At 64.3% G+C, this 55,527-nt stretch carries 45 protein-coding genes (1 of these 45 only partly in view); 26 read left to right on the forward strand and 19 right to left on the reverse strand.

The features are described 5' to 3' along the window. On the reverse strand, window positions 1–692 hold the 5' portion of the coding sequence (locus E1N52_RS22580) for a DeoR/GlpR family DNA-binding transcription regulator (protein ID WP_133184950.1). It extends 130 nt beyond the left edge of the window; 692 of the gene's 822 nt are visible here — the first part of the coding sequence; the start codon lies at window positions 690–692; the stop codon falls past the left edge of the window. 291 nt (window positions 693–983) lie between these two features. On the opposite strand from E1N52_RS22580, the gene E1N52_RS22585 reads away from it, so the two are divergent. The 3 genes from E1N52_RS22585 to E1N52_RS22595 all read left to right on the forward strand — a co-directional run bounded on the left by E1N52_RS22585 (window position 984) and on the right by E1N52_RS22595 (window position 4,876). Next, window positions 984–3,464 carry a GcvT family protein gene (locus tag E1N52_RS22585; protein ID WP_133184951.1) on the forward strand — a complete coding sequence of 827 codons (2,481 nt, stop codon included), beginning with the start codon at window positions 984–986 and terminating at the stop codon, window positions 3,462–3,464. A 70-nt stretch (window positions 3,465–3,534) separates the two neighbouring features. Then, a complete protein-coding gene (locus E1N52_RS22590; RefSeq protein ID WP_133184952.1) occupies window positions 3,535–4,398 on the forward strand; it encodes a LysR substrate-binding domain-containing protein in 864 nt (287 codons plus the stop codon). Between the two features lie 88 nt (window positions 4,399–4,486). Next, on the forward strand, window positions 4,487–4,876 hold the full coding sequence (locus E1N52_RS22595; RefSeq protein ID WP_133184953.1) for an NUDIX hydrolase: 390 nt from the start codon (window positions 4,487–4,489) through the stop codon (window positions 4,874–4,876). Between the two features lie 107 nt (window positions 4,877–4,983). On the opposite strand, the gene E1N52_RS22600 is transcribed toward E1N52_RS22595, so the two are convergent. Continuing rightward, window positions 4,984–5,748, reverse strand: coding sequence for an IclR family transcriptional regulator (locus tag E1N52_RS22600; protein ID WP_246089173.1), 765 nt, complete (start codon window positions 5,746–5,748; stop codon window positions 4,984–4,986). Between the two features lie 217 nt (window positions 5,749–5,965). Between E1N52_RS22600 and sauS the strand changes: the two genes are divergently transcribed. From sauS to E1N52_RS22615, 3 genes are read left to right on the forward strand one after another with little or no spacing between them, the layout of a single operon-like run. After that, window positions 5,966–7,420 carry an acylating sulfoacetaldehyde dehydrogenase gene (gene sauS, locus E1N52_RS22605; RefSeq protein WP_133184955.1) on the forward strand — a complete coding sequence of 485 codons (1,455 nt, stop codon included), beginning with the start codon at window positions 5,966–5,968 and terminating at the stop codon, window positions 7,418–7,420. After that, complete coding sequence (locus tag E1N52_RS22610; RefSeq protein ID WP_133184956.1) at window positions 7,417–9,081, forward strand: AMP-binding protein; 1,665 nt, start codon at window positions 7,417–7,419, stop codon at window positions 9,079–9,081. Before sauS ends, E1N52_RS22610 begins: the two co-directional genes overlap by 4 nt. 60 nt (window positions 9,082–9,141) lie before the next feature. Then, the gene (locus E1N52_RS22615) at window positions 9,142–10,524 is read left to right on the forward strand and encodes an MFS transporter (RefSeq protein ID WP_133184957.1); all 1,383 of its coding nucleotides are present in this window, start codon (window positions 9,142–9,144) and stop codon (window positions 10,522–10,524) included. 108 nt (window positions 10,525–10,632) lie between these two features. On the opposite strand, the gene E1N52_RS22620 is transcribed toward E1N52_RS22615, so the two are convergent. Continuing rightward, on the reverse strand, window positions 10,633–11,550 hold the full coding sequence (locus E1N52_RS22620; RefSeq protein ID WP_246089174.1) for an NAD(P)-dependent oxidoreductase: 918 nt from the start codon (window positions 11,548–11,550) through the stop codon (window positions 10,633–10,635). 253 nt (window positions 11,551–11,803) lie between these two features. Between E1N52_RS22620 and E1N52_RS22625 the strand changes: the two genes are divergently transcribed. The 4 genes from E1N52_RS22625 (at window position 11,804) to E1N52_RS22640 (ending at window position 16,185) form a co-directional block, all read left to right on the forward strand. Next, a complete protein-coding gene (locus E1N52_RS22625; RefSeq protein ID WP_133184959.1) occupies window positions 11,804–12,007 on the forward strand; it encodes a DUF3311 domain-containing protein in 204 nt (67 codons plus the stop codon). A gap of 72 nt (window positions 12,008–12,079) precedes the next feature. Next, window positions 12,080–13,492, forward strand: a complete 1,413-nt coding sequence (locus E1N52_RS22630; protein ID WP_133184960.1) for a sodium:solute symporter family protein — start codon at window positions 12,080–12,082, stop codon at window positions 13,490–13,492. A gap of 15 nt (window positions 13,493–13,507) precedes the next feature. After that, the gene (locus tag E1N52_RS22635; RefSeq protein WP_133184961.1) at window positions 13,508–15,184 is read left to right on the forward strand and encodes an amidohydrolase; all 1,677 of its coding nucleotides are present in this window, start codon (window positions 13,508–13,510) and stop codon (window positions 15,182–15,184) included. Then, window positions 15,181–16,185, forward strand: a complete 1,005-nt coding sequence (locus tag E1N52_RS22640) for a CobW family GTP-binding protein (RefSeq protein ID WP_133184962.1) — start codon at window positions 15,181–15,183, stop codon at window positions 16,183–16,185. Before E1N52_RS22635 ends, E1N52_RS22640 begins: the two co-directional genes overlap by 4 nt. Before the next feature lie 37 nt (window positions 16,186–16,222). Here E1N52_RS22640 and E1N52_RS22645 read toward each other — a convergent pair whose 3' ends face one another. The 3 genes from E1N52_RS22645 to E1N52_RS22655 all read right to left on the reverse strand — a co-directional run bounded on the left by E1N52_RS22645 (window position 16,223) and on the right by E1N52_RS22655 (window position 20,379). Beyond that, window positions 16,223–17,542 (reverse strand): MFS transporter, encoded by a 1,320-nt coding sequence (locus tag E1N52_RS22645; protein ID WP_205965653.1) that lies wholly within the window; start codon window positions 17,540–17,542, stop codon window positions 16,223–16,225. Window positions 17,543–17,680: 138 nt separating this feature from the next. After that, on the reverse strand, window positions 17,681–19,318 hold the full coding sequence (locus E1N52_RS22650; protein WP_133184963.1) for a GMC family oxidoreductase: 1,638 nt from the start codon (window positions 19,316–19,318) through the stop codon (window positions 17,681–17,683). A 197-nt stretch (window positions 19,319–19,515) separates the two neighbouring features. Continuing rightward, window positions 19,516–20,379 (reverse strand): IclR family transcriptional regulator, encoded by an 864-nt coding sequence (locus tag E1N52_RS22655; RefSeq protein ID WP_133184964.1) that lies wholly within the window; start codon window positions 20,377–20,379, stop codon window positions 19,516–19,518. A 332-nt stretch (window positions 20,380–20,711) separates the two neighbouring features. Here E1N52_RS22655 and E1N52_RS22660 point away from each other — a divergent pair, with 332 nt between their 5' ends. From E1N52_RS22660 to E1N52_RS22675, 4 genes are all read left to right on the forward strand, one after another. Next, entirely contained in the window at window positions 20,712–22,127 is a 1,416-nt protein-coding gene (locus tag E1N52_RS22660; RefSeq protein ID WP_133184965.1) for an NAD(P)/FAD-dependent oxidoreductase, read from the forward strand. Window positions 22,128–22,830: 703 nt separating this feature from the next. Continuing rightward, a complete protein-coding gene (locus E1N52_RS22665) occupies window positions 22,831–24,300 on the forward strand; it encodes an amino acid permease (protein WP_246089175.1) in 1,470 nt (489 codons plus the stop codon). A 41-nt stretch (window positions 24,301–24,341) separates the two neighbouring features. After that, window positions 24,342–25,340, forward strand: coding sequence for an AAA family ATPase (locus tag E1N52_RS22670; protein ID WP_165979427.1), 999 nt, complete (start codon window positions 24,342–24,344; stop codon window positions 25,338–25,340). After that, on the forward strand, window positions 25,337–27,064 hold the full coding sequence (locus E1N52_RS22675; protein WP_165979428.1) for a cobaltochelatase CobT-related protein: 1,728 nt from the start codon (window positions 25,337–25,339) through the stop codon (window positions 27,062–27,064). The genes E1N52_RS22670 and E1N52_RS22675 overlap by 4 nt, the downstream gene beginning before the upstream one ends. 60 nt (window positions 27,065–27,124) lie before the next feature. On the opposite strand, the gene E1N52_RS22680 is transcribed toward E1N52_RS22675, so the two are convergent. The 5 genes from E1N52_RS22680 to pdxR form a co-directional block, all read right to left on the reverse strand. Continuing rightward, a complete protein-coding gene (locus E1N52_RS22680) occupies window positions 27,125–27,886 on the reverse strand; it encodes a sulfite exporter TauE/SafE family protein (RefSeq protein ID WP_133184966.1) in 762 nt (253 codons plus the stop codon). Continuing rightward, window positions 27,883–28,923 carry a phosphate acetyltransferase gene (gene pta / locus E1N52_RS22685; protein WP_133184967.1) on the reverse strand — a complete coding sequence of 347 codons (1,041 nt, stop codon included), beginning with the start codon at window positions 28,921–28,923 and terminating at the stop codon, window positions 27,883–27,885. Before pta ends, E1N52_RS22680 begins: the two co-directional genes overlap by 4 nt. Before the next feature lie 165 nt (window positions 28,924–29,088). Next, window positions 29,089–30,900 carry a sulfoacetaldehyde acetyltransferase gene (xsc, locus tag E1N52_RS22690; RefSeq protein WP_133184968.1) on the reverse strand — a complete coding sequence of 604 codons (1,812 nt, stop codon included), beginning with the start codon at window positions 30,898–30,900 and terminating at the stop codon, window positions 29,089–29,091. Between the two features lie 165 nt (window positions 30,901–31,065). Next, window positions 31,066–31,470: a nuclear transport factor 2 family protein gene (locus tag E1N52_RS22695; RefSeq protein ID WP_133184969.1), complete on the reverse strand. Its 405-nt coding sequence runs from the start codon at window positions 31,468–31,470 to the stop codon at window positions 31,066–31,068. Between the two features lie 151 nt (window positions 31,471–31,621). Next, the gene (pdxR, locus tag E1N52_RS22700; RefSeq protein ID WP_133184970.1) at window positions 31,622–33,196 is read right to left on the reverse strand and encodes a MocR-like pyridoxine biosynthesis transcription factor PdxR; all 1,575 of its coding nucleotides are present in this window, start codon (window positions 33,194–33,196) and stop codon (window positions 31,622–31,624) included. A 542-nt stretch (window positions 33,197–33,738) separates the two neighbouring features. On the opposite strand from pdxR, the gene E1N52_RS22705 reads away from it, so the two are divergent. The 4 genes from E1N52_RS22705 to E1N52_RS22720 all read left to right on the forward strand — a co-directional run bounded on the left by E1N52_RS22705 (window position 33,739) and on the right by E1N52_RS22720 (window position 37,348). After that, a complete protein-coding gene (locus E1N52_RS22705; RefSeq protein ID WP_133184971.1) occupies window positions 33,739–34,590 on the forward strand; it encodes an ABC transporter permease in 852 nt (283 codons plus the stop codon). A 24-nt stretch (window positions 34,591–34,614) separates the two neighbouring features. Next, on the forward strand, window positions 34,615–35,634 hold the full coding sequence (locus E1N52_RS22710; RefSeq protein WP_133184972.1) for a taurine ABC transporter substrate-binding protein: 1,020 nt from the start codon (window positions 34,615–34,617) through the stop codon (window positions 35,632–35,634). 36 nt (window positions 35,635–35,670) lie between these two features. Next, window positions 35,671–36,408, forward strand: a complete 738-nt coding sequence (locus tag E1N52_RS22715) for an ABC transporter ATP-binding protein (protein ID WP_133184973.1) — start codon at window positions 35,671–35,673, stop codon at window positions 36,406–36,408. A gap of 229 nt (window positions 36,409–36,637) precedes the next feature. Continuing rightward, window positions 36,638–37,348 carry an ABC transporter substrate-binding protein gene (locus E1N52_RS22720; protein WP_425468114.1) on the forward strand — a complete coding sequence of 237 codons (711 nt, stop codon included), beginning with the start codon at window positions 36,638–36,640 and terminating at the stop codon, window positions 37,346–37,348. A 78-nt stretch (window positions 37,349–37,426) separates the two neighbouring features. Here the strand turns inward: E1N52_RS22720 and mdtD are convergent, their stop codons facing one another. Further along, window positions 37,427–38,830, reverse strand: coding sequence for a multidrug transporter subunit MdtD (gene mdtD, locus E1N52_RS22725; protein WP_133184974.1), 1,404 nt, complete (start codon window positions 38,828–38,830; stop codon window positions 37,427–37,429). A gap of 147 nt (window positions 38,831–38,977) precedes the next feature. Here mdtD and E1N52_RS22730 point away from each other — a divergent pair, with 147 nt between their 5' ends. Further along, window positions 38,978–39,838: a LysR family transcriptional regulator gene (locus E1N52_RS22730; RefSeq protein WP_069267257.1), complete on the forward strand. Its 861-nt coding sequence runs from the start codon at window positions 38,978–38,980 to the stop codon at window positions 39,836–39,838. A gap of 351 nt (window positions 39,839–40,189) precedes the next feature. Further along, a complete protein-coding gene (locus tag E1N52_RS22735; protein WP_133184975.1) occupies window positions 40,190–41,362 on the forward strand; it encodes a branched-chain amino acid ABC transporter substrate-binding protein in 1,173 nt (390 codons plus the stop codon). Between the two features lie 123 nt (window positions 41,363–41,485). Here the strand turns inward: E1N52_RS22735 and E1N52_RS22740 are convergent, their stop codons facing one another. The 7 genes from E1N52_RS22740 to E1N52_RS22770 form a co-directional block, all read right to left on the reverse strand. Beyond that, window positions 41,486–42,238, reverse strand: a complete 753-nt coding sequence (locus E1N52_RS22740) for a FadR/GntR family transcriptional regulator (protein WP_133184976.1) — start codon at window positions 42,236–42,238, stop codon at window positions 41,486–41,488. A gap of 178 nt (window positions 42,239–42,416) precedes the next feature. Then, on the reverse strand, window positions 42,417–43,169 hold the full coding sequence (locus tag E1N52_RS22745) for an SDR family NAD(P)-dependent oxidoreductase (protein ID WP_133184977.1): 753 nt from the start codon (window positions 43,167–43,169) through the stop codon (window positions 42,417–42,419). A 32-nt stretch (window positions 43,170–43,201) separates the two neighbouring features. Beyond that, window positions 43,202–43,942, reverse strand: coding sequence for an SDR family oxidoreductase (locus tag E1N52_RS22750; RefSeq protein WP_133184978.1), 741 nt, complete (start codon window positions 43,940–43,942; stop codon window positions 43,202–43,204). Window positions 43,943–43,972: 30 nt separating this feature from the next. After that, the gene (locus E1N52_RS22755; RefSeq protein WP_133184979.1) at window positions 43,973–45,169 is read right to left on the reverse strand and encodes an NAD(P)/FAD-dependent oxidoreductase; all 1,197 of its coding nucleotides are present in this window, start codon (window positions 45,167–45,169) and stop codon (window positions 43,973–43,975) included. 38 nt (window positions 45,170–45,207) lie between these two features. Then, the gene (locus E1N52_RS22760) at window positions 45,208–46,038 is read right to left on the reverse strand and encodes an NAD-dependent epimerase/dehydratase family protein (protein ID WP_133184980.1); all 831 of its coding nucleotides are present in this window, start codon (window positions 46,036–46,038) and stop codon (window positions 45,208–45,210) included. A 10-nt stretch (window positions 46,039–46,048) separates the two neighbouring features. Next, window positions 46,049–47,731: a hydantoinase B/oxoprolinase family protein gene (locus tag E1N52_RS22765; protein WP_133184981.1), complete on the reverse strand. Its 1,683-nt coding sequence runs from the start codon at window positions 47,729–47,731 to the stop codon at window positions 46,049–46,051. A 3-nt stretch (window positions 47,732–47,734) separates the two neighbouring features. Beyond that, window positions 47,735–49,846, reverse strand: coding sequence for a hydantoinase/oxoprolinase family protein (locus E1N52_RS22770; protein ID WP_133184982.1), 2,112 nt, complete (start codon window positions 49,844–49,846; stop codon window positions 47,735–47,737). Window positions 49,847–50,357: 511 nt separating this feature from the next. On the opposite strand from E1N52_RS22770, the gene E1N52_RS22775 reads away from it, so the two are divergent. The 6 genes from E1N52_RS22775 to E1N52_RS22800 all read left to right on the forward strand — a co-directional run. Then, window positions 50,358–51,107, forward strand: a complete 750-nt coding sequence (locus E1N52_RS22775; RefSeq protein ID WP_133184998.1) for an electron transfer flavoprotein subunit beta/FixA family protein — start codon at window positions 50,358–50,360, stop codon at window positions 51,105–51,107. Between the two features lie 23 nt (window positions 51,108–51,130). Continuing rightward, window positions 51,131–52,075, forward strand: coding sequence for an electron transfer flavoprotein subunit alpha/FixB family protein (locus tag E1N52_RS22780; RefSeq protein ID WP_133184999.1), 945 nt, complete (start codon window positions 51,131–51,133; stop codon window positions 52,073–52,075). A gap of 78 nt (window positions 52,076–52,153) precedes the next feature. Further along, window positions 52,154–52,936, forward strand: coding sequence for a class II aldolase/adducin family protein (locus E1N52_RS22785; RefSeq protein WP_133184983.1), 783 nt, complete (start codon window positions 52,154–52,156; stop codon window positions 52,934–52,936). 303 nt (window positions 52,937–53,239) lie between these two features. After that, window positions 53,240–53,614: a helix-turn-helix transcriptional regulator gene (locus tag E1N52_RS22790; protein WP_133184984.1), complete on the forward strand. Its 375-nt coding sequence runs from the start codon at window positions 53,240–53,242 to the stop codon at window positions 53,612–53,614. A 197-nt stretch (window positions 53,615–53,811) separates the two neighbouring features. Next, window positions 53,812–55,116 carry an amino acid permease gene (locus E1N52_RS22795; protein ID WP_342777883.1) on the forward strand — a complete coding sequence of 435 codons (1,305 nt, stop codon included), beginning with the start codon at window positions 53,812–53,814 and terminating at the stop codon, window positions 55,114–55,116. Window positions 55,117–55,335: 219 nt separating this feature from the next. Next, on the forward strand, window positions 55,336–55,527 hold a 192-nt coding region (locus tag E1N52_RS22800), incomplete at its 3' end, for a helix-turn-helix domain-containing protein (protein WP_133184985.1).

Here is a 55,527-nt window from a genome sequence, read left to right on the forward strand (position 1 = left end):
CCGTGCTCGAACTTGGTGTGGTCGGCGAGCACGTAGACCGCTTTGCCGGCGTTCATCATCAGATGCCGCTGCTCGGCGGCGAGCCGTGAGTAGTCGGTGAATTCGCCTTCTGGCGAGATACCGCTCACGCCGAGAAAAACGAGGTCGACGCGATAGTGGGCGAGCGCGGTCATCGTCTCGATGCCGAATGCCGCTTCATCGTTCGGCTCGATGTCGCCGCCGAGCACGATCACCTTCACGCCGGGCGCGCGGCACAGGAGCAGCCCGATCGGCAGGCTGTTGGTGATGACCGTGAGATCGCTGTGATTCGTGAGCGCAGCGGCGAGGCCCAACGTTGTGGAGCCCGAATCGATCAGCACGACCATGCCGTCGGCGACGAGCTGCGCCGCCGCGGCGCCGATGGCCGCCTTGCCCGCAGCGTTCGCCGCTTCGCGCGTGGCAAGCGACGGTTCGTCAACCGCGCGCTTCGCCGCGCCGCCATGGACCAGACTCACACGGCCCTGTTCCGCGAGCGCCTTCAAGTCGCGGCGGATCGTTTCGCGCGAGACGCCGAGCGTCATGCTCATGTCGGCGACACTCACTGAGCCGCTTGCATCGAGGCTTTGCAGGATGTAGTCGGTGCGTCCGACGGCGAGACGGCGATTCAGCGGTGCGGGTGGAGCAAGAGGTGGGGCGGCGCGGTCATCTGGCATGGTGTTGCCTTTCAGGAAAGGAAAGCGCGGCGGTGCCCGTGAACTGGACGCACAAGGATAAGCCACAAAATACCACAAATTGCCGAGCCGTTCGCTCCTCTCGAAGACGTGGCGAATCACCGTTGTTTTTTAGCGGTCGCGCGATGCCACGCCACCCAGACCAGGCAGAGACCCCACATCAAGCGCACATGTCTTGTGGCAAATTGAGTTGTTTTGTGTGGCATCTTGTTGCATTATTTGGCCTGGTAGCTGTCCTCGCAACGCATTTCACTCCGCATCGAGGCCCACCCTATGCCTACCCCTGTCCCTGCGCATGCGCGCGTCGTGATCATCGGCGGCGGTATCGTCGGCTGCTCCGTGGCTTACCATCTCGCGAAACTCGGCTGGAGCGACATCGTCCTGCTCGAACAGGGCGTGCTGTCGTGCGGGACGACGTGGCACGCGGCGGGGCTTGTCGGCCAGTTGCGCGCGCAGCACAGCATGACGAAGCTCATTCGCTACTCCACGACCCTTTATGCCGAGCTAGAGGCCGAAACGGGACTTGCCACGGGCTGGAGGCAGTGCGGGTCGCTCTCGGTGGCGCGCACGCCAGAGCGGATGACACAACTGAAACGCACGGCGGCGTCTGCGCGCGCCTATGGCGTGACTTGCGACGTTATCGGGCCGCGGGAGGCGGGCGAGTTGTGGCCGGTGATGCGCACTGACGACCTGCTTGGCGCCGTCTGGCTGCCGGGTGACGGCAAGGCGAATCCGACGGACCTGACGCAGTCGCTCGCGCGCGGCGCGCGCATGCGTGGCGCCCGCGTGGTCGAGAACACGCGGATCACGGCTGTGCATACGGCCGCCACGCATGTGGGGCGGGCCGTGACCGGGGTGACGTGGCGCAACAAGGACGGCGACGAGGGCACGCTGCAGGCGGATCTCGTCGTGAACTGCGCGGGGCAGTGGGCGAAGGCGATCGGCCGGCTGGCCGGCGTTACGGTGCCCCTGCATTCGGCGGAGCACTATTACATCGTGACCGAGCGCATTGCGGGCGTGCATCCCGATTTGCCGGTCATGCGCGATCCGGACGGCTTCATCTACTTCAAGGAGGAAGTGGGCGGCCTCGTGATGGGCGGCTTCGAGCCCAATGCGAAGCCGTGGGGCATGAACGGGATTCCAGAAAACTTCGAGTTCCAGTTGCTCCCCGACGACTGGGATCAGTTCGAAGTGCTGATGGAAAATGCATTGCAGCGCGTGCCGGCGCTCGAAACCGCGCAGGTTCGCCAGTTCTACAACGGGCCGGAATCGTTCACGCCGGACAACAACTTCATTCTTGGCGAGGCGCCCGAGCTTCGGGGCTTCTTCGTGGGCGCGGGCTTCAACTCGATGGGCATCGCTTCGGCAGGCGGCGCCGGCATGGCGCTCGCCGAGTGGATCGTGGCCGGCGAGCCAACCATGGATCTGTGGCCCGTGGATATCCGCCGCTTTGCGCGCTTCAACGGCAACGACACCTGGCTGCACGACCGCGTAAAGGAAACACTGGGGTTGCACTATGCAATGCCGTGGCCAAATCGGGAACTCGACACGGCGCGGCCGTTTCGCCGCTCGCCGCTCCATGCGCTGCTCGCCGCCGATGGCGCCTGCTTCGGCAGCAAGATGGGCTGGGAGCGCGCGAACTTTTTCGCGCCAAAGCCCGCCGAGGCTCGCATCGAGTACGCGTTCGGCCAGCAGAACTGGCTGCCGTGGAGCGGCGCGGAGCACCGCGCCTGCCGCGAGCGCGTCGCGCTGTTCGACATGACGTCGTTTGCCAAGCTGCTCGTCAAGGGGCGTGACGCGGAAGCTGTCTTGCAGGGCATCGTCGCCAATGACGTAGCCGTGCCGGTCGGCACCACGATCTATTCCGGCATCCTCAACGATCGCGGCGCTTACGAGTCGGACGTCACGCTCACGCGCCTGGCGGAAGACCAGTATCTCGTCGTGACAGGTTCTGCGCAGGCAACGCGCGACTTCGACTACCTGGAGAAAGCGATTGGGCACGAGCGGCATTGCGTGCTCGTCGACGTCACCAGCCAGTACGCGGTGCTCGCCGTGATGGGGCCGCACTCTAGAGCGCTGCTGCAAAGTGTTTCGAAGACGGACTGGAGTAGCGAGGCCTTCCCGTTTGGTCAAAGCCGCGAGGTCGATATCGGCTACGCGACGGTGCGCGCAACGCGCGTCTCCTACGTCGGCGAACTGGGCTGGGAGCTATACGTGCCAGTCGAATTCGCGGTGGGTGTCTACGAGACGCTTCATGCGGCGGGCGAAGCGTATGGCCTTGTGAATGCGGGCTACTACGCGATCGAGTCGTTGCGCCTCGAGAAGGGCTACCGCGCGTGGGGCCGAGAACTGTCGCCCGAGCACAACCCCTTCGAAGCCGGGCTCGCATTTGCGTGCAAGCTCGACAAGGACATCCCCTTCCGTGGGCGCGACGCACTCTTGCGTCTGCGCGACCAGCCATTGCAGCGTCGGCTCGCCGTGTTCAGCGCCGACGGCGCAAGCGATCGCATGCTATGGGGCGGCGAAGGCATTCTGCGCGACGGCAAGCCGGTTGGCTCCGTGACTTCGGCCGTCTTCGGCCACACGCTCGGCTGCCCGGTCGCGATGGGCTACCTTTCGCGCCCGGACGGGGCAGTCGAAGCCGCATGGCTGGCAGAGGGGCGCTATACGATCGACGTGGCGGGAGAGCAGATTCCGGCGACGCTGCATCTGCGTGCGCCATACGACCCGCGCTCATTGCGCTTGAAGAGCTGACCGTGCGAATGCGGGCAACCGAGGGGCTGCCCACGACCGGTCAACGGCATCGTCCTCCCAGGGTGGCAACATGCATTACGCGCAATTGCGGGCATTTCATGCGGTGGCGGAGCAAGGCGGCTTTTCGAGGGCAGCCCGCGCGCTTGCGCTTACACAGCCGGCGATTTCCGATCACGTGCGGCGCCTCGAACAGGACTATGGCGTGCAGCTTTTCGAGCGTACGGCGCGAGGTGTCGAACCGACGGACCTCGGCCGGCGCCTCTATGCTGTGACACGCCAGATGGTTGCCTGCGAGCGCGACGCCCGCCGGTTGCTCGAAGCCGCGGGCGAGCTCGAGTCGGGCGAGCTTTCTCTCGTCGCGGACGCACCGGATCTGGCGCTGAGGCTGATCGGCGCGTTCCGGATGCGCCATCCGGGGATCGTGGTGAAACTCTCGGTGGCCAACGCGACCGAATGCATGCAGCGCGTTCTGGCGGGCGTCGTCGATGCAGCGATCTCTGCCGCACGCGTTGTGCATGCGGGCCTGGAAACGCGGGTGCTGTGTGAGGCGCCGCTTGTCGCCGTCGTTCCTGCCAGTAGCGCGCTAGCCACACAGGCTGCGCTTAGCTACGAAGCGCTCGTGCTCGAACCGATGATCTTTCGCGAAACGCAATCGGTCACGCAGCAACTGCTCGAAGCCGAACTGGTCCGCAAGGGCCTGCAAGTGCGTCCCGTGCTGTACGTGGAAGGTCGCGAGGCGCTGCAAACTGCGGTTGCGCAGGGCGTTGGCGTGGGTGTCATCGCGCGGACTGAGTTCGGTGGCTCACCGGGCGTCTGCGCGATTGCGCTCGCCGACTGCCAGGTCCGCATGGTCGAGTCGCTGGCGCGGCTCGCGGACCGTCCTGCGTCGAACCTCCTTGATGCACTTTTTAGTACCGACCCCGTATCGCCCTGACTTCGGGCTCGATGGTTGCTCACGCGCACATGGGCGGGCAAGAGTCGACTCATACGAAACAGATGGCGTCTGTGACGAAACGCGAAGCATGAAAGAACGAGCAACGGTCGTATGCTGGCAGCGAGGGCGGATTCTCCTCGTCGAACGGGGACGAGCGAGATGGTCGCTGCCGGGCGGCACGATTCGGCGCGCAGAGGCGCCGGCGGACGCAGCGCTGCGTGAACTCAACGAAGAAACGACGCTCGAGGGCTGCGAACTGGGATACCTGTTCCAGTTTGGCGGGCTCAACAAGCGGCACCACGTCTTTTTCTCCGTGCTGCACGACGACGCGAGACCTGTGCCGAGTAACGAGATTCTAAGGTGCCGATGGTTTCGTCCCCAGAAGGTATCGACTCTCATCACCAGTGTGCCGACACGGGAAATCGTCAATCTCCTGTTCGGTCATGACGTGCAGCGACCTGCTCCCGTCCGCGCGTAAAGCGCTTTGCTGCCGAGCGGCCTGGTGGCGAAGCGCGGGATTTTGTCTGCTGAAGCGCGGCATCCCCTCGATCAGCCTTGCGTCGTTGCCGGAGCCTACACACAGCCCTACTCGCGGAACGTCTTCGCGGTTTCCGTTGCGGCATGCCTCAGGTCGGGCACGAAGGCGAGCAGGTCATCGAGCGCGACGCGACCAACCGGCGCCTGGACGGCGATTGCCGCGCACGCACGGTTGCGGTCCAGCATCACGGGCACGGCGATCGCGATCAAGCCCTGTAAATGCTCCTGGTTGTTGATCGCGAGCTGCCGCCGGCGTGTCACCGCCAGTTCCTTGCGCAACGCTTCGCGGTCGGTGATCGTTTGCTCCGAATGCGCGCGCAGCGGCAGCGTATCGATCATGCGGTCGCGCCGCTCCTTGGGCAGAAAGCTCAGCAGTAGCTTGCCGCTAGCCGAGCAGTGCAGCGGCACGTGCGAGCCCGGCTGCAGATGCATGCGCAGCGGCCATTCGGTCTCCACGCGGTCGACATAGACCACGTCGTTGCCGGCGAGCATGGTGAGATTGCAGGTCTCGCCAATCTTCTCGACGAGCTGTTCGAGCAGCAGATGCCGCGCCGCCGCCGGCCCGGCATGCATCAGCACGTTTACCGCCATCATTCGCACGCGTGCCGAACACTCGTAGAGCTTGTCGTTGGCGCCGCGTGTGACGAGCCACGCGTCGGTGAGCTGGGCCAGGATGCGGTGCACGGTCTGCTTGGGCAAACCGAGCGCATCCACCAGATCCATCATCGCCAAGGGACGGCCCGCCTGGGCTAGCGTTTCCAGCACGCGGAAAGCGCGCACTGCTGCCGCATTCGATTGGTTCGATGTGGACACGCTTGTCTCCTGCGTCGGTCGCGTTGTGCGGTTGACGCTAGCTTTCCCGTTATTGTGCATCGCCTGGTGCGATTTTCGGGACTGATGAAAGTCCCGAAAATCGCATATTCCGCGCCTTGATAGTCGTGTGTCTGCGATTGCGCGGGAATCGGGACTCGCATTCACGCGCCGATGAATAGATTGGCAGTACAGCCAATTATTTGATCGGAGCGCGCCGATGAATGTGAGAGAGACCGTCGCCAACGCCGCCGGTGCGGGCAAACCCGAAGCGCCCGCGCCGCAGATCTCGGCGCTCGTAGCGCGTGCGCGTGCGGCGCAGCAAGCATTCGAGTTCGCCGGGCAGGCAACCCTGGATACTGCTGCTGCGGCCGCTGCGTGGGCGATCATGGAGCCCGGCCGAAACCGCGAGCTAGCCGAGCTGGCGGTGCGCGACACGGGACTCGGGAACGCCGAAGACAAGTTCCGCAAGAACTACCGCAAGACGCTCGGATTGCTGCGCGACCTGCATGGGAAAAAGACCTGTGGCGTGATTGCGCGTGACGAGGCCACGGGCATCGTCGAAATCGCACGCGCGGTCGGGGTGGTCGCGGCGATCACGCCCTCCACGAATCCGGCCGCGACGCCCGCCAACAAGATCATCAACGCGCTCAAATGCGGCAATGCGGTGATCGTCGCGCCCTCGCCGAAGGGCTATGGCGCGTGCGAAGCGCTCATCGGCTTCATCCATGCGCAGTTCGCCAAGGCGGGGCTCGACCCGGCGCTCGTGCAGATGCTGCCCGCGCCGGTGGACAAGGCCGCCACCGCCGCGTTGATGCGCGAAGCCGACCTCGTGGTGGCGACCGGCTCGCAGGCCAACGTGCGCATGGCCTACGCCAGCGGCACGCCGGCCTTCGGCGTGGGGGCCGGCAACGTGGCGTCGATCGTCACGCGCACGGCGAACCTTCGCGATGCGGCGCACAAGATCGCCGCATCGAAGACCTTCGACAACGCGACGAGCTGCTCCTCGGAGAACAGCGTCGTGATCGACGAGGCGGTCTACGACGCGATGCTGCACGAACTCGCCGCATCTGGTGGCGTGCTGCTCGACGCGCAGCAAAAGGCGCAATTGCAGGCGGCGATGTGGACCGACGGCAAGCTCTCGGCGCGCTGCACCGCAAAATCCGCGGCGCAGATCGCGCACGCCGCCGGGCTCGACGAGGTGGCAGAGGCGGCGGCATGCGCAGGCGCGTTCCTGATGGTCGAGGAGAGCGGCTTCGGCGCGGCGCATCCGTTTTCGGGCGAAAAGCTCGCGCCCGTGCTCACGGTCTACCGTGCGCGCGATTTCGACGCTGCCGCGGATATTGTCAGCAGCCTCTACGCGTACATGGGCGCAGGTCACTCGGTTGGCCTGCACACGGACGAACCGGATGAAGCCGTCACGCTCGGTTCGACGCTGCCGGTGGCGCGCGTGATCGTCAACCAGGCGCATTGCTTCGCGACGGGCGGCAACTTCGACAACGGCCTGCCGTTCTCGCTTTCGATGGGCTGCGGGACCTGGGGGCGCAACAACTTCTCGGACAATCTCGGCTTTCGCCAGTACCTGAACATCACGCGCGTGGCGTACCCCATCACGGAGCACGTACCCGAACTCGACACCTTGCTCGGCGACTATTTCCGGAGGTTCGGCCAATGAGCGCGCCCGCGACGATCCGCGCGCTGATCGAAGCCCGCGCCGCACAGTATCCGGACAAGCCCTTCCTGCTGACGGCGCCCGACGAAGGCCCCACCGAAGATGCCGACGCAGCCGCCGGCAGCGCCACGGCGGGCGCGACGCTGACCTTCGGCGAACTGCTCGAGCGTTGCCGCGCGCTCGAGAGCCGCTTTCGCGACGCCGGCCTCAAGCCGGGCGACGTCGTTTCGGTGCTGATGGGCAACGGCATCCAGACTGCCACGCTGCTGCTCGGCGCGATGTACAGCGGACTGATCGCGCATCCGCTCAACCTGCTTTGCCAGGCGTCGCAGCTGGCCTATATCGTCGAGCATTCGGATACGCGCATGATCTTTGCGAGCGCGCAGACCAGCGGCGCGCTCGAGGCGGCGCTTGCCGCGCTGCGCGAGCAGGGCATGTCGCGCCACATCGCGCTCGTGCGTACGGAGCCGGATGCCGTCGCATTGCCGGTGCTGCCCGCGCTCGAAACGGCAGCCGCCCATGAGACGAGCGCTGTGTCGGCGGCGGCGAGCCTCGCGGGCCTCCCGGTCCTGGAATCAGCGCCCGTGGAAGCCCAGTCCGACCCCGATGGGGCCGACATCGCCCTCCTGATGTACACCTCGGGCACGACCGGCTCGCCGAAGGGCGTGCTGCTCAGCCACGCAAGCCTCCATGCGAACGCGCGCAACATCAGCCTCGAGCACCGGCTCGCCGACGACGACCGCGTGCTGGCATCGCTTCCGCTCTATCACATCAATGGCCTCGTCGTGACCTTGCTTGCGCCGCTCTGGCACGCGGGCTCGGTCGTGCTGACGCCGCGCTTCTCCGGGCGTACGTTCTGGCGCGACGCGGCCAGCTACGGCTGCACGTGGATCAACGTGGTGCCGACCATCGTCGCCTATCTCCTCAACGGCGACGAACCGAGCGGACTCGACCTCTCGGCGCTCAAGTTCTGTCGCAGCGCGTCTGCTGCGCTGCCCGCCGACCATCATCGCGCGTTCGAGGCGCGCTTCGGCATCGGCGTCATCGAGACCATGGGGATGACCGAGACCGCCGCGCCCGTCTTTAGCAATCCGTACGATGCATCGCAGCGCCGCATCGGCAGCATCGGCCTGCCATCGGGCGGCGAAGCGCGCGTGATCGATCGTGACGGCCGTGAATGCGGACCGAACGAGTGCGGCGAAATCGTGTTGCGCGGCGCCCAGCTCATGCGCGGCTACTACAAGCGCCACGAGGAAACGGCGAAGGCGTTCACCGCCGACGGCTGGCTGCGTACCGGCGACCTCGGTTATCGCGACGACGAAGGCTACTTCTATATCAACGGCCGTTCGAAGGAACTGATCATCAAGGGTGGCGAGAACATCGCACCGCGCGAGATCGATGAGGCGCTGTTGCGCCATCCGGGCGTGCTCGACGCGGCGGCCGTCGGTGTGCCCGATCCCGCGTATGGGCAGGAGATCGTCGCGTTCGTGGTTGCGCGCGACGCCCACTGGCAGGGCGCACCCGACCCTGATGATCTGCGCGAGCACTGCCTGCGCGAACTGGGCCGCTACAAAACGCCAAAAGAATTCCGCTTCGTGAACGAACTGCCGCGCGGCCCCTCGGGCAAGGTCCAGCGGCTGAAGCTCGTGACGCCCTCGGGCTGATACACGACTACGCGCGCATCCAATCCGGCGACACAAAAGAGAGACTCAGGAGACGACGACATGAAGCAGCACGCGCAGCGCGTCAAGACGCGCCATATCATTCTCGCGGTCATGTGTCTGATGTATTTCATCTCGTACATCGACCGCGTCAACATCGCGGTCGCGGGACCGCTGATCCGCCACGAAATGGGCCTGAGCGCGGTGCAACTCGGCCTGGTATTTTCCGCATTCGCCTATCCCTATGCCGTCATGCAGATCATCGGCGGCTGGCTTTCGGACAAGTTCGGTCCGAAGCTTGTGCTCACCGTTCTCTCGTTGATCTGGGGCGCGGCGACGCTCGCCACGGGTTTTGCCGGCAGTGTCGCGATGCTGGTCGCGCTGCGCTTCGCGCTCGGCGTGGGCGAGGGTGGAGCGTTCCCCACGGCCACACGCGCTTTCACGTACTGGATGCCGGTGGGCGAACGCGGCTTCGCGCAGGGCATCACGCATAGTTTCGCGCGCCTGGGCGGCGCGATCACGCCGCCGCTCGTGCTCGCGGTGGTCGTGGCAGGCGGCTGGCGCGACGCATTCATCCTGCTTGGCATCGCGAGCCTCATGTGGACGGTGCTCTATCTCTTCGTGTTCACGAACTCACCGGAACAGAACCGGCGCGTCACGCCCGAAGAGACCGCCGAGATCGGCTATTGCAAGGGCGACTGCGACCGCGCCAAGCGCCAGGCGACGCCGTGGCGCAAGCTCGTGCGGCGCATGTGGCTCGTCACGTTCGTCGACTTCTGCTATGGCTGGCTGTTGTGGGTCTATCTCACGTGGCTGCCGTCGTATCTGAAAGAGTCGCGCGGTTTCGATCTCAAGCAGCTCGCGCTCTTCACGGCGCTGCCGCTGCTCGCGGGCGTGGTCGGCGACACGCTCGGCGGCGTGGTTTCCGACCGGCTCTACAAGTGGACCGGCCGGCTGCGCTTTGCGCGCTGCGCGGTGCTCGTGACCGGCATGGGGGGCTCGCTCATTTTCCTGCTGCCGATGGTGTCCGTCGCGAACCCGATGGTCGCGGTGCTCTTCCTCTCCGCTTCGTTCTTCTTCCTGGAGATCACGAATCCGGTGCTGTGGACGCTGCCGCTCGATATCGCCGGCAAATATGCGGGCACGGCGGGCGGCATGATGAACACGGGCTTCGGCATTGCGGGGATGGTGTCGCCGGTCGTGTTCGGCTACCTGATCCAGCACACCGGCAGCTATAACGTGCCGTTCCTGATCTCGGCCGGCTTGCTGGCGCTGGGGATCGTCGCGGCACTCTTCATCGATACCTCACGCACGGTCGAGGCCGACGAGGAGCGCGAGCGGCGCATGGGTCCGGAAGAGGCGGGGGCCTTCGCGTTCCTCGACAGCATGCCGACGGTGCAGCTCGAACGGCACACGCTGCGGCGCCCGCTGCGCTGGTGGCGCTGAGCCTCGCAGGGTGTGCGGGGCGTGAGCAGTGCATGGGGCGGCCCTGAAGGCCTCCGGGGGCTTCCGGGGCCTTCCGGGGCCTTGAGAGGGCCGCCACTCAGGTACGCCTTATGCGCCGCCGTCGAGCTTGCGCAGGCGCCAGATGAGGCTCGACGTGTCGAAGCGGCTGCCGCCGAGACGCTGCACGTCGCCGTAGAACTGGTCGACGAGCGCCGTCACCGGCAGCGCCGCGCCGTTGCGCTTCGCTTCGTCGAGGCAGAAGCCGAGGTCCTTGCGCATCCAGTCCACGGCGAAACCGAAGTCGAACTTGTTGGCCATCATGGTCTTGCCGCGGTTGTCCATCTGCCAGCTCGCGGCCGCGCCCTTGCCGATCACGTCGAGCACGAGCGCCATGTCGAGCCCGGCGCGCTCGCCGAAGTTGATCGCCTCGGACAGCCCCTGCACGAGGCCGGCGATGCAGATCTGATTGACCATCTTGGCGAGCTGGCCGGCGCCCGCCGCGCCCACCAGCGTCACGGCCGCCCCGTAGTGGGCGAGCGTGGGCTTCGCGCGCTCGAAGGCTGCGGCTTCGCCGCCGCACATGATCGTGAGCTTGCCGTTCTGGGCGCCCGCCTGGCCGCCCGACACGGGCGCGTCGATGAAATGCAGGCCATGTTCGGCGGCTTTCGCCGAAAGCTCGCGCGCGACGTTGGCGGAGGCGGTCGTGTGGTCGGCAAACACGGCGTCGCGCGCCATGCCGGCGAAGGCGCCGTCCGCGCCGAGCGTGATGCTGCGCAGGTCGTCGTCGTTGCCGACGCAGGCGAGCACCAGATCGGCGCCCTGGGCCGCTTCACGCGGCGTGGCGGCCGCGCGGCCGCCGTATTCGGCGACCCATTGCGCGGCCTTTTCAGCGGTGCGGTTGTAGACCGTAACGTCGAGCCCGGCCTTGGCGAGATGACCGGCCATGGGATGGCCCATCACGCCGAGGCCCAGGAACGCGACACGGCGTACCGGATTGGGGGCGGACGAGGATGCGGATTGGCTCACAGTGGCTCCTTGGGGTGGGGTTTGAGGCTGGGGCGGTTTCATTATCTCAGCTATCGGCGCGGCGCCTGGGCGGCGTCGGCACGAGGCGGCGCCGGCCTGGACTCAACCTGGACTCAACCTGGACTCAACGATAAGGCGCGTCTGGCACTAGCCGCGCGCGTTTTTGTCAGCCGATACTCGGTACAACAAGACGGCCTGGCCGGCTTTGCTCGCGACTGGAGCAGGGCGCCCAGGCCCGCAAAAGGAGACAAGGATGCTCAGGTATCTGATCGGAATCGGCCTCCCTTTTCTGGGCGTCATCGGCGCGCTGCCCTGGGTGGCTGCGCAGCAGGACCGCTACGTCTTTGGCGTGCCCTTCATCTACGCGTGGATCTTCGCCTGGTTCCTGCTGACCTCCGGGTGTCTCTTCATCTGCTGGCGCTGCTTCGACCGGCACCGCTACGCGAACGAGAACTAGCGAGCGCCCGCGGCGCCGACCGCATCCGCGCGCCACCGCCCATCCCATCGTCTCCACCCTGGAGAGCCGCGCATGTCCACATTCGTTTTCTCGCTCCTCATCGCCTTTTCGCTGTATCTCGCCATCCGCTCCCGGCGCGGCCACGGCAAGCAGAGCGTGCACGACTTCTTCGTCGCGTCGCGCCAGTTCGGCGTCGCGCTCGTGTTCTTCCTCACGGCCGGCGAGATCTACAGCATCGGCACGATGGTCGGCTTTCCGGGCGGGATCTATGCGAAAGGGCCGACCTACGGCATCTGGTTTCTCGGCTACATCCTGCTGGCTTACCCGATCGGCTATTTCATCGGGCCGCGCATCTGGGAGGCCGGCAAGCGGCACAACGCCATTACGCAGGCGGACCTCTTCAAGGGTCACTATCGCAGCCGCGCGCTCGAGCTGATCGTGGCGGGCTCGTCGATCCTGTTCCTGATCCCCTGGGGCGAACTGCAGTTCACGGGCCTCGCCTCCGCGCTCAAGGGACTCGGCTGGCACGTTCAGCCGTTCTGGCTGATCGTCGTCTGCGCCGCGCTCGCGTTCACCTATATCGCCATTTCCGGTGTGCGCGCCTCCGCCTGGATCGCGGTGCTCAAGGACATCCTGATGCTGCTCGCGATCGTCGTGACGGGCGTGGCCGCCGCGTGGATGGCAGGCGGCACGCACGAGGTGTTCCATGCCGCGAGCCATCAGGTGAGCAACGCGATGACGCCGCCGCAGCTGCGCTTCTCCATGAGCACGATGCTGTTCCAGTCGCTCGGCTTCTACATGATGCCGTTCGCGGCGCAGGGCTTCTTCACGGCGCGCGGGCCCAACACGATCCGCCGGACCCAGATCGCCATGCCGCTCTACATGATGATGTACCCGTTCCTCGTGGTGGCCTCGTACTACGCGATCAGCGCGAACCTCAAGCTCGCCTCGCCCAACGACGCGTTCTTCGCGGCAGCCGTCCACCTGCTGCCCGACTGGCTGCTCGGCCTCGTCGCGGCGGGCGCCGCGCTCTCGGGGCTGCTCGTGCTGGCGGGCATCTGTCTCGCGATCGGGCCGATCGTCACGCGCAACCTCATTCCGAACCTGCCCGAGACGCGCCAGAAGCGCACCGCGAAATTCGTGATCGTCGCCTATCTGCTGGTGTCGATCGCCACGACGCTGCTCACGCCGAACCTCATGCTCTTGCTCATCAACCTGACCTACTACGGCGTGACGCAGTTCCTGCCCGGCATGCTGATCCTGCTCGCCGGACGCCAGGTGCGGCCAGCCGCGGTGGCGGCAGGCATCGTCTGCGGCCAGGGCCTCGCGATCGTGTGCTACGTGCTGCATATCGGCTTCGGCGGCATCAATCTCGGGCTCGTGTGCCTGGCTGTGAACGTGCTCGTCGTCTTCGTGGGACATATTCTGTTGCGTCCGTCCGGGCGGCGCTATGCCATGCCCGATCCGCTTCACCGCCATTCATAGGAGTTGAGCCTGTCAATGAACCCGCAAGCCTCGTCTGCTTCTGCAGCTCAGCCGGTCACGGTATTCGCGGCACGCCGCATCCTCACGCTCAACCCTGGCCAGCCACATGCGACGCACGTGGCCGTGCGCGAGGGGCGCATTCTCGCGGTCGGCACGAGCGAGGACGCCGCGCGGTGGGAGACGCAATACGGCGCCTGCACGCGGGACGACACGCTGCGCGACAAGGTGCTGATGCCCGGGCTCGTCGAAGGCCATTGCCACCTGATGGAAGGCGCGGTATGGGATGCGGTCTACGTGGGCTACTACGACCGTCGCGGGCCGGACGGCAAGCTGTGGCACGGGCTGCGCACGCTCGACGCGGTGCTCGAACGCCTCGCTGAAGCCGAACGCACCATGACCGAAGACGGCCCGTTGCTCGCGTGGGGCTTCGATCCGATCTACTTCGGGGCGGCGCGTCTCACGACACGCGAACTGGATACGGTCTCGGCGAGCCGCCCAATCGCGATTCTCCATGCGAGCGTGCATTTGATGAACGTGAACAGCGCGATGCTTGCGCTCGCCGGCATCGACGAGGACACCGACGTGGACGGCATCGCGCGCGACGCGCAGGGCCGGCCCACGGGCGAGCTGCAGGAGTTCGCGGCGATGTTCCCGATCTACCAGGTGATTGGCGGCAAGCTCGCGATCGCGGCCAGCGAGAAGCCGCACGCGGTCTGGAATTTCGGCCGCGTCGCGCAGCTCGCGGGCGTGACGACCGCCACCGATCTCGTCAACGACCTTTCGCCACAGGGCAACCGGACCTTGCACAGCGTCACGGCCGACCCCGAGTACCCCGTGCGCATCGTGCCCGCGTTCGCTCCGCAGCGTAATCCCGCACAGAGCGCGGCCGGCGTGCTGGAGGCGATGGCGGGCAATACCGACAAGCTGCGCTTCGGGCCGGTGAAGTTCATCGTCGATGGCTCGATCCAGGGCTTCACCGCGCGCGTGCGCTGGCCAGGCTATGCGGGCGGGCAGCCCAACGGCCTGTGGCTGATTCCGCCCGCGCAACTGGTCGAGGTGTTCGAGCCGTATCACCGCGCCGGGCTGCAACTGCATATCCACACGAACGGCGACGAAGCGACCGAGGTCGTGCTCGACGCGCTGGCGACGCTGCTCGCGCGCCATCCGCGGCCCGACCACCGGCACACGCTGCAGCACTGCCAGATGGCGGACGCGGCGCAGTTGCGGCGCATCCGCGCGTTGGGCCTGTGCGTGAACTTCTTCGCGAACCACATTTACTACTGGGGCGATGCCCACTACGGCCAGACCATGGGCCCGGACCGCGCGAACCGCATGGACCCGGCCGGCTCGGCGCAGCGCATGGGCATTCCCTACGCGTTGCATTCGGACGCGCCCATCACCGCGCTGAGCCCGCTGTTTACGGCGTGGTGCGCGGTGCGGCGCGAATCGGCCAGCGGCCGCGTGCTGGGCGAGGCGGAGCGGCTCACGGTCGATGAGGCGCTTCATGCGATCACGCTCGGCGCCGCGTACACGCTGCGCCTCGATCACCTGATCGGCAGCATCGAGGTGGGCAAGTTCGCCGATTTCGCGGTGCTCGACGAAGACCCGAGCACCTGTGCGCCCGAGCGCCTGAAGGACGTGCCGGTGTGGGGCACGGTGCTCGGCGGACGCGTCATGCGCGCCCCGCGATGAATCCCGCCGCCACGCCGCTGACCGTGCGCGCGCCGATCGACCTCGCGGTGATCGGCGGCTACCTCGGCGCGGGCAAGACCACGGTGGTCAATCATTTGCTGGAGGCGCCGCACGGCAAGCGCATCGCGGTGCTCGTCAACGACTTCGGCGCCGTGAATATCGACGCCCGGCTCGTGCGCGCGCACAGCGACGACGTGATCGAGCTCGACAACGGCTGCATCTGCTGCACGATCGGCGGCGCGCTCGTCGATGCACTCGCGCGCCTCGCCGCGCGTGAAGAGCGGCCAGACCTGCTGCTGATCGAGGCGAGTGGGGTGTCGGACCCGGCGAAGATCGCCCAGGTGGGCTTGCTCAACGGCGCGTTTCGTCTCACCGCGGTGCTCGTGATTGCCGATGCGCTCGAGTTCGTGCACACGCTCGCCGATCCGCTGGTCGGCGCGATGGCGCAGCAGCAGATCGACAGCGCGAGCGCGGTGATCGTCACCAAGCTCGATCTGATCGAGGCCGGTGCGCGCGAGCGAGCCGTCGCGGACGTGCGCGCGCTTGCGCCCACCGACATTGTCGTGGCCGCCGATCACGGGCGCGTACCGCCCGCGCTACTGTTCGACGCAAGCATGCCGCAAACACGCGCGCTTGCCGATGCCAGGCGCTGGCAGCACCAGCCGCTCGGGTCGAACGCCGGCGCGTTTCCCGCCTTCGCAAGCGTGACGCTTGCCGCGCCCGACGTGCTGGACAAGGCGCGCCTGCGTGCATGGCTCAAGGCGCTGCCGCGCACGATCCTGCGCGCGAAAGGTTTCGTGCGCGTGGCCGATGCGAATGGCGGCATCAGCACCCGCGTGTGCCAGGTCGCTGCCCGCCGGCTACGCATGACGCCGCCCGCGCAGGGCGAGCATGCGCCGGGCGTGGAGAGCGTCATCGTCTTCATCGGCTTCATCGATACGGAAACCGAAGCGATGTTGCGCGACGGACTGCTCGCGTGTTGCGTGCATGCCGCCGCGTAGTGCCGCATTCAAGGCCGCGCGCAGCGCGGGGAACCGTTCACCGCACCCCACTCATGGCAAGATGCCGCGTGTGATGGCGGCGGCCCACCCAGGCGGCCGAAAGTGCGCTCACGAGACCCGCGAACATCGTGTAGAGGCAGATGAGCCACGGATCGCCGCCGTTGCGCTGCAAGAGCCAGGTCGCGATGATCGGGCTGATGCCGCTCGCGAAGATGCCCGAGAACTGATAGACGAACGAGATGCCGGAGTAGCGCACGTTGGCGTCGAACAGCTCCGCGAAGAGCGCGGCTTCGGGCCCGTAGACCGAAGCATAAATGACGCCTAGCGGAATGATCACGGCGATCCATACGAACACCGGTGAGCCGCCGCTGTGCTTCATGAGCCAGAAGCCGAAGAACGACGACAAGCCCGTGAAGAGCGAGCCCCAGAAGTAGATGCGCGTCCTGCCGACGCGGTCCGAAAGACGGCCGAAAAACGGAATCGTGAAGATCATCGTGAAAGCGGCGGCCATCACGGCGAGCAGGGCGTCGGTGCGCGAGAGCTTGAGCGTCTGCGTGAGATAGGCGATCGTGAAAACGGCGAAGACGTTGAAGAACACCCCGTCGATGAAGCGTGCGCCCATGCCGGCAAGCACGTTGCCGGGATAGCGGGAGAGCACCTCGGCGATCGGCACGCGGACTTCGGCGCCCTGTTGCTTCACGCGTTCGAACTCGGGTGTTTCCAGCACACGCAGGCGAATATACATACCGATCGCCACCAGCGCGAAGGAAAGAAAGAACGCCACGCGCCAGCCCCAGGCGAGAAACTGCGCATTGCTGAGCACGGACGAAAGCAGGGCGACCACGCCCGACGCGAGGCAGAGCCCGATCGCGAGGCCGATCTGGGGAATGCTCGCATAGAGGCCGCGCTTGCCTTCGGGCGCGTATTCGAATGACATCAGCACGGCGCCGCCCCATTCGCCGCCGAGGCCCAGACCCTGCGCAACGCGCAGGACGAGCAGCAGCGCGGGCGCCCACAGGCCGATCTGCGCGTAGGTCGGCACGGTGCCGATCAGCACGGTGGCGACGCCCATGATCGAGAGCGTCATGATCAGCATGCTTTTGCGGCCGAGCCGGTCGCCGAAGTGACCGAACACGATGCCGCCGAGCGGACGGCTCAGGAAACCCACCGCGAAGGTGCCGTAGGCGAGCATCGTCGAGATGAGCGGATCGCCGCTCGGGAAATAAAGCTTGTTGAAGACGATGCCGGCGACGACGCCGTAGAGGAAGAAGTCGTACCACTCGATGGTCGCGCCGATCAGGCTCGCGACCACCACGCGCCTCATCTGCCTGGCGTCGGTGCGGGGCAATGCGTTCATGGCTGTCTCCTTTTTGGGGCGCACTTTGTGCGGTGCGGTTCCTTGAAAAGCAGGTTTTTTCGTCAGGTATCCTTTATTTACTGCGTGTCGTTTCGGTGCTGCATGGACTACTTGCTTGAGCCCCTGGATGTGGTGACTTCAGGGGTGGGCCTCGGCATGCTCCCGCTGCGGCTCGGTGAGGCTCGCATGGTCCTCGAGAATCATGTCGGCGGCTTTCTCCGCGATCATGATCACGGGGGCGTTGGTGTTGCCGGAAACAAGCTCGGGCATGATCGACGCATCGACGACGCGCAGCGCCGCGAGGCCATGCACGCGCAGGCGATCGTCGACGACCGCGGTCGCGTCGCGGCCCATCTTGCAGGTGCCCGCGGGGTGATAGATGGACTGGCTGAACTGGCGCGCCGCATCCAGCAATTCGGCATCGCTCTGATACCGCTCGCCGGGCACGAACTCGGACACGATGTGCGGCGCAAGCGCCGGCGCGGCAGCAATGCGGCGCGCCACGCGAATGCCGCCGATCACGACGGGATGGTCGCGCGGATCGGACAGATAGTTGGCGCGAATGGCGGGGTACTGGAGCGGGTCGGTGGAGCGGATTTCCACGTTGCCGCGACTATGGGGCCGCAGCTGGCAGACGGACGCCGTGAATGCCGAGAACGGATGCGCGCCCTGGCCGGGCTTGTCGGCGCTCAGCGGTTGCATGTGAAACTGGATGTCGGGGCGTTCGACCGCGGGGCTCGATCGCGTGAAGATCGCCACCTGGCTGGCCGCCAGCGTGAGCGGCCCGGTGCGCCAGAGCGCGTATTGCAAGCCGATCAACGCCTTGCGCAACGGATGGTTGACCTCGTCGTTGAGCGTGCGTTCGCGCGTGCGGAACACGAGCCGTACCTGAAGATGATCCTGCAGGTTCTGGCCGACGCCCGGCAAGTCGTGCAGCACAGCAACGCCTGCGTTGCGCAACACGTGCGCGGGGCCCACTCCGGAGTGCTGAAGAATGTGCGGCGAACCGATCGCACCCGAAGCGAGAATGACCTCGACGCGCGCCCGTGCAGTCTTCTTCACCCCGTCCTGCAGATACTCCACGCCGACCGCGCGGCGCCCTTCGAACAGGATCCGGCACGCCTGCGCCCGTGTTTCCACGATCAGATTGCTGCGTTTGCGCGCGGGTTTGAGAAAGCCTTTCGCGGTGCTCCAGCGAAAGCCGTTATAGGCCGTCTGCTGAAAGTAGCCGACCCCTTCCTGGACCGCGCCGTTGTAGTCCTCATTGAGCGGGATACCGATTTCCTGTGCGGCGGCGATGAAATGGTCGGCAATGGGCCGGCGCAAGCGCAGGTCGGAGACCTTCAGCGGTCCGCCTACGCCGTGCCACGCGTTCGCGCCGCGCTCCTGATCCTCGGACTTCCTGAAATACGGGAGGACGTCGGCATAACTCCAGCCGCGATTGCCGAGCGCCGCCCATCGATCGTAGTCCTCACGCTGCCCACGCACGTAGAGCAGGCCGTTGAGCGAACTGGAGCCGCCGAGCACCTTGCCGCGCGGCCAGTCGATCTGCCGGCCGGCCACGCCTTCGTCCGGCTCGGTGCGATAGCACCAGTCGAGCGCGGGGTTGTGCATGGTCTTGAAGTACCCGACCGGGACGTGGATCCACGGATTGTTGTCCTCGCCTCCCGCTTCGAGCAGCAGCACGGCGTTGCGCGCGTCGGCACTGAGCCGGTGGGCAAGCACGCAACCGGCCGATCCGGCGCCGACGATCAGGTAGTCGACCTCATGGTCCATGAATCCCGTCTCCTCGAAATCCAGGGGCGGCATGACGCGCCGCGTTTTCGGATCAATGTCGGGGAAGGGGATGCCGACCGCAAGCGGCGATCGTACACACGGGCCGGAAGTGAAACGGAAACTGCCGAAACGGAATCAGAAAGCCACAGCGAAGCGCGCTCGTTTTGCCGCCGAAGCGGCGACGCGCCGGGGCCCGCTCAGGCGAGCGAGAGCCCCTGGAGCAGCGGCGCGAGTCTGCTCGCCGTTTGCTTCATGCGGCCCACCGACTCCAGCAGTTCCTCGAGGGTCGCGCGCGCGGTCGGCGCATGCACGGCGAGCGCGGCAAGCACGCGTTTGCTGGCGGGGTCGCGCACGGGCACCGCAATCGCCACCATGCCGCGCACGAACTCTTCGTTGTCGATGCCGATGCCGCGCACCGCGAGCTGCTCAAGCTCGGCCGCGAGCGCCTTGGGGGCGGTCAGGGTGCGGTGCGTCATCTTCGTCAGCACGAGGCGTTCGAGCAGCGCATTGCGCTCGAGGACGCTCATCTGCGAGAGAAAGAGCTTGCCGCTCGCGGTGCAGTGCAGCGGAACGTGCATGCCCGGACGCATCTCCATGCGCAACGGCTCCGTCGTCTCGACGCGCTCGATATAGAGCACGCGGTCGCCGTCGAGCGCGGTGAGATTGCAGGTTTCGCCGAGCGACTCCACGAGTGTGCGCAGCAGCACGCGGCACGAGCGCGTGAAGGTGTTGTTGGCGAGCGTGGCGAGCGCGAGCTGCGCCGCGCGCGGGCCCAGCGCAATGCTGCGGTCGTGCCCACGCGAATCGGGCATGTGGATCACGTAGCCGCGCGCTTCCAGCGAATCGATGAGCCGCAGCAGCGTCGCCTTGGGAATGTGCAGCCGGGCGGACAACTGCGAAAGCGTATAGGGCTGGCCCGCGGACGCCAGTTGCTCCAGCACCACGAGCGCGCGCAGCACGCGGGCGTCGTCCGCCGACGACTCTTCACGCAGCGCGGGGGCGTGGTCTTGCGCCCTGATTTGCGGTGGGGTTTGCGTCGTCTCTCGCGCTGTGTCGCGCATCGGTCTCCTCCAGAAGGGCGTGGAAATGAAACGAATTGTTCGAGTTTCCGGGCTTTTTTCAGTATGAGCGCAAAGTTCGCGGCGTTACGTAGCGGATTACCCCGATATGTCATGCGAATGATTCCCGGGCTGTACCAGGCCGCTGTACCAGGCGATAACGGGCCACTGGCTCTACCTGTGCAATTCTGGTCTGCCTAGAATTTTTCCCAACAGAGCGCCAAAGAACGACGACAGCTTTGCAAGGAGACAGGCATGACGAACAGGCAGTCGGCAGGAACCGCTCTCGGAGCGGAGCGTGCAAGCGTCTTCACGAAGCCTGTGGAGCAATGATCATGGGATACAGCACAGTCGATCCCGCCGCCGCTGGCTTTGCCGCGAGCGATACCGGCTCCACGAAGTACGACCCCAAGTACGATCCGCTCGTCTCGCCGGGCCCGGGCGTCGGCAAGGATTACGCGCCGACCTACTGGGTCGCGACGGCGGGGAGCCCGCCTCCCGACGACGGCCCCGTCACGAGGGATCTCGACGTGGATGTCGCGATCATCGGTGCGGGCTACACGGGGCTCGCCACGGCGCTCTGCCTCGCACGCGAGCATGGCATCAAGGCCGTGGTGCTGGAGGCGAACCGCACGAGCTGGGGCTGCAGCAGCCGCAATGGCGGACAGGGGCAGAACGCCTCGGGCCGACTCTCGCGCTCGCAATGGATCGAGCGCTGGGGCAAGGATGTCGCCCTCAAAATGCACGACGAGATCCAGCAGGGCTTCGATCATTTCAAGGAACTCGTTGCCGAGATCGATTGCGATCCACAGCCGGGCGGTCACTTCCTGATCGCGCACCGGCCGCGCATCATGGCGAAGCTCGCCGCCGAGGCGAAGGTCTGGAAGGACGTATTCGGCTACCCGTCTGAGCTATTGAGCGCGCAGACGTTTCGCCGCGAATTCGTCGACGACCACGAAGCGGCCGGCGCGCTGCACGAGCCCGAAGGGATCGGCATTCACGCGCTGAAGCTCGCGTTCGGTTATCTGCGCCTCGCACGCGCCGCTGGTGCGAAGGTCCACACGAGCAGCCCGGTGATGGGATGGGAGACCATCAACGGCGTGCATCACTTGCGCACGCCGGGCGGCATCGTGCGGGCGCGAGCGGTGGGCATCGCGACCGGTGCGTACACGGCGCAGACGCTGCATCCCACGCTGCGCAGCAAGGTCATGCCGATTCTCTCTAACTCGATGGTTACGCGTCCGCTTACCGAAGCCGAGATTGCCGCGTGCGGCTTTCGGACGACTCAGGTGCTCACGGATACGCGCACGCTGCGTTTTTACTATCGGTTCTTGCCCGATGGGCGATTGCAGATGGGTAGCCGTAGCGCGATTACCGGTGAGGATGCGCCCAATCCGCGGCATCTCGATCTGCTCAAGGAGGGGATGGCGCGCAAGTTTCCGGCGCTGCGTGGCGTACAGATCGATTATTCGTGGTGGGGGTGGGTGGATGTGAGCCACGACATGATGCCTCGGGTTTGTCAGCCCGATCCGCGGCAATCGGTGTTTTACGCACTTGGCTATGGGGGGAATGGCGTGTCTTATTCTCAGCAGGCTGGGAGGCGGCTTGCTGAGCGTATCGCTGGTAAGGGTGAACAGCTTACGCTGCCGATTTTTACCACCCCACTGCCTGGGCATCCGTTTTCGCCCTTCCGGCGGATCGGGCAGAGGATGCTTTATTTGCAGTATTTCAGGCGGGATGAGAAGGCTTGAGGTTTGGGTTTGGGTTTGGGTTTCGGTTTTGGGTTTTCTTGTGTTCGCGTCGGTCTGCCTGGGTTGCCCCTGTGCGGGGCGGCACCTACTTTCTTTGTCCCCCAAGGGGACTTCCTTCGGGGCGCACGGCAAAGAAAGTAGGCAAAGAAAGCCGCTCAAACCGCCAGCGCCCGCCACAGTTCACATCGCGCCGCTAACGGTTAATGGCTCCGGAGCGTCTGTCACCTTGCACCTTCAAAGGTAGTGACAAGGCGCTCATCCTTCCGGCGGCGCTACGCGCGCCGAAGGGCATAACCCAAAACCATTGGGGCACGTGAGTTCGCGCAATGCTCACGCGTGCCCCCTGGTTTCCCTTGCAGACCCAACCGCAGCGAGCGTAGCGAGCAGCGGGATGAATGACTGCCTTGTCACTGACATTGAAGGTGCGAGGTGACAGATGCTCCGGAGCCATTCACGAAGAATGGCGCGAGGTGAACTGTGGCAGGCATTAGCGGTTTGAGCGGCTTTCTTTGCCTACTTTCTTTGCCGTGCGCCCCGAAGGAAGTCCCCTTGGGGGACAAAGAAAGTAGGTGCCGCCCCGCACAGGGGCAACGCTGGCATACCGACGCGAAAACAAGAAAACCCGTAAAAACCCAAAACAAACAAAAAAAGCGCCACCCAAAAAGGCGCACTGAAATCCGAATCCAATATCTGTGGAGGTGACATGCAACCCCCGAAGGACAACCAGGAACTGAAGTGTGGCCTCAAGCAGCGCCACATGACGATGATCGCGCTAGGCGGCGTGATCGGCGCCGGTCTCTTTGTCGGCAGCGGCGTCGTGATCCAGCAGACAGGCCCAGCCGCCGTGCTCTCATTCCTCATCACCGGCGGCCTCGTCGTGCTGGTCATGCGCATGCTCGGCGAAATGGCCTGCGCCATGCCCGCAGTCGGTTCGTTCTACGAATATGCACGCCTCGCCTTCGCCACCTGGCGCGGACCGGGCAAGCTGGCCGGCTTCCTCACTGGCTGGATGTACTGGTACTTCTGGGTAATCGTGGTCGCCGTCGAGGCAGTGGCGGGCGCCAAGCTCGTCCAGTTCTGGCTACCCGACGCGCCCGCGTGGCTCATCAGCCTCGTGTTGCTCGTGCTCCTGAGCGCAACGAACCTGATTTCGGTCGGCAGCTACGGCGAATTCGAGTTCTGGTTCTCCTCGATCAAGGTCGCGGCGATCATCGTTTTCCTCTTTCTCGGCGGCCTCTATGTCCTTGGATTGTGGCCATCGTCGCTGCATACGACCGCCGTTTTTCCGACGCTGCTCGGCCACGGCGGCCTCATGCCAAAGGGCATCGGGCCAGTGTTGAGCGGCGCCGTCGCGGCAACGGGTTTCTACTTCGGCGCGGAGATCGTCACGATCGCAGCGGCCGAAGCGCGCGAGCCCGCCAAGGCCGTCGCGAAGGCCACGAACTCGGTCATCACGCGCGTACTCGTGTTCTACGTGGGTTCCGTGCTGCTCGTGGTCGCGCTCGTGCCGTGGAATTCGCCGGCCATGTCGACGCCCTATGTGAGCGCGCTTCAGGTGATGGGCTTGCCGGCCGCCGCGAACATCATGAACGCGATCGTGCTGACCGCGGTGCTCTCCGCGCTCAACTCGGGGCTTTATGCGGCCTCGCGCATGCTGTTCGCGCTGACCCGCCACGGCGACGCACCGGCGGTCCTCGCGAAAGTCAACCGCCGCGGTGTGCCGGTGCGCGCGATCCTGCTTGGCACCGTATTCGGCTATGTGTCGGTCGTGATGTCGTACGTGTCGCCGGATACGGTGTTCGCGTTCCTCGTCAACTCGTATGGCACGGTCGCGATCTTTGTCTATCTGCTGATCGCCCTGTCGCAACTGCGTCTGCGCAAGCGCCTCGATCCGGCGGCTGTTGGCGAGTTGCGCGTGAGGATGTGGTGCTTTCCCTACCTCACGTGGGTGGCGATTACCGGCATGGTGGGTATTCTCGTGGCGATGGCGTTCATCCCCGAGCAGCGCAAGCCGCTCTGGCTCGGCGTTGCGAGCCTCGCCGTGCTGCTCGTCACCTACGCATGGCTGCAGCGCCGCGCGCGTATCCGTGAGCGTGCCCGCGACTACGCGCCGTCCTTCGCGACGTGGCCGCCCGCCGCCACGGAGTCGGGCGCGGGCCGCTTCGGCAAATGACGTCGCCTGCAAACAGTCATGAACGCGATAAGGAGAACGCGATGACCACGGAACGCGCGATGGAAGGCCCGGACCGCCTGGTGTCGGTGCGCGAGCGCTTCGGCTTCGATTCGAACCTGATGGTGCCGGCATTCAGCGAGCGCGACGCCCACGTGCCCGACGTCGATGATGCTTATCGCTTCAACCCCGAAGTCACGCTCGCGATACTCGCCGGCTTTACGCGCAACCGGCGGGTGATGGTGCAGGGGCTGCACGGCACGGGCAAGTCCACGCACATCGAACAGGTCGCCGCGCGCCTGAACTGGCCCTGCGTGCGCGTGAATCTCGACGGCCATATCAGCCGGCTCGATCTCGTCGGCAAGGACGCCATCGTGGTGCGCGACGGCCGCCAGGTCACGGAGTTCCAGGAGGGCATCGTGCCGTGGGCGCTGCAGCGTCCGGTCGCGCTGATCTTCGACGAATACGATGCGGGCCGCCCCGACGTGATGTTCGTGATCCAGCGCATTCTCGAGCGCGACGGCAGCTTCACGCTGCTCGACCAGAATCGCGTGATCCGCCCGCACGCCCACTTCCGCCTCTTCGCGACCACCAATACGATCGGCCTCGGCAATCTCAACGGCCTGTATCACGGCACGCAAATGCTGAACCACGCGCAAATGGACCGCTGGAACGTGGTCGCCACGCTCAACTATCTGCCGCGTGAGGAGGAGGCCGGCATCGTGCTCGCCCGCGTGCCGGAGATGACCGACGACGCGGGCCGGCAACTCGTCGATTCGATGATCAGCATGGCGGCGATGACGCGCAAAGGGTTCGCGACCGGCGATCTTTCCACGCTGATGTCGCCGCGCACCGTGATCGACTGGGCCGAGAACTGCCAGATTTTCCGCGATCCCGCGCTGGCGTTCCGGCTCACGTTCCTGAACAAGTGCGACGAGGCGGAGCGGCCGATCGTCGCCGAGTATTACCAGCGTTGCTTTGGTGTCGAGCTGGACCCAGCGTCCACAGCGAAGGGCGGCGAACCGCGGGAGCCGCGCGCGTGAGCGCCACGCCGACGCCCGAGGCCGTGCGCACCGCGCTGCGGCGCGAGTCGCTCTGCGCGGCCGCCGTGCGCGCGCTCACCGGCGACGCCGCGCTCCATTATCGCGGTGGCCGTCTTTGCCGCGAGTCGCGGCCTCTGCCGCTCTATGCGCCGCATCTGCGCAGCAACGTCTACGAGGACGAGTTCGCCTCGCTGCGCGGCGCCGCCGACGCCGCCGCACAGCGGCTTCTCCATTCCGACGCGGCATTGCATCGCCTGCTGGCGCCCGAGGCTCCGATCGAGCGCCTGCTGTTCGAGCTGTTCGAGCAGGTGCGCTGCGAGGCGCAATTGCCGCCCGGCATGCCGGGACTCGCGCACAACCTGCGGCACCGGTTCGAAACGTGGTCGCGCGCGTATTGCCGGGCGGGCTTGACTGAAGGCCATCTCGGCATCCTGCTCTACACAGTGGCGCAAATCGCCTGGTCGCGTGTGACCGGCTGGCCCGTGCTCGACGAAACCGAGGACCTGATCGAAGCGACACGCGCCGGCATCGTGCCTGCAATCGGCGTGCAGCTTGCCGGGCTGCGCGCGACTCGCGCAGATCAACGCGCCTACGCGGCGCATGCGCGCGAACTGGCGCGCCGCGTCGCGACGATGCTCGACGACGCGCGCGCGGCACATGCAGGGGACGACTCCGACGAAGCGCGCGCACCCGACGACGCGTTGACGTCGTTCTCGCTGTGGGTCGACTTCGACGAAACGAGTGTCGAGCTGCCCGCGCTCGCGCCGACCGGCGTGAGCCGCGTGCTGGCCGAAGCGGCGAACGGCTATCGCGCATACACGACGCAGTACGACCGCGAGATCCGGCCTGCCACGCGCGTGCGCGAAGCGCTGCTGCGCGAGTATCGCGAGCGGCTTGACGAGCGCATCGCCGCGTGCGGCATCAACGTCGCGCGCCTGGCGCGCGCGCTGCAGATGGCGATTGCGGTGCCGCAGCGCGATGGCTGGCTTTTCGGTGAAGAGGACGGCCGCATCGACGGTAGACGCCTCGCGCAAGTTGTCAGCTCGCCCGCCGAGCGGCGCGTATTCAGGCGCGAGCGATACGAGCCGCGCAGCGATTGCGTGGTGGGCCTCCTGATCGATTGCTCGGGGTCGATGAAGGCGCATATCGAGCCCGTCGCGATGATGGTCGATCTGCTCGCCCGCGCATGCGAGCAGGCGGGAATCGCGACCGAGGTGCTCGGCTTCACGACACTCGCCTGGAACGGCGGCCGCGCGCGTGCGGACTGGCTCGGGGGCGGGCGGCCGCCGCATCCGGGGCGCCTGAACGAGACCTGCCACATGGTCTTCAAGTCCGCCGACGAGAGCTGGCGGCGCGCTCGCCCGGCCATCGCCGCGCTGCTCAAGTCGGACCTGTTTCGCGAGGGCGTGGACGGGGAGGCCGTGGAATGGGCATGCGCGCGGCTCGCGGGCCGCACCGAGGCGCGGCGCATTCTCGTCGTGATTTCGGACGGCAGCCCGATGGACACGGCCACGGCGCAGACGAATGACGCCTTCTATCTCGACAATCACCTGAAGGAGGTGGTCGCACGCCACGAGGCAATGCGCGACGTCGACGTGATCGGGCTAGGCGTCGGGCTGGACCTCAGTCCGTACTACCGGCATTGCGTCGCGCTCGACTCCGGCGAGCCTCTGGACATGAAGCGGCTGATCGGTCTCGCGCAATGGATCGGGGCGCCGCGTTAGCGCGATGGGGGCGGCCTGCGCGCGGTTATCGATTCCTGCGCGGGCCATCCCCAGCTCACATCACACCATCAACTCTTTCACCGCACACAGCACGAGCGAGGCTCCGATGATCATCAGCACGCCGAACGCCAGCCTGCGCATCGCGATGGAAGACAGCGGCGGCGGGTAGTGGCGCGCCGCGAGCGTCATCAGCATCACGACCGGCGCGGCGAGCGCGGCCTCGATGCAGATCGAAGCGGGAAGCTCGCCCTCCCAGGCGCTGAACATCACGCGCACAAGCGACGTGACTGTGAAGAGCAGGATCAGCGCGCAGCGAATCTCGATCAGCTTGAGCGGCTGGCGATAGAACTGGAAGATGAGCGGCGGCCCGGACACGCCGAACATGCCGCTCAGGAGGCCGCCGAATATGCCGCTCACGAAAAAGCTGCGGTCGCCTGAGCGTTGCGCGAGCGGCACGGGCCGCAGCGCGGCGCTCAGGCCTCCATACAGCACGACGGCGCCGAGCAGCAATTGCAGCATGCCGGAGGCCGACGCGCTCAGGTAGTCGAGCACCATCACGCCGACCACGACCGAAGGCAGTACACCGAGCGTCGCGGCGCCCACGGCCCGCCAGTCGATATGGTGGAGCTTGCCGGGCAGCGCCGCCGCGCTGTTCGCGAGCGTAACGAGGCTCAGCAGGGTGGCGATGCTTGCGAGCGGCGCGAGGCTGAAGCCGCTCGTGGCGCCCATGACGATCATGCTGAGGCCAAAGCCCGTGATCGTCTGAAAATAACTGGCTGCGCCGATCACGGCGATCAGGACCAGGACCTTCTCATGCGTCATGCTGCGTGGGGTTCCTTCGAGTGAGTGACGTCGCGTTGGCGGGCCGTCTGCGCCTGGACCGCCGTGGTGGCGATCACGTAATAGATATCTTCGGGGCAGCAGCCGCGCGAAAGATCGTTGGCGGGCCGGTTCAGGCCCTGCATCAGCGGGCCGATGGCCTTCGCGCCGCCAAGACGCTCGGCGAGCTTGTAGCCGATATTGCCCGCATCGAGATTCGGAAAGACCAGCACGTTCGCGTGACCGCCGCACTGCGAATGCTCGATTTTGCGCTCGGCGATCTCCGCGACGAGCGCCGCGTCGAGCTGCACGTCGCCGTCCACGCAGAGGGCGGGGCGCTGCTCGTGCACGCGCCGCGTCGCCTCGATCACCTTGTCCACGTTCGCATGGTGGGCGCTGCCGCTCGTCGAGAACGACAGCATCGCGACGCGCGGCTCTTCCATCAGCAGGCTGCGCGCGCTGTCGGCGGCGGCCATGGCGATCTCGGCGAGCTGAACGGCGTCGGGGTCCACCACGAGCGCGCAGTCGGAAAAGATCAGGCCGCCTTTGTAGCGATGAAACGGCTCGCACAGCATCATCAGGAAGAAGCTCGACACGAGCTTGAACGACGGCTCGACGCCGATCAGTTGGATGGCCGTGCGCACCACGTCGGCGCTCGTGTGAACGGCGCCGGCCACCGAACCGTCCGCGTGGCCGAGACGCACCATCAGGTTGGCAAAGACGAGCGGTTTCGCGGCCTCCTCCCAAGCGAGCGCGGGTGTCATGCCCTTGGCACCGCGCAGCGTGACCAGTTCGTCGGCGAAGGCCGTGCGCCATGGGCTCTTTTGCGGATCGATCAGCGTGATCTCGCCGAGATCGACCGACTCGCGCGTGGCGGCCGCGCGGATTGCGCCCGGGTCGCCGAGGAGCATGATGCGCGCAATGCCCTCCTGTTGCGCCCGCGCCGCGGCGGCTAGCACGCGTGGGTCATCGGCTTCGCACAGCACGATGCGCATGGGCGCGAGGCGGGCGCTTTCGACGATACGGTTCAGGGCTTTCATGGTGTCATGGGCTCATGGACGCACAAACGGACGGACTCACGCCAGCTTCAGGCGTGTCCACACGAAAACCGGCCACAAGCGGGTGCTCCGCCTGCGGCCGGCGATCGGTTGCAGCCCGCGCGCACCTCCTTGCAACTACGGCGCGCGCGGGCTGCGGCTGGCCCTTCAGACGAAGTCCTTGTACTTGTCGAGCAGGCGCACGGGCTTCGAGAGCGCGTCGCGGCGGAACGGATCGCCCAGCTCTCGCGTGCACATGATCTCGACGATGGTCGTCTTGCCCTGGTTCATCTGCAGATCGATGGCGCGCTTGAGCGCCGGGCCCACGTCCTCCAGCTTGTCCACCACGATGCCTTCCGCGCCCATCGCCTTCGCGATGCCGGCAAAACTCGGGCTTTCCAGCTCGCCCGCCACGAAGCGGCGATCATAGAAGTCCACCTGGTTCTTCTTTTCGGCGCCCCACTGACGGTTGTGGAACACGACGGCCGTCACCGGAATGTTGTGACGCACGCAGGTGAGCGTTTCCATCAGGCTCATGCCCCAGGCGCCGTCGCCCGCATACGAGATCGCGGGGCGGTGGGGCGCGGCCACCTTCGCGCCCATGATGGTCGGGAACGCATAGCCGCAGTTGCCCCAGCTCATCGCGGCGAAGAAGCTGCGCGGCTTGTTGAAGCGCAGATAGCTGTTCGCGACGGAGTTGATATTGCCGATGTCGGTCGAGACCATGACGTCCTCGGGCATCGCCTTCTCGAGCTCGCGCAGCACCTGGCGCGGATGCAGATACTCGCCGCCGGTGGGCGTGCGCTCGTGCTTCTGCTCTTCGATCATGTCGAGGCTGTAGGCGTCACGCTCGTGCGTCCACGCGTCGAGTTCCTTTTCCCACGCGGCCTTTTCGGTGGCGATCTGGTCGGCGCGCTCTCCGCGCGAAGCGTCGCTCGCGAGGGTCCGGTTCGCAAGGCGCTCGGTCAGCGCCTGCGCCGAAGCCTTCGCATCGCCGCAAATGCCCACCGAAATCTTCTTCACGAGGCCGAGCATCTTGTGATCGGCGTCGATCTGGATGATCTTCGCGTCTTTTGGCCAGTAGTCCATACCATGTTGCGGCAGCGTGCCGAACGGTCCGAGGCGCGAGCCCAGCGCAATCACGACGTCCGCGCGCGAAATCAGCTTCATCGCGGCCTTCGATCCCTGGTAGCCGAGCGGGCCGCACCAGAGCGGATGATTCGCCGGGAACGAGTCGTTGTGGAGATAGCTGTTCACGACGGGCGCGCCGAGGCGTTCAGCGAGCGCCTTGCACTCCTCGATCGCATCGCCCATCACGACACCGCCGCCGGAGATGATGACGGGGAACTTCGCCGCGGCGATCAGATCCGCCGCTTCGTTCAGGCTTTCGTCGCCGCCGGGGCCGCGGTCGAGCCGGCGCGGCTGCGGAATCTCGGCCTTGATCTTGCCGTAGAAGTAATCACGCGGAATGTTCAGCTGGGTCGGGCCCATCTCGGACATGGCGCGGTCGAAGCAGCGCGCGGTGTACTCGGCCATGCGCGCGGGGTTCGTCACGTGGCCCTGGTACTTCGTGAACTCCTGGAACATCGGCAGCTGATTCGCTTCCTGGAAGCCCCCGAGACCGATACCCATCGTGCCGGCTTCGGGCGTGACGATCACGACGGGGCTGTGGGCCCAGTACGCCGCTGCGATGGCCGTCACGCAGTTGCTGATGCCGGGGCCGTTCTGACCGATCACGACGCCGTGGCGGCCCGACACGCGCGAGTAGCCGTCGGCCATGTGCGCCGCGCCCTGCTCGTGAACCACAGGAATGAGGCGAATGCCGGCGGGCGCGAAGATGTCCATCGCGTCCATGAACGCGGAGCCCATGATGCCGAACATGTCGGTCACGCCGTTGGCCGCGAGGGTTTCGACAAAGGCCTCGGACGGGGTCATGTCCTGCGGGCCGCTGGCCGTCTGGTTGGGGGTCTTTTCGCTCATCAACTGTCTCCGGTTATCGTTTGACGGAATGCCGTGTTTCGAATGCTATTCGGCGCCCAATGAGGGTCAAGGGATTCCGTCCTTGATGGGTGAATCTGAAATGGAATGGAACGTTTCGTTTCAAAACACTGGCGACCGATGCGCCGATGTGCCGCTGCACGCGGGTCAGGCGGGCTGCTTCGGGCGCTCCTTGCGGAACGCGCGCTTCACGGCGATCAGGCCGTCGCGGAACTCGAAGAGATCGCAGCCTTCGGCCTCGATCCGCCAGCCTTCGGCATGCGTGCCGCTGAATACCCATTCGGATACGCCGCGTTCGCCCGCGACGTAGTGGCGGCCGTTGCCCCAATGGGCGTCCGGGAACGTGCGGAAGACCGTTTCGAACGCGGCGCGCACGGCTTCACGCCCGACGAAGCGAGTGCCATACACTTCGGGGCCGCCGGCCGCGTCGAATACGCAGTCTTCGGTCATGAACCCCATCAGCGCGTCGGCGTCATGGCGATTGAAGGCGTCGGAAAAGGCGGCGAGCGTGTCGGCCGTGACGGCGGGTTGGGCGCTGAGCGTGTCTGCCATACGTGTCTCCAGTGGAAAAGCCGGTGCCGTCCGGTGCGCGAGGACTCGCGCGCGGCACGGTATATCGACACGTTAGGGTTTGCCTGCCGACGGCGGTAGCACCAGTGCGGAGCTTTCGCCTGGGCCAGCGCCCGGATATTTCCTGAGAGACTCAGGCGGGCCGCTGCTTGCGCACGACCTCGGCGAGCGCGCGCACGCCGGGTTCGATTTTCTCGAGCTTGATGGCGGAGAAGCCCATGCGGAACCATGGGCTGTGTTCGGCCTCGTCGGCGAAGAAGACGCCGCCGGGCTCGATCAGGATGCCGGCCTCGCGCGCATCGTCGGCAAGGCGCGCGGAGTCCAGCCACGCCGGCCCCTGGACCCAGCACGACGCGCCGCCGCCGATTGGCACGTAACGCACTTCGGGCAGATGGGTATCGAGCGCCGCCATCAACGCGCGGGCGCGCTCCTTGTAGGCATGCGCGAGCCGGCGCAGGAGCGCGTCGTGGTGTCCGAGCGCGAGGAACGTCGCGAACGCGCGCTGGATATAGGCCACCGGGTGCCGGACCATCAGGCGGCGCAGCGAGCGCAACTCGCGCACGAGTTCCTGCGGGCCGACCACGTAACCGAGACGCAGCCCGGGGGCGAACGTCTTCGAAAGGCTGCCGACGTAGATCACGCGATCGGCCGTGTCGAGACTCTTCAAGGCGGGATGCGGCGTGCCGGAGAAGGTGTTTTCGCTCTCGTAGTCGTCTTCGATGATGACGAAGTCGTGCTGCTGCGCGAGTTCGAGCAGCGCCTGGCGGCGCGCGATGGGCATGGTGGCCGTGGTCGGGCACTGATGGCTCGGCGTGACGAACACGTAATCGCAACGGGCGAGCGAATCGCGCTGGCGCACCGGATCGATCCCTTCGGCGTCGACGGGCAATTCGAGCAACTGCGCGTTGCGATTCACGAAAATATTGCGTGCATCGGGATATCCCGGATTCTCGAAGCCGACCGTCGTGTTCTTGCCGCAGAGCAGGTCGGCGACGAGATAGAGCGCCTGCTGGCAGCCATTCGTGATGATGATCTCCTCGGGCTTGGCGAACACGCCGCGCCGTGGCAGCACACGTGTGCGGATCTGCTGGATCAGCGACTCGTCATCGCGCTCGATCAGGTCGGGCGCCCAGTTGCGGATCTCCATGATCGAGAGCGCTTTCAGGCAGCACTCGCGCCAGTCATTGGTCGGAAAGAGCGATTGATCGAACTGCCCGTAGATGAAGGGATATGCGTAGTTCTGCCAATTGGCGGGTTTGACGATGTTGCGCTGGGCCGAGGGCGGCCGCACGATGCGCGATTTCCATGAGGGCGGGGCACGCAACCCGGCGGCATGGGGCTCGACGACGTCGGGCTGCTGCGCGCGTTGTTGCACGCGCTGCTGGACCCGTTGCTGGACGCGCTGTTGGACGGTTACGCCGTGCAGGCCCTCCAGCATCTCGGGGTTGACGAAGTGGCCGCTGCGTTCGCGCGAGACCAGAAAGCCTTCCTCCACGAGCATCTGGTAGGCGAGCACCACGGTATTGCGCGCCACGCCGAGCTGCTCGGCCAGTTCGCGGCTCGAAGGCAAGGCAGAGTCCGGCGGCAGTTGCCCGTCGAGGATGGAGGCCACCAGCATCTCGCGGATCTGGTGCTGCAGACTTGTCTTCGACTCCGGTGACCGTCGGAATTGCTGTGCCCAAAGGGCGGACGGGGTACGGGTCGGCATGCTTGCTCCTGTAATTGATGACAGCGGCGAGAGGACGTTTGAGCAACCGTATTGCAGCAAAATCGGCCAGTCAATCAACACACAATATTCAACACTGGCCGTCCAAGTCGATTAGGTAAATTTCGGAGCAACTATTTGCGACGAGCCGGTCAGCGCTGCGCTTTCGGAAGGAAACTCGATATAGACGCGCACGCCAGACCCTTGCTGCGCCGCAGCGCGACCGGCTGGCGGGCGTTGGGGCGGCGAGCACGCGGCGTGCAAATAATCGGAAGAAATCGGCTGGAGGGTGTCTGCTGCGCTTCGGGAAAGCGGAAGACGACGCTCATCCGTCGCTGGCCCCATCGGAACTTCCTGCCTGGTACTACCCGCCGCTTTATTGATTGAGAATGCTTGACTAAACGGGCGAGTTCGCGAGTGCGAAATAAAAGAAGCCGAAATTCGCCCTGGTAGCCGCTGACTATACTTGAATTGAGACGGAACCCGAACCGGACGCGAAACTTCGCGCTGGCGTGCGCATTGTTTTTCAACTTGAGGAGACGGCGGTGAGAGCCCTACCCAGACTAAAGATGATGAAGCATCACGCGGATTCGTCGATCGAGCCGGTGATCAAGATCCGCCGCGGCCACGGGAGATTGAACTCCTACTGGCTGACCACTGCTGTGCTCGTGATGTGCGTCGTGCTCTGGCAGGCGGTATCGATGGCGAAGATCTTCCCACCGTTCGCGCTGCCCTCGCCGGTGGCGGTGTGGCAGGCCTTCGTCGAAATCGTTCACAACGGCTACGGCGGCCAGTCGCTCGTCAGCGACATCCTGATTAGTTGCTTTCGCATCGTTATTGGTTTTGTCGGTGCGATTGCGATCGGCGTACCCATCGGGCTGCTGATGTCACGCAACAAGTTCGTGTTCGACATCATCGATCCGCTGCTGCAGTTCGTCCGGCCGGTTCCGCCGCTTGCCTATATTCCGCTGCTGGTGGTGTGGTTCGGCATCGGCGAATTGCCCAAAGCCATTCTGATTCTGGTCGGCACGATTCCCGTGATCATCATCGGCACGATGTCGGGCGTGAAAAGCACGCCGCCGCTGCGCATCGAGGTTGCCCGCACGCTCGGTGCGACCAACGCGCAAATCTTCCGCAAGGTCGTGCTGCCCTCGGCCATGCCAGAGATCTTCACCGCAATGCGCGTAGGTATCGGCGTAGCGTGGACCTGTCTGGTCGCCGCGGAACTGATCGCGGCGAGCAGCGGCCTCGGCTGGCTCGTGCAGTTCGCCGGACAGGCCTTGCAGGTTGCCATCGTGATCGTCGGCATCGTGATCATCGGGTTGATCGGATATGGAATGGAGCTGGCGATTCGAAAAATCGAAAATATCGTCGTACCGTGGCGCGGACATAACTGATCGGGTGATTCGAGGAGACGACAAATGAAAAAGATGCAATGGGTCTATGGCATGAGCGCGGCTGTGCTGGCGAGCAGTTGTCTGGTTCCGGGCGTGGTGTATTCGCAGAGCAAGCCCGAGGTGATCATCGGCTATGAGGACAACGGCGCCGATCCGTACATGGTGTCGATGGCCGAGCATCTGTTCGAAAAGCAGATGAATGCCGATGTCCAGTACAAGCTCTTCAGTTCGGGGCCGGCGGCGATGAGTGCATTGGCATCGAACAGTCTCACGTTCATGTGCGGACTGGGCGTGCCGCCGCTCGTCACAGCTATTGCTCAGGGCTTGCCGATGACCATCGTGTACAACCAGGAGCGCTATACGAATGCGGCCGGCATCGTGGTCAAGCCGGATAGCGGCATCCACGACGTCGCGGGGCTGCAAGGCAAGAAGATCGCGATCGTTGCCGGCTCGCAGGCCTCGTTCGAATTGGCGACCTTCCTGGCGGCTGCGCATGTGCCGTATGCGTCCGTCACGCAAATCAACATGGCGCCGCCGCAGATGCGCACCTCGTGGGTGACCGGTGCGATCGACGCGGCAATCGTCTGGGACCCGGTATTCAGCGCGCTGCGTACGTCTGGCGGCAAGGCGATCAAGACGGACGGAGACTTGCCGCGCGAAGCCTCGAGCTACAACGTCTGTATCGCCAACGCCGACTGGGCGAAGGCGCATCCGGACCTGGTCCGCGGTTTCGTTGCGGCGCTCGACCAGGGCTATCAGGTGACGATGAAGGACCGCGACAAGGCGCTCGCCGAGATGGCGAAAGCAACGGGCGTGACGGTGCCGGTCGCGACGAGCGAACTGGCCGGTTATGAGCTGTTTTCCGGCGCCGATCAGACCACGCCGAAAGTCATGGGCCTCGACGCGGGCGTCAAAACCTCCGCCACGTACCTGACTCTGGTGAATACGGCCAAGGTGCTGAACTCGATTGGCCGCATTCCGAGTGTGCCCGCGAGTTTCGACAACAACGTCGCGCCGCAGTACTCGAAACATCTGGCGCATTGATCCATTGACTGTCTGACTGTCGAGCAGGAGACGAACTTGAACATCGTCATCGATTCACTGTACAAGACGTTCGGCGCCACATCGGCACTGGAAAACATCAATCTGCAGTTCCGGGGCGGCGAATTCATCACCGTGCTCGGCGCCTCGGGCTGTGGAAAGACGACCTTGCTGCACCTGCTCGCCGGTCTGACTTCGCCCACGAAGGGCAACATCTATATCGATGGCGAGATCAAGGACCAGCCAGGGGCCGACCGTGTCGTCGTGTTCCAGCAGGCCGGCTTGTTTCCGTGGCTCAGCGTGGAAGAAAACATCGAGTTCGGGCCGTCATTGCATGGGGTGCCCAAGGCGCAACGGCACAAGGAGTCGGCGGACATTCTGCGCATCATCGGGCTGGAGTCTTTCGCACGACACAAGCCCTATGAGCTGTCGGGCGGCATGCAGCAGCGCGTGGCGATCGCGCGGGCGCTCGTGATGAAGCCGAAGGTGCTGCTGATGGACGAGCCCTTCGGCGCACTGGACGCGCAGACGCGCAGTTCCATGCAGACGTTCTTGACCGCGCTGTGGGAGCAGCTCCACTGCACGGTCGTCTTCATCACCCATGACATCGACGAAGCGATCTTTCTCGGTACGCGCCTCGTCGTGCTTTCAGCACGACCGGGACGGGTGGCACTCGACGTGCCCATCGAACTGGACCGGCCGCGTACGCCAGAGGTCGCATTCGAATCGCACTTCCTGGATCTGAAGAAGCGCGCGATGGGAATTCTCGCGCACTGATTTTGCGCGTGTGCATGACGTCTGTGGGTGCGCCGCCGCTCGAGTATAGTGTCGACACTTCGTCACGTACTCCTTCGGAGGCGAACCTGTGCCGCTCTCCCGTCGCGCCCAACGCCGCAGATCGATTTGTACGGCCGCGTTCGCCGTTGCGATAGCCGCATCGTTGGGTGCTTGCGCGCAAGCGCCGTCGTCGGGCAGCGCACCGGTCGATCCCGCCGTCGTCGCCGCGCTGGCGCCCACAGGCACGCTGCGCGCGTCGATCAACCTCGGCAATCCGGTGCTCGCCAGCCTCGATCCCGTCACCGGTCAGCCGGTGGGCGTCTCAGTCGATCTCGCCACGGAACTTGCCCACCGCTTGCACGTGCCGCTTGCGCTCGTGGTGTCGCGCTCGGCCGGTGCATCGGTGGACAAGGTGGCGAGCGAGGAGGCGGACGTCGGCTTCTTCGCGATCGATCCGAGACGCGGCGAGCAGATTGCGTTTACTGGGCCCTACGTGCTGATCGAAGGCTTCTATCTCGTGCGTGACGATTCGCCGATTCGCACGAACGCGCAAGTGGACCAGCGAGGCGTGAGTGTGGCGGTAGGCAAGGGCAGCGCCTACGATCTCTTTCTGTCGCGCGAACTGCATCAGGCGACCATCGTGCGTGCGCCCACTTCTCCGGCCGTGGTGCAGACGTTTCTCGATCAGCGTCTGGATGTCGCCGCCGGCGTGAAGCAGCAGCTCGAACGCGACGCCGCGAAAACCGGCGGCCTGCGCCTGCTCGACGAGCGCTTCATGGTGATCCGCCAGGCGATGGGCGTGCCGAAGTCCCGCGGCACGAAAGCGGCGGACTACCTGGCCGGTTTCGTGCAGCAGATGATCCACTCGGGATTCGTCGCGCAAGCGCTGCAACGGCATCACATCGACGAAGCCCAGGTGCCGGCCAGCGACGGTTCGTGAGCGCAGAGGGCAACGCGGGCAGGGTGCGCAGGTAGCCGTCGACGTCCGCGCTTGAGGACTCGCCCGGCGCTCGCGGGCTCAGCGGCGAGCGGCCGTCGACGCCATCGCGGAAGGCGCAGCGGCGACGCGTGCCTGCGTATCGATGCGGCGGAAGATCAGTGCGGAGATCAGCGTGATCGCGCCCACGCCCGCGAAGCTCATGCGAAAGCCGGGCGCAACCGATCCCCACTGAGCCTCGCCAAGGCTTACGAGCGCGCCGCCAATGGTGACGCCGAGCCCCATTGCAAGCATTTGCACCATCGAAAAGAGGCTATTGCCGCTGCCGGCGTCTTCGTGCGAGAGGTCCTTGAGCGTGACGCTGTTCATCGCGGCGAACTGCATGGAGTTGGCCGCGCCGAAGATGGCCAGCACGACAATCTCCACGACGATGGGCGTGCCACGCGAGATCAGTGCGAACGCAACGATCGATGCGCCCACGATCAGCGTGTTGACCAGCAGGAACGTCTCGTAACCGTAACGGCGGATCAGCGGCGCAATCCAGCGTTTGGCGACCGTCCCGGCGAGCGCGGCGGGCAGCATCATAAGCCCCGAGCGCAGCGGCGAGTAACCGAGTTCGAGCTGCATGAGCAGCGGCACGAGAAACGGCACGGCGCTCGAACCAACGCGGCAGACGAGATTGCCGATCAGTCCGACGCTGAAATTCGGCTCGCCGAACAAGCGGAGCTTGAAGAGCGGTTCGCGGTGGCCGCGTGCATAGGCCACGTAAGCGAAGGCCGCCGCGATGCCGAGTGCGAAGAGCCCGGCGGACCACGCGGCGCGATGCGTCTGGACCGGCGTGTCGAAGGCCAGTGAAAACGCAATCATGCACAGCGACACGAGCGCGCAGCCGGCGAGATCGAACGGAGGCGCCGTATCGCTCGACACGTTCGGCAGATAGCGATGGACCGCGAACACACCGGCGAGGCCGATCGGCACGTTGATCAGGAAGATCCAGTGCCATGAGATCGCCTGCACGAACCAGCCGCCGAGCGTCGGGCCGACGATCGGCCCCACCTGGCCCGCCACCGAAATGAGCGCGAGCGCCGAGACGTACTGCTCGCCGCTTACCGCGCGCAGCACCGCGAGCCGGCCGATCGGCATCAGCATCGATCCACCGATGCCCTGCAGCACGCGCGCGACCACGAGCTGCGTGAGCGTGTGTGCGCTCGCGCAGCACAGCGAGCCGAGCACGAAGATCAGAATCGCGACGAAATAGACGCGGCGAGTGCCGAAGCGGTCGGCGAGCCAGCCCGAAGCGGGCGTGAGCATCGCCATAGTCAGCGTGTACGCGACGATGACCGGCTGCATCACGAGCGGTCTCACGCCAAGGCTGCGCGCAATGGAGGGAAGCGCGGTGTTGACGATCGTCGTGTCGAGCGTCTGCATGAAAAAGCCTGCGGCGACGATCCAAAGCAGCGCCGTGTGGCTCGAATTTTTGTTCATCTGGGACTTCTCGGCGCGCCGCGATAGGGGCGGGTACGGCTTTGCGGCGCAATTTTCATCAATGGCGTCATGATATTGTTACCATCGCTCATCGGGAACCCCAGTAGAGACTTTGACTGTCATCGGCGTTGCCGATAACCATCCGCCATGCTCAATCCCATCTGGCTCAGAACCTTCGAAGCAGTCGCGCGCTGCCACAGTTTCACCGAAGCGGCGCGCCAGCTCGGCCTCACGCAGTCGAGCGTGAGCGATCACGTGCGCCGGCTCGAAGAGTCGATCGGCCGCCGCCTGTTTATCCGCGACACGCATTCGCTCGCCATCACGTCCGATGGCGAGGCGATGCTGGCGCATGCCGGCAGCATCCTGCAGGCGATCAACCGCGCCGAGTCGCAGTTCCGCGCGCCGCGCCTGCGGGGCCGCGTGCGGCTCGGCTGCTCCGACGACGTTGCGCTCGGCCCGCTGCCCGCCGTGCTGACGGCGTTTCGCAATGCGCATCCCGACGTGGAGCTGGAGATCACCATCGGCATGACGGGCCGGCTTTACGAACTGCTGGATTCTGGCGCCATCGACCTGATGGTGGGCAAGCGGCGGCTGGGCGACAAACGCGGCACGGTGCTCTTCACCGGGCGGCTCGAATGGCTCGCGCGCGCCGGCACGACGATGGATCTCGCGCAGCCGCTGCCGCTCATCCTTGTCGCCGAGCCGAGCGTGACGCGCGCTGTGGTGCTCGACGCGCTCGCGCAGACTGACTTCCGCTGGCAACTGGTATGCACGAGCAGCAGCCATTCGGGCTGCGTGGCGGCTGCGCGCGCCGGGCTCGGCGTCACTGTGCGGCCCCAATACCTTGCCGCGCGCGGGCTGGCGCCGCCCGTGAACGTCGCGAGCCTGCCGGCGCTGCCCAATGTCGAATTCATCGTGCTCGCAGCAAAGCGGCTCTCCCGTCCGGCGCAAACGCTGCTGCAACTCATGCACGACAGCGACTTGCGCGGCTCGTGGATCGGTGAGTGATCGCGAGGCGAGAACGCGGGGAATCCGGCGCGGCGCGCGGATCAGGTGTCGATGCGCACGCTCGATTCAATCGACATTTTGTTGGTGCCTGCAGATTCCGTGGGTGAGCAGGCGGGTGCTGACACCCATGAAATCCCTGGTGAGCGCGCTCTTTTTGACTTATTGACATATGACGTCTCACCTAATACCTTGACGACTAAGCCGACTCGATGACGGCGGTCGCTGCAGGCCTCGTGCACCTCTGGCGGGGCAGCGCACGTCCTGGTCATCGGGAGCTAGCGAGCCGGTTTTGTCTGGCAAAAGCGGTTCGACTGAATAGTTCTCCCTGACCACAACACGTTGAGGTTTCCCATGAAAGTACCGTTTGCATACAAGCGCGTCGCGCTCGCCGTTTTCGTGGCGGCGGGCGCCGCGTCGTTGAGCGCAGCCGCCTTGGCGGGCGACGTCGTGATCGGCTTCGCCGCGCCGCTGACCGGCGGATCGGCGCACTACGGCATTGATCTGAAGCGCGGCGCGGAACTGGCGCTCGACGACGCCAATGCACAGAAGATCGTCATCGGCGGCCAGCCCGTGCATTTCGTGCTCGATGCGGAAGACGATCAGGCCGACCCGCGCGTGGGCTCGCAGGTGGCGCAGAAGATGGTGGATGCGAAGGTGGCGGGCGTGGTCGGGCACTTCAATTCGGGCACGACGATCCCGGCTTCGCGCATCTACAACACGGCTGGCATTCCGATGGTCTCGCCCACGGCGACCAACCCAACGTTGACCTCGCAGGGCTTCGGCAACGTCTTTCGCGTGGTGAATTCCGACGCGCAGATGGGCCAACTGGCGGGCCACTCGGCAGTGGAGGCGCTCAAGGGCAAGAGCATTGCCGTGATCGACGACCGGACGGCGTTTGGCCAGGGCATGTCCGACGAGTTCGTCAAAGGCGTGACGCAGGCAGGCGGCAAGATCGTGGATCGCGAATTTGCCACTGATAAGGCCGTCGACTTCAAGGCGCAGCTGACCCGCATGAAATCGTTCAATCCCGACGTCGTGTTCTGGGGCGGTCTTGATCAGCAGGCGGGCATGCTCGTCAAACAGATGCGCCAGCTGGGCATGCGCGCGACGTTGCTGGGCGGCGGCAGCTTCGAGAACGAAACTTTCCTGAGTGTGGCGGGCGAGAGCGCCAACGGTGCGGTGTCGTGGGACTACGGCGTGCCCTTGTCGAAAATGAAGCAAGGCAAGGATTTCGACAACAAGATGAAGGCGAAGTACGGCGAAGGCGTCGTGGCCTATGCGCCCGCGGCCTATGACGCCACGTGGGTACTCGTCAATGCGATGAAGAAGGCAAACTCGACCGACCCGAAGGTCTACGGTCCGTTCATCAAGTCGGTCGCCTTCACGGGGATTTCGGGCAACATTGCCTTCATGCCGAATGGCGACATGAAAGACCCGGCTGCGACGTTCTACAAGGTGATCGACGGGAAATGGGTGCCTCAGGCGGTCGCGTACGGCGAGAAGGTCTCGGCGCTGCAGAACTGATTAGGTAGCGGGTGTCGAGCCTGATTATCGTCTTATTAATCAGGAATACAGATGAAATTACGACGTGCCCGCTTCGCTATCCATCGACTTGGCACATGTGCGCGGAGCGTTCCGCGCACATGCTTACTCGGCGCGCGTACTCGACAGATTGTGATACCGCTCGAGGCTTTCGTTCAGATGGCGGCGCATGGCGCGACGCGCGGCCGCCACGTCCTGCTTTTCGATGGCGTCGAGAATATCGGCATGTTCGCGTTGGATGCGCCGGATATAGGTCTTGCGCTCCTTCGCATTCGCTTTCGCATGCTTTAGACGCAGGTCGATGGTGATTTCCTGACCCAGCGTGCGCAAAATAGACGTGAAATGCGGGTTCTCAGAGCACGTCGCGACGGCGAGGTGGAACTCGAAATCGGCACGCGCGCATTCGGCGTCGTCTTCCACGGAGACGATTTCCATGCGCGCATAGACTTCCTTGAGCGCGCGCAGGTGCGCTTCTGACCGGCGCTGCGCCGCGTAGGCCGCGGATTCCGTTTCCACACCAATGCGCAATTCGAGCACGTGCATCGAATTGTTGAGCGTGGTTCCGTCGATGAAATCCGGGCTCGCGGGTTGATTCGTGGCTTCCGAAACGAACACGCCCACGCCGTGCCGCGCGATCAGCCGGCGGCCGAGCTTGAGCGAGGCGACGGCCTCTCGCACCACGGTTCGGCTTACGCCAAATTCTTCGCACAGTTCCGGCTCGGTCGGCAACTTGCCGCCCGGCGGGTATTCGCCCCGGTCGATCTTGTCGTTCAGTGCCTGGATGACGAGTTCAGTCAGGCTGCGCCGCTTGCCGGAACTCGCGGCATTTTTCAGTAGGGTTTCAGCGTCCAGAGTCATTCCGAGTGCTCCACACCGGATCAGGAGAGCGCTGCAATTCACGGATGCAGACGTACCGCGTGGCGCGGCAGTTGCTAGTCGCGTCTGACCTGCGCCGTATGACATACTATGACTGTAACACAGTCCGGCGCAGGCCCCTCCCGCCGGCCATTGCGGCCGAAGCGGGGATTGATTTTCATCAAGCGTAGATATAGCCGCCGCTGACGATCACGTTCTCACCGGTCGCGTAGGTGTTGCGCTCGCTGGCCATCATGACGACCCACTGCGCGATCTCTTCGGGCTCGGCGGCGCGGCCCAGAGGATTCGCGCTCGCGAGTTCGCCGAGGAAGCCGAGCTTCTTTGCGCGGTCCGTCGCGAATCCTGCCGGTGCGACCGAGTTCACGAGAATGCCGTCCTTCGCGACTTCCTGCGCGAACGACTTCGTGAGGCTTACGACCGCGGCCTTGGTCGCCGCGTAATGCGCGTTTTGCGGGTGTGCCTTGAACGCATCCACGGACGTGATGTTCACGATGCGCCCGGCAACGTGCGCTTCGACCTTCGGGCGGCCGCGCATGTGCTCGATAGCCGCGACCATCATGTGATACGTGCCTTTGATGTTGACGGCGTTTTCCAGATCCCACTCGTCGTCGCTGATTTCGAGAATAGGGCGGCGCGGATAGATCGCCGCGCTGTTGACGAGGCAATCCACGCGCCCGAGCGCTTCCAGTGCCTTCGCGAAGACGGCGTGCGCGGCTTCCTTGCGCGTGATATCGCCTTCGGCGCCGAAGACCGTATGGCCTTCCGCCCTCAAATTGCCGACGGTTTCCTCGAGCAACGGGCCGTTCTTGTCGATCAGCGCGATGCTGTGCGCCCCATCGGCGAGCATCAGTTTGGCGACAGAAAGGCCGAGACCCGAGGCGCCGCCGACGATCACCACTCGTTGATTTTTCATGATGCGTAGATATCCGGTTTTAAAGCAGGTTTTCAGTCGACCGTGACGATTTGCGAGCCACCCGCTGCCTGGTCGGTGGGGAAGACTTCCATGCGGGAAACATCTACCGCTTCGGGCAATGCGAGCGCCGTTGCTATCAACTCCGCGATGTTTTCGGGCTGGATCGAGCGATAGGCGTCATAGAGCTTTTCGTTCGCGCCTTGCTCGCCGAGCGCCGTGCGATAGAGATTCGTCTGCACGCGGCCCGGCGCGATTTCGGTGACGCGCACTTTCGTGCCGAGCAGGTCGCAGCGCAGCGAATCGCAGAACATGCTCACAGCGGCTTTGGTCGCGCCATAAACAGCGGTGTTCGGATGCGGAAAGCGACCCGCGCTCGAACCGATGAAAAACAGATGACCGCGCTTGCGTCGCACCATACCGTCGAGCGCGAGTTGCGCGATATGCAGCGGCGCACGCAGATTAATATCGATCATGCTGTCGATATCGGCGGGGGCGGTTTCGCCGAACTTCGCGATAGCGGGCAGCAGCCCGGCATTGTTCACGACGACGTCGATCGCTTCACGCTCGAACAACGCACGCAGTGGTGCGATATCGTGCAGATCGATCGCGATTGGCGTGACACCGCATGTGCTCGCGAGCGCGTCGAGCGCTTTGGCGTCGCGGCCTAGCGCATAGACCTTCATGCCGTCCTTGACGAGCCGCTCGGCAATCGCACGGCCAATGCCGCTCGACGCTCCGGTAATCAACGCGGTTTGATACGAATGGGAACTCATGTCAAGAGCCTTCGTGGAAGTGGAGGGGCATCAGATCACGCCTTCTTCGAGAAACGGCTTGTTCTCGACCACGCGCGCATAACCGAGCGGCGACAGATCGAGCGAGCGATAGGCGCCGTACACGATCAGCTCGCTCAGACCGCGTCCGACCGCAGGCGACTGCTGCAGGCCGTGGCCGCTGAACCCATTCGCGAAGAGGAAATTCGACACCTCGGGATGTGGCCCGACGATCGCATTGTGATCGAGCATGCAGAAGTCGTAGTGGCCCGCCCACGAGTTCACGACCTTGATCGCCTCGAATGCGGGAATGCGTTCGGCGAGTGCGGGCCAGATGACTTCTTCGAATTCCGAATGAATGACATCGAAATCGTTGACGTCTGCGAGCGGGTCCGGGTCGGGGTAGCAGCCGGTGAGGTAGTACTTGCCTTCGGGCCGGAAGAAGATGCCGGTCGTGTCGATGGTCAGCGGCACGACGCCTTCTAGCGGCGTGCGGCAATCGAATACGAACAGACAGCGCTTGCGCGGCTCGACGGGAATGTCCAGCCCCGCGAGGCGCGCCATGGCCGGGCCGCGCGTGCCCGCAGCGTTGACCATCAGGCCACAGCCGATCGTCTCGCCGGTCTTGAGCACCACGCCCGTGATGGTCGAGCCTTCGCGCAACACGTCGACCACTTCATTTTCGATGTACTCGATGCCGAGCGAGCGCGCCTTGCGGCGCATGCCTTGCAGCAGGCCGTAACTGTCGAACCAGCCTTCGCCCGACTGGCCGTAGACGCCGTTGACGAGCCCTTCGGTGTTGAGCCAGGGGAAACGGGCTTTCAGCTGATCCGGATCGAGCAGCACCACGTCGGCGCCGCATTCCTGCTGTGTGGCGCAATTGCGCTCGAACATCGGCGCGCCGTTCGCATCGCCGAGATACAGGTAGCCGTTTTCCTTGAAACCGAGTTCGGGTGCATCGCCATTCACGGCCACGCGCGCATGAAAGTCGCGAATGAATTCCGTGCCGAACCGCGAGATCTGGATGTTCAGCGGATTCGAGAATTGATGCCGGATCGACGCGCTCGACAATGCGGTCGCCGACTTCGCATAGGTCCAGTCGCGTTCGATCACGAGAACCGAGCCATCGAAGTCGGGATTCTCCGCGAGGAAATACGCAGTCGCGCTTCCAACGACTGCGCCGCCCACGATCACCACGTCATAGTGGGGCTTGAGTGCATGCTGTGCCATCTCAGTGTGTTCCAGATAGATCGGTGGGGAAGCGCTGCTCAGTTATCCTTCGGGTCTTCGAAGTGGCCGTCAGCCGCGAACTGGCCGCCCTGAAAGCGCACCGCCGGGTTGCGCGGATCGCCCACTTCCGTGTTCGCATAGACCTCGGCACGATACGCATCGGCGGAATCCTTCGGGCGGTAACCGAGGTAAGCTGCCTGCGTGTTGTCCCAGAAGTTCGCGCTATTGTTCGAGTTGCCGTACACGATCATGTGGCCGACAATCGGCGTCATGATCGACTGCACGCACAGGTGCGAGAAGTCGTCATACGAAAGCCACGTCGCGAGCATCCGCCGATCGACCGGCTTCGGAAAGCACGAGCCGATACGCAGACACACCGACTCGATGCCGAACTTGTCGAAGTAATAGCGCGAGAGGTTTTCCACAAAGGTCTTGCTCACGCCGTAGAGACTGTCCGGGCGCTGGGGTGAGTGCGCGTCGATCGTCTGCGTGCATTCGTAAAAGCCGATGGCGTGCACCGAACTCGCATAGATCACGCGCTTCACACCGGCCTGGCGCGCGCCTTCGTAAATGTTGTAGCTGCCGACGATATTCGAGTCGAGAATGACCTGGAACGTGTTCTCGCGCGGCGCGCCGCCCATATGGATGACCATGTCCACGCCCTTGAGCATTTCGAACACGGCGTCGCGATCGGCGAGATCGCAAATGAAGTGCTTTTCGTTCTCGCGCACTTCGCCCAACGACTGACGCGCATTGAGGCTCAGCGTCTCAGCATACGGGCGCAGGCTTTCGCGCAGTACGGAGCCTAGCGCGCCGCCCGCGCCCGTGATCAGGATGTTCTTGAACGGCGGCTTGGTGATGTCGGTCATGCGTTGCTCCTTACTGTGGGTTCGATGCTGTGAGCGCGTCGAGCGTGAGGCCGTAATCGTCGCGCAACTGTGCTTCGGAAATGTATTCGTTGCGGATGTCGCGCAGCAGCGCTTCGCGATCACGTTGCGCGGGCGCGCCCACGCCGCCGCCGCCCGGCAGCGAAAGCGTGACACGCTCGTGTTCGGCGACGAACTGCGTGCCTTTGCCCTTCATGCGCGTGCCGTCGGAGAGCGTGACCTGACCGGCTGCGCCTTCCTTGCCGCCCGAGCGGCCGCTTGCGGGATGATCGATACGATCGAACATCGCGTTGAAGCGGAACTGGTAGCCTTCGCGCGGACCGATTTCGACGATCTGGCCGAGGCCGCCGCGATACTGCCCGGCGCCGCCCGAGCCCGAGCGCATCTCCTTGCGCCACACGACGATCGGGCCGACCTGCTCGGTGGCTTCCACCGACATCGCGTGCACGCCGCTTGGAAACGCGGTAGCCGAAAGACCGTCGAGTTCCGCGCGCGCGCCCGTGCCGCCGCTATTGAACATGAGGATTTCGCTGCCTTTGAGGCCCGAGCCTTCCTGCGCGGCTCGCGCGCTCACATGCAGATTCCAGAGCGCGCCTGCGCCTTCGGCCGGCACGCGATTCGGCAGGATCTTGTTCAGCGCGCCGAGTACCAGGTCCGGCACGAAGTGGCCGAGCACGTGGCGCACGGCAACCGGGCTCGGTCGTTGCGCGTTGAGAATGCAACCTTCAGGTGCCTGCACGCGGAAAGGTTCGAGCGAGGCTGCGTTGTTCGGCACTTCTGGCGCGATGATGCACTTGAGGCCGTAGCACGCGTATGCCTTCGCATAGAGCAGCGGTACGTTGATGCCGAATGGGCTCGAGGGCGACGTGCCCGCGAAATCGGCGAGCAGGTGATCGTCGGAAACGGTGAGCGTGACGTTGAGCTTCACCGGCGTATCGTAGCCGTCGAGCGTCATCTCGTTCGTCTGCGTTTGCTTCGGCAGCGCGGCAATGCGTTCGAGCGTCGCTTCGCGGCTACGCGCAAGAATGAATTCGCCGATGCCTTCCACGTCTTTGAGTTCGAACTCCTTGAGCATTTCGATCAGGCGCTTGTGGCCGGTCTCGTTGCACGAGGCAAGCGCATACAGATCACCGACCACCTTATCGGCTTCACGTACGTTGTTGCGCAGGATGTTCACGAGATCGCGATTCACTTCGCCGCGCTCGATCAGCTTCATGATCGGCACGAACAGACCTTCTTCGTAGATCTCGCGCGAGTCGGGACCGAAGCCGCGCCCGCCGATATCCACGACGTGCGCGGTGCTCGCGAAATAGCCGATCAATTCGCCGTTGTGAAAAGAGGGCGAAACCACGGTGAAATCGTGCAGGTGGCCGGTGCCTTTCCACGGGTCGTTCGTGAGGTACACGTCGCCTTCATACATGCGCTCGACGCCGATATCGTTCATGAAATGCTCGACGGCTTCGGCCATCGTATTCACGTGTCCCGGCGTGCCCGTGACGGCCTGCGCGAGCATGCGGCCGCGCTTGTCGAAAATGCCCGCGGAAAGATCGCCGGCTTCACGCACGCTGGTGCTGAACGCGGTGCGGATGAGCGCCATGGCCTGTTCTTCCACGACGGAAATCAGGCGGTTCCACATGACCTGCATGTGAATCGTATCGAGATTGCTGAGCGACATGCTTTACTCCTGATTAGCCTTGGCGGCGTTCAGTTCTTTGGCGACGACGAGCAGGCAGCCATCGGGCTGAACCATGGCGTCGAAGGAGGAGGTGACGAGCGTCGACGTTTCCGGCTCGACGATGATCGCCGGACCGGTGACGCTTTCACCGACCTTGAGCGAAGCGCGCTCGACGATGGCCGCGTCAACGAAGCGATGCACCGCGGCGTCGAAGATCTTGCGCGTTTTAGGCGGCACGACGGCGTCGCGCGACGTAAGCAGCTTCAAACGCTCGACCGGCGGAAGCGGGGAGCTGGCCTTCACGGCCCAGCTCACGATTTCGATATCGAGGCCATCGATCGGGCGGCCGAAATATTGCGTATACGCGCGTGTGAACGCCTGCGTGAATGCATCGCGATCTTCAGCGTTGAACTTGCGCCAGGGGAATGCAACGGGAATTTCCCAACCCTGACCGACATAGCGCATGAACGCCTTCACCTCGACTTCGGGCTCGGCATCGCCCGAACCCTGGCGCGCGAAGCGCAGGGCCTCCTCGCTCAACTCACTGACGATGTCATTGAGCACTGCAGCGTCGAAGTCGTTGAAGCGCATGGTTGCACTGCGCACGCTTTCGTAGCCGAAGGGCGCGCGCAGGAAGCCGATGGCGGAACCGACACCGGCACCGGGCGGGACGATGAACTTCTTGATGCCGCTCTTTTCGCACAGACGCGCGGCGTGGAGCGGGCCCGCGCCCCCGAACGTGATCATCGTGTAGTCGCCGATGTCCTTGCCGCTTTCCACCGCATGCACGCGCGCAGCGTTGCTCATGTTCTCGTCCACGACTTCGGCGACGCCATACGCGGTTTCTTCCGGACTCAGATTGATCGCACCGCCTACCTGTTCGACCATCGCGGTCGCTGCCTTGTCGATGGAGAGCACGATGCTGCCACCGGCAAAATTCGCGGGGTCGAGGCGGCCGAGCAGCAGATCGGCGTCGGTCACGGTAGGCTGCACGCCGCCGCGCTGATAGCACGCGGGGCCGGGCTCCGAAGCGGCGCTATGCGGGCCCACGCGGATCTGGCGCATCACATCGAGCGAAGCAATCGAGCCGCCGCCCGCGCCGATTTCCACCATCTCCACGACGGGAATCGAAATCGGCATCCCGCTGCCTTTCTTGAAGCGATAGGTGCGCGCAACTTCGAAAGTGTTGGCCGTCTTCGGCGTGAGGTCGTCGATCAGGCAGATCTTGGCCGTGGTGCCGCCCATGTCGAACGAGAGCACCGTGTTGAGATCGTAGCGCGCCGCAATATGGGCCGCGAAAATCGCGCCGCCCGCCGGGCCCGATTCGACGAGCCGCACCGGAAATTCCGATGCGCTTTCGATAGAGACGATGCCGCCGCCCGAGTGAATGATGAAGATGGGGCAAACGGCGCCCGCCGCGCGCACCTCGCCGAGCAGGCGGTCGAGATACGACTTCATGATCGGGCGAACGTAGGCGTTCGCGCAAACAGTGTTGAAGCGCTCGAACTCGCGGATCTGCGGCGACACTTCGCTGGAAATCGACACCGACACATGCGGCAGGCGCTTTTCTAGTGCGTCGCGCATCATGCGCTCGTGCACGCCGTTCACGTACGCGTGAATGAAACCGACGGCGACGCTTTCATAACCGCCTTGCTCGATGCGAGCCGCGATGGCCTCGATCTGCGCTTCGGTGGGGGCGAGCAGCACGCCGCCTTGCGCGTCGATACGCTCGGCGAGCGTGAAGCGATCGCAGCGCTCGATGAGCGGCGGCGGCAGTTTGATGTTCAGATCGTACTGTTCGAAGCGGTTCTCCGTGCGCATCTCGATGGTGTCGCGGAAGCCCTCCGTGGTGATGAAGGCCGTCTTCGCGCCGCGGCGCTCGATCAGTGCGTTCGTCGCGAGCGTGGTGCCGTGAATGATGACGCCAATGTCCTTCAACCTGATGCCAGCCTTCGCGGCGACGATGCCCACGCCCTTGATGATTGCGCGCTCGGGCGCCGTGTAATCCGTAAGGACCTTGGTGGAAAAAAGTTCTCCACCCAGCTCCAGCGCGACATCGGTGAACGTTCCGCCGATATCAACACCTACCCGTGCCTTGTCGTGACTGGCCACCATGACTCTCCTGTTCAAAGCCTAAACGTATGCGGAATGCGGGTTCCGCGAACTGCTGTTGACGATCCTTGTGAGGGGTGAGGGCGTGCGTGGCCCACCTCAATTTTCGCGCGCTCGTTGATGCGTGTCTGGCGTCTCCGAACGTTAATTTTTGCTCGTTGACATATGATGAGTGACGTCTTACAGTGCTGTCAACACGAACAAAAATATTTTCATGTTTCGTGGCTTCCCGGTGTGTCGCGAAACTTCCGTAATGCATTGTTTTTCATGAATTATTCGTCGCGCATCGGCACCGGAGAAGATTCGTCTTGACGGCGTTATCAGCGTAAACACTGATAGGTTGCAGCCGGGTAAAAAATTAACTTTTCGTGGAATTTTGGTGATGAGCGGCGCGGCCACCTGCAGCAGTCGTGTGTCGCTGCGGATGATCCATGAATTAGGACTATGAAATATTTGTGTCGCCGTACCGTGTGCGTGCCGTCGACGTGAACGGGTAGGACGAAAGGGAACAATGATGAAAGTTCTGGTGGCAGTGAAGCGGGTCGTTGACTACAACGTGAAGGTTCGTGTGAAGTCGGATGGCACGGGCGTCGACATCGCCAACGTGAAGATGTCGATGAACCCGTTCGACGAAATCGCCGTGGAAGAGGCGGTGCGTCTGAAGGAAGCGGGCATGGCTAGTGAGGTGATCGCGGTTTCGTGTGGTGTTTCGCAGGCTCAGGAAACGCTGCGCACGGCGCTGGCCATCGGCGCGGATCGCGCGATCCTCATCGAGTCGAATGAAGACCTCCAGCCGCTGGCTGTGGCGAAGCTCCTGAAGGCGCTGGTCGACAAGGAACAGCCGCAACTGGTCATCCTCGGCAAGCAGGCTATCGACGACGATTCGAACCAGACCGGGCAGATGCTCGCCGCGCTGGCGAACCTGCCGCAAGCGACGTTCGCCTCGAAGGTGGTCGTTGCCGACGGCAAGGCGACCGTGTCGCGCGAAGTGGACGGCGGTGCTGAAACGCTGTCGCTCAAGCTGCCCGCAGTCGTTACGACGGATCTGCGCCTGAACGAGCCGCGCTACGTCACGCTGCCGAACATCATGAAGGCGAAGAAGAAGCCGCTGGAAACCGTGAAGCCGGAAGACCTGGGCGTCGACGTCTCGCCGCGTCTGAAGACGCTGAAGGTTGCCGAGCCGCCGAAGCGAACGGCCGGCGTGAAGGTGCCGGACGTGAAGACGCTGGTCGAGAAGCTGAAGACGGAAGCCACGGTGCTGTAAGGGGAGCCAACAGAATGACGAATCTGGTGAATTTGGTCATAGCCGAACACGACAATCAGTCGATCAAGGCCGCGACGCTGAACACGGTCGCCGCAGCACAGAAGATTGGCGGCGACGTGCACGTGCTGGTCGCCGGCCACAACGCACAAGCCGCTGCCGACGCAGCTGCGAAGATCGCAGGCGTTGCAAAGGTGCTGCTGGCCGATGCGCCGCAACTCGAGCAGGGTCTCGCCGAGAACGTCGAAGCGACTGTCCTCGCGCTTGTGCGAAATGCGGCGAAGCACTACACGCACATCCTGGCTCCGGCAACGGCAGCGGGCAAGAACGTCACGCCGCGTATCGCCGCGAAGCTGGACGTCGCGCAGATCAGCGACATCACGGCTGTGGATTCGCCGGACACGTTCGAGCGTCCGATCTACGCGGGCAATGTGATCGCGACGGTGCAATCGGCCGATCCGGTCAAGGTCGTCACCGTCCGTACGACGGCATTCGATGCAGCCGCAGCTGAAGGTGGCAGCGCAGCAGTCGAGAAGATCGAAGCGGCAGCGGAAAGCGGTCTCACGCAGTTCGTCGGCCGTGAAGTGACGAAGCTCGACCGCCCGGAACTCACGAGCGCGAAGATCATCGTCTCGGGTGGCCGGGGTCTGGCCAGCGGCGAGAACTACACGAAGGTTCTGGAGCCGCTCGCCGACAAGCTCAACGCGGCACTCGGCGCATCGCGCGCAGCCGTCGATGCTGGCTATGTGCCGAACGATTATCAGGTTGGTCAGACCGGCAAGATCGTTGCGCCGCAACTGTATGTGGCAGTCGGCATCTCGGGCGCGATCCAGCACCTCGCCGGCATGAAGGACTCGAAGGTCATCGTTGCGATCAACAAGGACGAAGAAGCACCGATCTTCAGCGTAGCCGACTACGGTCTGGTGGACGATTTGTTCGGAGCCGTTCCCGCCTTGACTTCGACTCTCTGACACATTCCCGCAAGGCTCGCACGCGCGAGCCGACCGAAAGAAAACCGTTTTTACCCTTATCAGCGGAGCAATTCAAACATGATTTCGACGACCGATCCACACATCAATCGCAAACCAAGAAATATTTCGGATGCCGAATGGGATGCGCGAGTCCAGGTGGCGGCTGCGTATCGCCTGGCCGCGAAGTTCCAGCTCACCGATCTGATCTACACGCATATTTCCGCGCGCGTTCCGGGTACGCACGATCAGTTTCTCATCAACCCGCACGGCTGGTTCTTCGACGAGATCACCGCGTCTTCGCTGGTGAAGATCGATGTGCATGGAAATCCCGTCGACGACGACCGCTTCGAAGTCAACGCAGCGGGCTTCACCATTCACAGCGCGCTTCACCAGGCGCGTCACGACGTGGAGTGTGTGGTGCATCTGCATACGACCTACGGCATGGCGGTTGCCGCAATGGAATGCGGCCTCCTGCCGCTTAACCAGATCAGCATGCAGTTCTATAACCGCGTGGCGTACCACGAGTACGAGGGCATTTCACTCGAACTCGACGAACGCGAGCGCATCGTCAAATCGATCGGCAAGCGGGACTATCTCATCCTGCGCAATCATGGCCTGCTGACGACGGGCCGCTCGGTCGCCGAAGCATTTACGCGCATGTTCTACCTGAACCGCGCTTGCGAGATCCAGGTCGCGACGCTATCGGCTGGACAAAAGGTGGTGATCCCTTCGCCGGAAGTTTGCGAACACGCGGCGAAACAGCACGACGACTACGCGTATCTCGACACCGTGCACCTGGACCGCGAATGGACGGCGCTGCTTCGGCTGCTGGATCGCGACGGCGCCGATTACCGCAGTTAATCGGCTTGCTGCCGCATCGCTCGAGCAACGGGACGGGAATACGCCACGTCTCATTGCTCGAGCCGGATCTTGAATCACCTTCAATTCAACCGCCATCGACTGGCACTTGCTGATGTTCGGCGATTCGCGGTGCACCTATACCGATTCGACACAACGCGCGAGATGCAATTGAAGGGCTTGCGATTTCCCTTCGCATCGGCATGGCGGGCCGAAAGAGGGCGCCATGTGCTCACGAGCCGTCTTGGCGGAAAGCAATTGGGCGTGAATGCGCCAATACGCGTTCGTACCGAGGAAATGTTCGACGTGTGCGCGATACCTGACGAAACCGGCGCGGCTATCGGCTGGCTGGAGCTGGAAATCGACACCTGGACGACGACAACGGAGCCGGACTGGAGACGTCTGATGCAAGCCTTCTCGCGCAATGGTGGCGGGTTTGGGCTCGCGTTGGCGCAGGACATGTTCAGGCTGCCATGGTACGCGTGGCGAATCGAAGACGTGGCGCGTGCATTGGGTGTGACGCGGCGCTCGCTTCAGATGGCGCTCTTTCGCGAATCGTATAGCTTCGACGCCGCATTGCGGCGCTGCCGGCGCCTCAATCAAATGCTGCGCGAAGGCGATGCTCGGTGCCGCTTCGCGGCGATTGCGCGGAGCGCAGCGCAAGAACCGCCGTTCCGGTGAAATGCCTGCGGGCAAGGATGACAGGAAGAGACATGCACGAGACCCCACAAGGAATCAATCGAGGTGACACGGCCATCGCTCTGGGAGAGATGGATTTCGCTCCGCCTGCGGAGCACCACAAGCGGCGCGACGAGACGCGCGCATCGAATGTTCCAGCAGGCTCACTCGGCTCCAGCCTGAAGCAGCGCCATGTGGTCATGCTTTCGATCGGCGGAAGCATCGGGGCAGGGCTTTTCGTCGGATCCGGCCACGCGATTGCCGAGGCAGGGCCCGGTGCGATCATCGCCTATCTGCTTGCCAGCCTGCTCGTCGTGCTCGTGATGCGTATGTTGGGCGAGATGGCCTGCGCGATGCCGGATTCGGGGTCATTCTCGACCTACGCGGGTCGCGCGATCGGTCCGTGGGCCGGCTTCATGATTGGCTGGATGTACTGGTGGTATTGGGTGCTCGTGCTGCCGCTCGAGGCCACAGCGGCGGCCAATATTCTGAATAGCTGGTTTCCGCAGATTGAAGTGTGGAAGTTCTGCGTTGCGGTGACGCTTACGCTGACCATCACAAACCTTGCGAGCGTCAAGCATTACGGCGAGCTTGAGTTCTGGTTTTCGGTCGTGAAGGTCGCGGCGATCATCTTGTTCATCGTTGGCGGTGTGGCGGCCATTGTGGGTGTCATTCCGGGCGTTCACGTGAATGTCAGCGGCAACGTGTTCGGGCAGGGCGGATTTCTCCCGCGCGGTTACGCGCCTATCGCGGGAGCCATGCTCACCACCATGTTCACGTTTCTCGGCACGGAAGTCGTGACGATTGCGGCCGCCGAATCGGCGAACCCGGAAAAGGAAATTTCGCGCGCTATCAGTTCAGTGGTCTGGCGCATCTCGCTGTTTTATATCGGATCGATCTTCGTGATCATCTCGGTGGTGCCGTGGAATGCGCCGGAACTGACGCGAATCGGCTCTTATCAGGCCGTGCTTCAGGCGATTCACGTTCCTTATGCCAAGCCCCTGATCGACCTGCTGATCCTCGTTGCCGTCTGTAGTTGCCTGAATTCGGGGCTCTACACAGCATCACGCATGATTTATTCGCTCGGAGAGAAGAAGCAGGCGCCAGCCATCGTCAAGCGCACGACGCGTTCAGGCGTTCCTGTGATTGCCGTCCTTGCATCGACATCCGCGGCATTCGCCGGCTGTGCGGCCAATTATCTGGCACCCAAGTATGTGTTCGAAACGCTGCTGTCCACCACAGGAACGATGGCGTTACTGGTCTATCTGGTGATCGCCGTGAGCCAGTTGCGCATGCGCCGCGCGTTGATCGCATCGAACAGGCTGCGGGTGCGCATGTGGCTGCATCCGTTCCTCGGGCTTTTCGTCGTGGCGCTGATTGTTCTCGCGTTCCTGGTGATGGTGTGCGGGCAGGCGCATCGTAGCGAAGTCGTGTCGACTCTGGGACTGAGCGCGATGCTTGCGATTACCGGGATGCTGGTTGAGCGGCGCCGGCGTAAGCGTTAGATAGTCTCGTTGATCCGCGAAAAGCGAAGGTAAGGCGGTTAAGGGCCTGTCACACTGACGGGCCTTTGTCTTTCGTCCTTTATTTAACATAATATAATTTATCGCACTTTTGTGTTGTAGTGGCTAAGTAGAAATGTCCGCTTTTGGCCAAGTTCAAATGTCCGCTTTCGAGTTGCCCGTAGCCTGACCGGCCGCTGGAGGTCCAGCGCCGGAGCTGCGATGGCTGCAACAGAACGGATAACCATGACGATGTGCGAGCTGGACAGATTCAAGGTCATTGAGGACGTGGTGGACGGCAGGCTTACGCCAACGCGCGCCGCGGAACGTCTCGGGCTGACGACCCGGCAGATCCGGCGGCTGGTGGCGCGACTCCGCGAGCATGGGCCGCAAGGCCTCGTGTCACGCAAGCGT

It is taken from the genome of Paraburkholderia guartelaensis (assembly GCF_004353905.1).
GTDB lineage: Bacteria > Pseudomonadota > Gammaproteobacteria > Burkholderiales > Burkholderiaceae > Paraburkholderia > Paraburkholderia guartelaensis.

Bases quoted from the DNA above. Each gene is read 5' to 3' on its own strand.
- E1N52_RS22585 (WP_133184951.1), top strand. From the start codon at position 984: ATGCCTACCCCTGTCCCTGCGCATGCGCGCGTCGTGATCATCGGCGGC.
- E1N52_RS22590 (WP_133184952.1), top strand. From the start codon at position 3,535: ATGCATTACGCGCAATTGCGGGCATTTCATGCGGTGGCGGAGCAAGGC.
- E1N52_RS22595 (WP_133184953.1), top strand. From the start codon at position 4,487: ATGAAAGAACGAGCAACGGTCGTATGCTGGCAGCGAGGGCGGATTCTC.
- sauS (WP_133184955.1), top strand. From the start codon at position 5,966: ATGAATGTGAGAGAGACCGTCGCCAACGCCGCCGGTGCGGGCAAACCC.
- E1N52_RS22610 (WP_133184956.1), top strand. From the start codon at position 7,417: ATGAGCGCGCCCGCGACGATCCGCGCGCTGATCGAAGCCCGCGCCGCA.
- E1N52_RS22615 (WP_133184957.1), top strand. From the start codon at position 9,142: ATGAAGCAGCACGCGCAGCGCGTCAAGACGCGCCATATCATTCTCGCG.
- E1N52_RS22625 (WP_133184959.1), top strand. From the start codon at position 11,804: ATGCTCAGGTATCTGATCGGAATCGGCCTCCCTTTTCTGGGCGTCATC.
- E1N52_RS22630 (WP_133184960.1), top strand. From the start codon at position 12,080: ATGTCCACATTCGTTTTCTCGCTCCTCATCGCCTTTTCGCTGTATCTC.
- E1N52_RS22635 (WP_133184961.1), top strand. From the start codon at position 13,508: ATGAACCCGCAAGCCTCGTCTGCTTCTGCAGCTCAGCCGGTCACGGTA.
- E1N52_RS22640 (WP_133184962.1), top strand. From the start codon at position 15,181: ATGAATCCCGCCGCCACGCCGCTGACCGTGCGCGCGCCGATCGACCTC.
- E1N52_RS22645 (WP_205965653.1), bottom strand. From the start codon at position 17,542: ATGAACGCATTGCCCCGCACCGACGCCAGGCAGATGAGGCGCGTGGTG.
- E1N52_RS22650 (WP_133184963.1), bottom strand. From the start codon at position 19,318: ATGGACCATGAGGTCGACTACCTGATCGTCGGCGCCGGATCGGCCGGT.
- E1N52_RS22655 (WP_133184964.1), bottom strand. From the start codon at position 20,379: ATGCGCGACACAGCGCGAGAGACGACGCAAACCCCACCGCAAATCAGG.
- E1N52_RS22660 (WP_133184965.1), top strand. From the start codon at position 20,712: ATGGGATACAGCACAGTCGATCCCGCCGCCGCTGGCTTTGCCGCGAGC.
- E1N52_RS22665 (WP_246089175.1), top strand. From the start codon at position 22,831: ATGCAACCCCCGAAGGACAACCAGGAACTGAAGTGTGGCCTCAAGCAG.
- E1N52_RS22670 (WP_165979427.1), top strand. From the start codon at position 24,342: ATGACCACGGAACGCGCGATGGAAGGCCCGGACCGCCTGGTGTCGGTG.
- E1N52_RS22680 (WP_133184966.1), bottom strand. From the start codon at position 27,886: ATGACGCATGAGAAGGTCCTGGTCCTGATCGCCGTGATCGGCGCAGCC.
- pta (WP_133184967.1), bottom strand. From the start codon at position 28,923: ATGAAAGCCCTGAACCGTATCGTCGAAAGCGCCCGCCTCGCGCCCATG.
- xsc (WP_133184968.1), bottom strand. From the start codon at position 30,900: ATGAGCGAAAAGACCCCCAACCAGACGGCCAGCGGCCCGCAGGACATG.
- E1N52_RS22695 (WP_133184969.1), bottom strand. From the start codon at position 31,470: ATGGCAGACACGCTCAGCGCCCAACCCGCCGTCACGGCCGACACGCTC.
- pdxR (WP_133184970.1), bottom strand. From the start codon at position 33,196: ATGCCGACCCGTACCCCGTCCGCCCTTTGGGCACAGCAATTCCGACGG.
- E1N52_RS22710 (WP_133184972.1), top strand. From the start codon at position 34,615: ATGAAAAAGATGCAATGGGTCTATGGCATGAGCGCGGCTGTGCTGGCG.
- mdtD (WP_133184974.1), bottom strand. From the start codon at position 38,830: ATGAACAAAAATTCGAGCCACACGGCGCTGCTTTGGATCGTCGCCGCA.
- E1N52_RS22730 (WP_069267257.1), top strand. From the start codon at position 38,978: ATGCTCAATCCCATCTGGCTCAGAACCTTCGAAGCAGTCGCGCGCTGC.
- E1N52_RS22735 (WP_133184975.1), top strand. From the start codon at position 40,190: ATGAAAGTACCGTTTGCATACAAGCGCGTCGCGCTCGCCGTTTTCGTG.
- E1N52_RS22740 (WP_133184976.1), bottom strand. From the start codon at position 42,238: ATGACTCTGGACGCTGAAACCCTACTGAAAAATGCCGCGAGTTCCGGC.
- E1N52_RS22745 (WP_133184977.1), bottom strand. From the start codon at position 43,169: ATGAAAAATCAACGAGTGGTGATCGTCGGCGGCGCCTCGGGTCTCGGC.
- E1N52_RS22750 (WP_133184978.1), bottom strand. From the start codon at position 43,942: ATGAGTTCCCATTCGTATCAAACCGCGTTGATTACCGGAGCGTCGAGC.
- E1N52_RS22755 (WP_133184979.1), bottom strand. From the start codon at position 45,169: ATGGCACAGCATGCACTCAAGCCCCACTATGACGTGGTGATCGTGGGC.
- E1N52_RS22760 (WP_133184980.1), bottom strand. From the start codon at position 46,038: ATGACCGACATCACCAAGCCGCCGTTCAAGAACATCCTGATCACGGGC.
- E1N52_RS22765 (WP_133184981.1), bottom strand. From the start codon at position 47,731: ATGTCGCTCAGCAATCTCGATACGATTCACATGCAGGTCATGTGGAAC.
- E1N52_RS22770 (WP_133184982.1), bottom strand. From the start codon at position 49,846: ATGGTGGCCAGTCACGACAAGGCACGGGTAGGTGTTGATATCGGCGGA.
- E1N52_RS22775 (WP_133184998.1), top strand. From the start codon at position 50,358: ATGAAAGTTCTGGTGGCAGTGAAGCGGGTCGTTGACTACAACGTGAAG.
- E1N52_RS22785 (WP_133184983.1), top strand. From the start codon at position 52,154: ATGATTTCGACGACCGATCCACACATCAATCGCAAACCAAGAAATATT.
- E1N52_RS22795 (WP_342777883.1), top strand. From the start codon at position 53,812: ATGCTTTCGATCGGCGGAAGCATCGGGGCAGGGCTTTTCGTCGGATCC.